The following is a 57,671-nucleotide window of genomic DNA, read 5'->3' as shown; positions in this document are numbered from 1 at the left end:
ATCGGTCCCAAAGGCAATTTTTACGCCGCGCTTAATCGCTTTAGCAAATGTCTTCTGAATTTGTGGTCCCACCGCTTTCGCTTTCGGTTGTACAATAGGAGGATAGGTATTGGCTTTATCGGCTACCCACTTGCCAGCGGTGATGGTAGGCACATAATAGGTTCCCATCTTTTTCATTAAGCTCATGGCTTCTTTGTCCATATAGGTGCCGTGTTCAACAGAATGAACGCCGGCTTTGATAGCTCGCTTCATACCCTCTGCTCCATGAGCATGAACGGCAACCACAAAGCCATAATCTTTGGCCGCAGCCATAATGGCATCCAGTTCATCATCAGTGAATTGAGGGTTTTCTCCGCTTTTTGCCAGACTTAAAACACCACCAGTCACGGTTAACTTAATGACGTCGGCCCCTTCTTTGTAACGCTGACGCACCGCTTTATAGGCGTCGGCAACACCGTTCACCACACCTTCTTTTGGGCCAGGATCTTTCATCAGCTCATGATTCAAGCCATTGGTTGGATCTGCATGGCCTCCTGTTGTCGCAATGCTTTTACCTGCGGTAAATACACGAGGCCCAGGAACAGTCCCTTTATCAATAGCTTTGCGCAGCTCAACGGTCACATTAGGATCACCGCCTAAATCTCGAACCGTGGTGAATCCGGCAAGTAAGGTCTTATTGGCATTGGCCACTGCTTTGATAGCAAAAAAACTTTCGTTATGAAAAAAGCCTTCGGTGTAAGATTCAGCCGTCATTTCATTCATCAAGTGGGTGTGCATATCCATCAATCCTGGCATGACGGTGGCATTTTTTAGATCAATAATCTCAGCGCCTTGCACATAACCTTCTTTTATTGCGGCTATCTTATTGCCTTCAATAACAATAGAAACTTTTTCTCTTACTTTTCCATTAATCGTATCAATCATTTTTCCGGCGTGAATAATCTTCTCAGCACCGACAACCAGCTGAACAAACATCGATAACGTGACAAAAACAAACCATTTCATAAACTGACAGCCCTTAGCTATTAGAACCAATAAAGGTTGAGTAAAGTTATGCGTTTCGGCTATAACTGAATATTGACGATTGTGTTTCAACACTGCAACCTACCTATTACAGATAACAGGAAATAGAAGAAGGTATGAAAGCACTTAAGTTTGGCGGTTCTTCATTGCGGAATTTAGATGGTTTATTGCGCAGTTGTCAAATCACACAGCAACAACTAAGCAATAGCCGAGGCATCATTGTCGTATCAGCGCTTGGTGGTGTCACCAATACACTTGAGCAAGCCATTGATGCAGCGCTAACCGGTCAAGATTCACAAACCTTGCTTGAGGATTTAACACACCGCCACCAACAAAGAGTGCAAGAGGTATCTGCCGAGTTTCCTGAGCAGGATTTCACAGACTGTCAAAAAACCGTGGATGAGGCACTGGCCCAGTGTGCTCGTTGGTTACAGGGTATCCAACTGACTGCCGATGCGTCCGATCATACCAAGGCTCGAATTCTCGGCCTTGGCGAGTATTTGTCGGCTCAGATCTTTCACTATACCCTGAGCGCACAGAATCCCGAGAAAAACATTCAACAGCTTAACAGCCAAGATTACCTGTTCACTCGCGGCCCGCTCCTCGAGGGACATGTTGATGAAGAAAAATCCCATGAAAAAATAAAACAACTCACTTCATCTAAGGGAGACTGGTTTATTGCCCCCGGATTTGTCGCCACTCATGAAAGTGGTCAAACAGGATTACTTGGTCGCAACGGCTCTGATTTATCAGCAGCTATTTTCGCAGCAGGATTATCTGTTGAAGAGCTACAAATCTGGACGGATGTTGACGGTGTGTATAATGCCGATCCCAACGTGATCCCTCAAGCTCAGGTTATTCATCACCTGAGCTATCATGAAGCGATGGAACTGTCGTTTTTTGGTGCGAAAGTGCTCCACCCTAAAACCATTGCCCCCATTGCGACCTATCAAATCCCGACTTATATCAAAAATACATTCAATCCGCTGTTTACAGGCACTCGCATTACAGAAGAAGGCGCGCAGGAAGACCGAGCAGTGACTGGTATTACGATGCTTGATGATCTGGCAATGCTCAATGTATCGGGCACCAACATGAAGGGAGAAGCAGGCCTTGCTAGCCGTGTTTTCTCTTGCCTGTCACGGGAGAAAATCTCGGTGATTATGATTTCTCAATCTTCTTCAGAGTATTCCATTGCTTTCAGTGTAAATGCACAAGACGCTATCGCAGCCAAAAAAGCACTAGAAAAAGAATTTGCTTTAGAAATAAAACATCACCAAATGGAACCTGTTGAGCTGCGTTCGCATTTATCGTCCATCACCGTTGTTGGTGATAATATGAAACAAACTCATGGTATTGCCGCCAACTTATTTAATGCTTTGGCCAGTGCTAATGTTAACATTATCGCTATTGCACAAGATTCTTCAGAACGGTCTATTTCTGCCATAGTCAGAAGTGCCAAAGTTAAAACCGCAGTGAATAAAACTTACGAATACTTTTTTGAATGCCCGCGTATTATCTCTGTCGTCTTATACGGTGTAGGAACCATCGGAGCCGAGTTGATTCAACAGATCCAACAACAGCAACAACATCTGCTCAAACAGCGCATTGATATTCGAGTTATCGCCATTGCAAACTCACGGCAGTTGCTGTGGAATGAACAAGGCATTGCACTCGACAATTATCAGGAAGCTCTCGCCAATAGCTCCAGCAACAGCTCCATCGATGAACTGCTCAATCTATGCCAGCAAGGTTGTCCATTGAATCCAGTGTTTGTCGACTGCACCAGCAATGATGATCTGGCCATGGCTTATACGCGTATTCTCGATTCGGGCTTGCATCTAGTGGCAGCAAACAAAAAAGCCAATACCGCAAGCATGAAGTATTACAATGCCCTGAGAGATTCCACCCAACACTCGCTGAAAAAGTTCTGCTACGAAACCAATGTCGGTGCAGGCTTGCCCATAATAGGCCAGGTACAAAACCTGGTACGCAGTGGCGATAAGCTTCAAGCTTTTGATGGCATTTTATCAGGCTCTCTTTCTTATATCATGGGACGTCTGCAGGACGGACTGACTTTTTCTAAAGCCGTTATCGAAGCCAAAGAAAAAGGCTTTACAGAGCCCGATCCAAGAGATGACCTATCCGGTATGGACATCGCCAGAAAACTGCTAATTATTGCCAGAGAGTTTGGTCTGGAAGCAGAACTCTCGGATGTCGAGATCGATCCGTTATTGCCAAGCCACTTTAACGCCAACGGCAGTGTTGAAGACTTTTTATCGCGACTACCAGAACTTGATGGCAGTTACACCGAAAAAAATCAGGCTGCAGAACAACACTCAAAAGCCCTAAGATACGCTGGCACCATAGAGCCTGATGGAAAAATGAAAGTGCAGCTGCTTGCTGTGGATAGTTCACATCCTTTATTTGGTATCCGTGACGGCGAAAATGCCTTCTCATTTACGACGCAAAGATACAATCCAGTGCCTTTGGTCATTCGAGGTTACGGTGCTGGCGCCGAAGTCACAGCAGCTGGTGTATTTGGTGATATATTACAAACCATTGTTGCCTAAACGGAAATCCATCTTATGCAGTCTGTCCGTGTATTTACACCTGCCTCAATCGGCAACTTTATTGTTGGCTTTGATTTACTAGGCGCCGCCATCGAATCCGATAGTCGCCCATTAGGTGACGATTTGGTGGTGTTTGCAGATCCGAATCAAAACATTGAATGCTCTGGTGAGTTTTCTGATCTATTACCAGCACATAAAGAAAATTTAATTCATGTCAGTGAGCGACGTTTTAACAAAGCATTGCAAGAACAAGCAATAGAGCCACAGAAGCTCTCTTACCAACTGACCAAACATTTGCCTGCTGGTAGCGGTCTGGGCTCAAGTTCCGCTTCCATTGTTGCCTCGCTGTATGCATTGAACGAGTGGTATCAACGCCCTTTTAACAATAAAGAACTGCTTTTGATGGCTGCAGAAGTCGAAGGGGGTAACTCGGGCGGTAAACACTTTGACAATGTCGCTCCAGCTTTGTTTGGAGGACTTCAATTGATCAATGCAGAAGGCGAACAACCCAGTATTGCTCTGCCAACCTTTAACAATTGGCATTATGCTATTTGTTTTCCAGACATTCAGATAACCACCAAAAGTGCCAGAGAGATTTTGCCAAACGATGTCTCTTTAGCAGCATCTACCACCATGCAAGCTCGACTGGCGGCGTTTATAGCCGCCAGTTATCAGCAGGACGAAAACAGCGCATACGTTCTATTACAAGACGATGTCATAGAGCCTTGTCGCTCACAACTGATCCCTGGCTTTGCTCAAGCCAAACGGGCCTGTCTTGATGCAGGAGCTTTGAGTTTTGGTATTTCAGGTTCTGGGCCTACTTGCTTTGCGATCACGCAAGATGCAACACAGGCCCGCACAATAAATGAACTCATGTTGGATAAGCTAGGGCAAGGCTCCAGAGCGTTTGCGTGTGTAGCTCAGCTCTCAGAAAAAGGGACTCGATTGGTGGAAGAGCATTGATCTGCCACCAATCATTCACATAGGACCAATAAAACTTATTGAGTTTTGCTCAAGTGCTGACGTAGAAACTGGCGAATCGCCTGATACATTTTGTTGCGCGACTCGGGTTGTTTAATACCATGGGCTTCATTGTCAAAGATTAAAGCCTGATGGGATTTTTTAAGTTGCTTTAATTGTTTGACCAAAGCCTCGGCATGTTTAATTTGAACAACCTCATCAGCACCACCGTGGATGATTAATACTGGAGCTTCAAGAGACTTAAGTTGTTGTGAAAGATCATGCCGCTGTTTCCATTCTGGAAGCATATAATCTCCAAACTGCTCCACGAACGCAGGCAACAACGCGGGCTGTTCTTGTGCAACTTGCTCTGCTATCCAGCCAAAATTAACAGGAGTCGACAACAACACTCCACATAAGTAATCATAGTCACGCTCAATCAATTCAGATAAAGCGGCAAATCCACCAAAGCTTGCGCCCATTAAGCAGATGCGATCACTATCTATGCGTTTTGCGGCCTCCAACCAATCAACGGCCGCTTCAATATCTTCATTCAAGGTTTGCAGAATATTTTGATAGACCAGCCGCTGAGACTGTTTGCCAAATCCCGATGAACCTCGATAGTTCAGAGTTAGGACCTGATAACCCTGCTGCGCCAGCCACTGTTCTTCTGGTAAAAAACGCCACTGATTACGAACGGCAAATGGCCCACCATGCAACTTAATAATCAAAGGACGTTTTTTATTACCCGCTGATGTTGTGGATGTTAAATAGGCCGTCAATGGCGCAGCTTTTTTAACAGGGATAGTAAAGGCCTGCGTTGGAAATAAAGTATCACGATTTAACTGTGGCATTCGTCGATGCAGCTTCACCACTCGGTTAGTCTGACTGTCCACCCAAAGCCATAACCCAGGCTCAGTCGGCGACTCTACAAAAATAATCCAGTAATGCTCTTTTTTGCTACGAGCGATAACTTTCCAACGGCCATGCTTATCAACATGCAGGAGTGTTTGCTTAAGACGCGCAAATGCTAGCGACTCTGCTACTTGCTGTGGATACAAGCCATCAAAATAGATGCCTTCAACCTGGCTTTGATCAGGGTTTATTAAAAAGTCATCCACATCAAATTGAGTATGACGATACAATGCCGCAGGGTCTCTGCCGGGGGTCCAACTGTATAATGTCGAAGTATTGGTTTCGGCATTACTGACAAACCATAGAGACTGACAATCCGTATTAGCCTCTAAAGATGAATAATTCTGTGAAAAAGGTGCAGGCAATAACAAGGGCTTCCAGGTTTGGTTGCTCAGTTGCCACAACTTATCCTGCTCATCGGTGGCCAGACACAAATTACCGTCGCCCGACACACTTAATGAACGGGTATTTTTGGGTAAAGACTGAGAATGACGAAGCTGCCGCGAAAAGAAATCAAATCTATCGGCTTTCGCTTTTGTTCGGTTCCATACCCAAAAACTCTCAGTGTCACTTTCGCTGCGCAAGATCTCCAGAGATGCTCCACCAACAACTAGCAATTCAGCGCGCTGATGAGTTAAATTCAGCAACAAAATGCTGCTATGTTGCTCACTATCTAATAACTGCACCAACACATCATCTTTTGACAAAAACTGAGCGTAAGCAACACTTTCACCAAGCTTTAACGGATAGCTTTTTGCCGATGGCTGACCAATCACCTGAGTGATCAGAGACTGCCTGCCATCGTCAGCGGTCTTTAACCAGAGAATTGACTGACCGTCGTCAGATAGGTCCAGTGCGATTTGTTGTTGTGGCTCGAACCAGCTCAAAATATCAAACGAGCCTGATTCGGCAATAAGTTTAGAAGACCAAAAACTCACAGCGAAAGCTGCAATCAATACTCGGGTAATACTCAACATCCAACTACTCTCTTTTATTCGCTTTCACCAGACATTTCTAAATGGTTCTTGATATCAATGGCAGGCTGATAGTTACGTGAAGCGGCTCGATTCAGATAATACTTAGCTTCTCTAGAATCCTTTGCCACAGCCAATCCCTTACTATAGTGCTCATAAAGCATAACCATCGCTTTGTTGACGCCTCGGTCGGCGGCGTAACGAAACTTTTTGTAAGACTGTTTATAGTCAACGGGCGTACCCCAACCATTAAAGTACATTAAGCCTAATAAAGTCACCGAGCGAGCGGTTCCTGTCTCTGCCGCTTTGCGACACCAATAAAAGGCTTTCGAATAGTTTTTTTCAAACCCGATGCCGTACAAAAACCGATGACACAAAGCGTGCGTCGATTCTTTTTTTCCTTGTTGAGACTCTTCTTCAAGGGTTTGAAAACTTTTTTCATAAAGCGTTTGAGTCGCTTTGCAGCCAGAGAGAAGGAAGCTCAGCACCAGTACAAAAAGCGCAGGATATTGTCGTTTTAGAAACACCATGATAGCGAACCTCTTTAAAGTTATTGTTGTTCCGACTCGTTTTGATAGCAATCAGGAAAGTATCGTTCCATAAAGGTGGCTGGTTTCACTAGAGACTGAAACCCGAATTTGGCATAGAGTCCATGAGCATCCGATGTCGCCAGAGTAAAACGACGTAATGAACAGAGCTCCGGATGCTCCACGACAGCCGACATCAATTGGCGGCTGACTCCTCGCCCACGAAATGCATCAAGTACAAAAACATCCACCAGATTAGCAAAAGTCGCATAGTCTGAGATAACTCGAGCAAACCCTACTTGTTGCTCCTCAATGTAAGCACCAAAGCAAAGCGAATGAGCAATGGACTTTTCTACCGTTGCCCTGTCTATGCCGCGAGCCCAGGCAGAATGCTGCGTTAAAAACTGATGAATTAACGCAACATCCAGAAGTTTCTTATCGGTACTAATGCAGACGGTCATCGGCTACTCTCAAATGTCCTCGATGAAGGGTTCTCCAGCCAATTTGAGCGTCATTTCTTTCTTATAAGTGGTGATACTGATGGTCTCTTCGTCCACCTGAATAATGCTGACAATATCATCAATGACTTCGTCGTCGGGATCATCAAGCAAACTTGTTTCTGAATAATGTGTAATATCAGGAAATACGATGCGTAAAGCAGGCTCCTGCTTTTTAGGCTCAAACATACATTCTATAAACACCATGCGCACATCAATATCGTAAATCATGTCGCTAATATAAGGGGAACAATCGCCTAATAATTCATCGGTAAGATCCATACAATTCTCCAGCAAGTTGAGATGGCACGACTATCCTCCGTCTCAGGTCAAAATGCAAGTTAAATCCATCGTTCGCAGCCCGGCAAAATTCAACCAACGGAACTCCGCAGCTCCAACAAAAAGTAGCCTAATAAAACAACAAGTCATGGTTTTTTTGGCGTTTCTGCCCAGTTATCGGCAATAAGCATTGCAGAACAGAAATTTTATACCCAAAGCATTTCGAGGTGCAGGTAGGCAGCAAGCAAGCGAATCTCCTGAGCTTAGATACACTAAGTGATTGGGGTGAGTGCGCGCAGCGCTGCAACTTGAACATCAGCGCTGCTTCTTGAAAGGCGACGGGTATATCTCCTAAAATGAGATAAGAAACGTTATTTCTCGGAGCCATGTTATGAGCCAAGTGTTGCAAGAACTGGTCGATTTACTCAGCCTGGAAAAAATAGAAGTCGGACTTTATCGCGGCGACAGCCAGAATCTGGGGTTTGGTCGAGTATTTGGTGGTCAAGTTATTGGCCAAGCCCTGGCGGCAGCCAATCAAACCGTTGAGGCTAACCGCCCGGTTCATTCGTTCCACTCTTACTTCCTGTTGCCGGGCGATTCATCGAAACCGATTGTCTACGATGTCGAAAATGTGCGCGACGGTGGCAGCATCTCGACCCGACGTGTTAAAGCAATTCAAAATGGCCGCTCAATATTCTTTATGACGGCATCTTTTCATGAAGCAGGAACAAGCTTTGACCATCAGGCAGAGATGCCCACAGTAGAGGGGCCCGATGGGTTAACTTCAGAACTCGAGTTTGCTCGAAAGTACGCTGACTATATACCAGAAAAAGTAAGAGGCATTTTTACCTGCGAAAAACCTATCGAAATGCGTCCGGTTAATTTTCATAATCCTATGAAGCCAGAAAAAGCCGAGCCGGTACGTCATGTGTGGATGAAAACAAATGGGCAGCTCCCCAATGACGAAACACTGCATCGTTATTTGTTAGCCTATGCGTCAGACTTCAGCTTTTTGCCAACAGCGGGGCAGCCACATGGTGTGTCTTTTATGACACCAAAACTACAAATGGCCACTATTGACCATTCTATGTGGTTCCATCGTGATTTTCGTTTTGATGACTGGTTGCTCTATTCCATCGAAAGTCCATCGGCGTCTAATGACCGAGGCTTCGTTATTGGTAAGATTTTTAATCGCGAAGGCAAGCTAGTAGCTAGCTCAACTCAAGAAGGCGTCATGCGCATCAAACAATAGTCCCAGCTTAAAAAAAAGCCGATGAGTTTTGCTCATCGGCTTTTTTATTGTTCAGAATCTAGCGTACTACTTAATCAAAAAAACGCTTCTTCACATCTTCTGGCAACGCAAGTCCGGTAATATTCGCTCGCTGCAACAACTGCCAGAAATAACGATAGGTTGCACGATCATGCAACTCACCTTTGTACTGAATAGGTCCCCACTCAGCATCTTGGGCAGCCGTCAAAATACCACAGGCATCTTCAACTTCAGAGTAATCCGGTTTCATCGCATCAATAATGGCGCGAATTTGCGTTGGATAAATACTCCACATTCTTAAGAAACCAAACTCATAGCGAGCACGCTCAGCATCTTTGTATGTCTGGTAGGGATTTTTTAGATCAAGTGTCACGTTGTGCGCAGGCACAACCCCTTCTGACAATGCCGCAGCAACCATTTCTGTTTTAGAACGCTGCAACATAGGGTGGTCAAACTGACCAGGCGAACGCATAGCAGAAGCAGGAATGGCTCCCTGGTGGGCACTCACAAAATCCATCATGCCGAAGTCTAATACTTGAATCCACGGAAGCTTGGCAATTTGCCAAACATCACGCAATGCGCCGTGGGTTTCGACTAACACATGAATAGGAATTTCACGCTCAATGTTATTCTTTTTGGCGACGTCCTGAATGTACTGGACCATCTCTGCGACTTGTTCAGCAGCTGTTGATTTAGGCAAAGTGATATAAGCAACACGCTCACCGATTTTAGGAACCAGGATATCAACGTCTTGCTTCCAATCTGGGTGGCTGTAGTCGTGAATACGAACACCGGCCATATTGAATTTGTTAGCATCGCTGCCAATTACGCTAGCAACCATTTCGGCATGCTCAACTTCTTTACCCGCTGCCGCGCCGTCTTCACAATCACAGGTAATATCAAAAACGGGTCCCATTTCTTCTTGCAGCGCCATCGCTTTGCGAATGAGTTTTTCGCTTCCTGCAAAATGTTCGCAAGATGGGATAATAGGAAAAGGCTTCTCGCCTTCGAATAATGCGTCTTGAGGGTGTACTTTATGGCTCATGGCCATCCTCCTAATTCTTATCTGCCCAGCTATACTCAGTACTCAAACTGTTTGTAAGTATAGATTTTTTCAGCCATTAGCTAAGTGACAGACTGATGACATCAAAGGTCACTCTGTTTATTAGCTTTAAACAAGGTTCGATATCACCTTGTTCTTACTCAAAAAATCACTAACTTTAAACAGACTAAACACTCATATAACGCATAGCCATTTCACACGAATGATTTTTTTGATTAAATTTTGCGCTGCAATACACCAGTTACAACGATACCCCAGAGCAAAATTGATAGCAACAAAAAATTCAAACAACTGATTGAAATGAGCGTTTAACTATGGTTTAGTATTATTGCGCTGCAAAATATAACCATAACGTATGTGCGCCAAAAGGCGCGAATTTAGCGGGTTTTAACCCATAAAGTTCAACATTTGCTTTTGAATTTGATAGGACCAGGCGATGAACTACGAGTACGCATTTCTCGACAACGTCGATGAAGAGGTAGTGCTAGGCGGCTATTGGCCGGGCATACAACTGTATTACCCTCCAGTAAAATACAACCCGGCTCAGGGCGAATATGAGACCATGGAGCAAGCGGCAGAGCGAATACGCAAACATGCCCACCATTGTCAGGCCCACACGCTGCTTTTCGACCTTGAAGATGGTTGTCGACAAAAAGAAATGAGCCGCCAACTTCTGATTCAGGAACTTCCCAAATTTCCCGAACGTAATTTCCAGATAGCCCTCCGCATTAATCCCTTCCGCACCCCCGAATACGAAAAAGATCTTGAGATGATAAAGGCCGTGGCCGAACACATCGATGTAATCATTCTGGCTAAAGCGGGTGAGGTTTATGGAGCTGCAGAAATCCGCGACCTATCAGCCTGGTTGGTCAGCGTTAACGATAAAATAGAAATTCAGCCGATTATCGAACACCCTCGCTCATTAAAGCTCGCCCCCGACTTAATGCAGTTTCCCAGTGTGAAGCATGTCGTTTTTGGTATTCACGACTTTTCTAAAGCGATGGCCATCCACCTGACACCAGAAGGCTGGATTGACGAACTGCGAACCTATCTGCGTAACTTGCTACTCGAAGCGCGTATTGCAGGTAAAGGTGTTATCGGCGGTGTTGAGGTACTGATTAATAACAACTCAATGCCCGAAAGTTTTATTGAGCCAAATGACGTACGCCGTTGGCTAGATCTTCATGGCGATCATGAATCACACGTTGTTCACCGTCACGCTGTTGAAGAAGCTCAAATGGGTTTAACCGGTAAGCAGGTCATCCACCCTTATCACATTCATTTGTGTAAAGTGGCTTTCACCCCATCTCCCATGCAAATCAAACGCAACGTCCAGGTTCTGAAAGCCGCAATCGAAGCCGATGCGTTATTGGGTGGTGCTATTCGTTTTGAAGGTGAAATGCTTGATCCGCCGATGTTTGGTAAGGCATTGCAAACATTACTACGTGCCTACGCATTAAAGTCTTTAAGTGAAGAAGACAAAATGTTTGCCATGGACGTATTAAAACGCTTACCTGTGCATGTTATTCGTGAAAACTGGCCCTACGGAAAAATTTAAATGAGTCATTTAGCAAACTATTTAGAGCAAACCGACAGTGGTTGGGAGTGGCAACTTCCCGAACAGTTTAATATTGGCGAAGCTTGTGTTGACCGTCACGTCAAAGAAGGCAACGGAGAAAAGCCCGCCTTTATTCTAGAAGATGCCAACCGTGGCACTTTTACGATGTCTTATCAGCAACTTTCCGAACGCACTTCGGCATTTGCCAACTTACTTAACAACCTTAGATTTAATTTAGGTGAGCGCGTTTTAATTCGTTTACCTAATAGCCTCGAGTACCCAACAGCATTCTTTGGTAGCTTAAAATACGGTGCGGTTGCAGTTCCTACCTCAACCTTACTGTCGGCAGAAGAAGTCGCTTATCTTGCCAACGACTCAGGCGCAACCGCTATCGTTACCGACAAGAAAATGTGGCCTCAACTGGCTGAAGCCTTAGCTCAATGCAAACAACTAAAAATGGTGTTGCTAACGGGCGAAGGCTCCATTCATGATTTGCCCAAAAGCGGTGACTTACAAATTCTGGACTTTGATACTGAAGTAGGCTGCCAAAAAGTTGAGTTCGAATCACGCCAAACTCGCAGCATTGACCCGGCTTATCTGGTTTATACCTCAGGCACAACCGGTTACCCAAAAGGGGTTTTACATGCTCACCGCGCGTTAATCGGACGCTTGCCTGCCAGTGAATACTGGTTCGATTTTAAAGAAGATGATCGCATCCTACACTCCGGCAAATTCAACTGGACTTACGTACTTGGCTCAGCTTTGATGGACCCACTGTTTCACGGCAAAACCGTTGTGGTTTACGAAGGTCCGAATGACGCCACTACCTGGCCCAAATTGATCGCCAAACACCAGTGCACCATCTTTATCGGTGTGCCGACTATTTACCGACAGATTATCCAGAAAACGGAATACTCAGCCGCAGAAGTACCCAGCTTGCGACATTGCATGAGTGCAGGAGAACATTTGTCGGATGAAATGTTATTAGCCTGGCGCGAACGCTTTAATCAAGACGTTTATGAAGCGATCGGCATGTCAGAATTGTCTTACTATATTTCTCAACACAAAGAAAAAGACATTCGTCCCGGAGCAGCAGGCTTCCCTCAACCAGGACACAATGTCACTTTGTTAGGTGAAGACAATCAACCGGTGACCGCCAAAGAAGAAGGCATGATTTGTATTCCTCTTGATGATCCAGGTTTGTTTTTAGAATATTGGCGATTGCCAGAAGAAACCGCAAAAGCCAAAGTTGATGGCTATTTTCGCACGGGTGATTATGCGCGTTATGATGATGACGGTTACATCTGGTTTGTTGGTCGAAAGGACGACATCATCAATACTTTTGGGTACCGCGTATCCCCCCATGAAGTAGAAAGAGTCATGAAAACACACCCAGCGGTTGCCGACTGTGTAGCGCTTGGAGAAGAAATTGGCAAAGATAAAGTCTTAGTTTCTATTTGTGTGATTCTTCAACCTGACGCCAACGCCAGCGAAGATGAACTATTAAGCTTTGGTGCAAGTCATCTTGCAAAATACAAAGCACCAAAGAAAGTCCATTTTATGGAAGATTATCCAAGAACGAAAAACGGCAAAGTGTTAAGAAAACAACTGATTGCCAGCTTGAAAGTGGGGACAGAATAAAATGACAACCTATAGACCAAGACGCACGATGTTGTATGTGCCAGCGCATATAGAAAAGCACATCAACAAAGCACGCGGCCTCAGCGTAGACTCTGTTATTTTTGACCAGCAAGAGTCAGTCCCTCCTCATCAAAAAGAGTTAGCTCGTGAAACGCTAAAAAAGCAACTGGCGAATCCTGACTTTGGCTATTCCGAAAAAATAGTACGTATCAATCCGTTTGATACTCCATGGGGCGATGATGACTTGAAAGCTGCGGTACAGATGGATATTGATGCCATCTTATTTCCACGCATGGAAAGTCGCGCGCAACTCGAAGAAGCCATTTATAAAATGGATACAGCGGGTGGTAGTCATCTGAAAGTCATGGTGAACATAGAAAGCCCTCTGGGTGTTCTACGGGCAGAAGAAATTGCGGGAACTAGTGATCGTCTTGAAGTGTTAGTGATGGGCACTACTGATCTGGCCAACGAATTAAAGATGACTCCAACACCGGATCGCAGCGGTCTATTGAGCAGCTTATCACTGGTTATGTTAGCTGGCAGAGCACACAAAAAATGCGTTATCGATGGCCCTCACTTTGATTTAAAAAATGTAGAAGCTTGCGAGTTTGCTTGTCGTCAGGCTCGTGATCTGGGCTTTGATGGTAAAACCGTTATTCATCCAGTGCAGCTCAACTATACCAATGATGCCTTTACACCTAAGCGCGGTGAAATTAACAAAGCAAAGCGTATTCTCGAAGCCATGGAACAAGCCAATAAAGATGACCGCAGTATTGCCATACTCGACGATCGTTTGGTTGAACCCTCTTTGGCGGAGTGGGCAGAACGTGTGATCTCAGTATATGAAACCGTTCATCAAATTGGTCAAAGTGATCTCTGTGGACCGGAAAAGTAATTATGACAACATCGACAAAAACCTTTGCTGGTAATTACTTCGAAGACTTTGAACTCGACTCGGTTATCAAGCACGGTATTCCAAGAACCATTACCGCTGGTGATATTAGTTTATATACTGGCTTAACAGGAAGTCGCTTTGTCCTTAACTGTGCCGATACAGTTGCCAAAGCCTGCGGCTTTGAGCAAATGCCTGTTGATAACTTTCTTCTGTTTCATATAGCTTTTGGTAAAACAGTTCCAGAAATTTCGCTGAATGCTGTAGCAAATCTGGGTTATGCAGAGTGTCAATTCCTTGCACCCGCTTATGTCGGTGATACCGTTGCCGTAGAAAGCCGAGTCATTGGCTTAAAAGAAAACAGCAATGGAAAAACAGGCATCGTCTACGTACACTCGGTGGCAACCAACCAAGACGGTACAACCATTGTGGAGTGGAAGCGCTGGGTGATGGTGCACAAGAAAGTACCTTCAGGGGTTACGGGAATCAACAGCGAACCGAACCTTAAGAGTTACTTAGAGCCAAGTGCTAAACTACTTCCTCCTACCTTAGATTTTTCTGCCTTTAAACCCGAGTGGTCAGCCTGTGAATACCTATGGGATGACTACGAAGCAGGAGAAGCCATTGATCACGTTGATGGCATGACCATTAATGATTCCGATCACTCTTTGGCAACTCGACTTTATCAAAACAATGCCAAAGTTCACTTTGATGCTCACGCAATGAAGTCTGCTCATCACGGTCAAAGACTGGTGTATGGTGGTCATATTATTTCTATGTGTCGAGCACTAAGTCACAATGGCCTCGCTAACGGTCTCTGGCTAGCTGGTATCAATGGTGGCACCCACGCAAACCCAAGCTTTGCAGGAGATACCATCTACTGTAAGAGTCAAGTCGTCGACAAAGGCGAATTTGAAGGACGTAGTGATATTGGCTGGGTAAGAGTCGTTACCTGGGGAATAAAAGATGTGCCTGGCAACGAATTGGATGCCTGCTTTAGCATTGACAATGGGCGTAAACGTTTTGATAAGAATGTAGTGCTTGAGTTGGACTACACCTTGTTAATGCCTAGAAAACAATAGTCATAAAAATCCTGCCGGACGAATAGAGCTTTCTTTAAAGTCCGGCAATCCCTTCTAGTAAAAAACTTATAGATTCACAACACAGATCAAGCAAAGCCGGCCTTCAGGTTTGCATAACGGCCTTCTACTTCGAGCCAATCTCATTTTTATTCCACCTCCTTTCTTGTCCTACTAGTTGTTTTTTGCTCGACTATCTGTTGATATGATGTACAGAGCAAAGATGATGAAGACTACCTTTTGTGGAATATTTTATGTTGCGATATTAGGATTTAAGCAATGGAAAATTCGAACAGTAATGGAACCTCCTCACCTTCATTAAAAACCAAAACTCGGACCAGAGGTGTTAGAGCTTCTCGCCATAAACTCGAAAAGGCATTAAGAGCAGCGGGCTTAAAAACGCAAGCAGCATTGGCCGAGGCAATCGCTGATCACGAACATCTGGATGCGCCACCGAAAGATCTGGTTAACCGTGTTTTTCGAGAAATCCCCGTCGCTCCCCAAACCATCGAGAGAGTAGCGTCAGTTTTAAACGTAGAGTCTTACACACTTTATCTTTCAGCAGAAGAAGAGCAAAGAAGTCATTCCATACCAACGAATGAACTAACCAAACATCAACATTCAACAAACCATCAAAGAATCACACCCACTCACATCAAAGGTCTACTACTTATCTTGGTACCAGCGCTCATTATGGCATTAGTACTTGGCATTTGGCCTGAAGAAAATGAACCTACACTCACTGATATCCCACCAGCAGAGCGTGAAGACATAAGTATTCCAGATCCTAAACCCAATCATAAAACACTATCCGTAGCATTGGTCTTACAAGATGTTGCAAGCGGTCCTGCTCTGGCAAAAAAGTTAAAAGAGGTGTTATCGACGGAAGTCACCTTGGCTGACTCCAGCATTAACCAGCTTGTCCCAGAACGAGCACCCTGGGAGCTGCCTAAATTACTAGGCGTTGATTACGTTATCACGGCCAAAACATTGTCAAAAGGACGATATAAAGCCTATCTGTTCTATCTAATAAGTCCCCAAGAGCAAATCGTTATTTATAGTAATGTTTGGTTAGACTCACCATTACAAGACCACTCGCAATCCATCAGCGATGCCATTTACAGCAACCTAAAGAAAATTTTAACGCATCAAGATTTGAATAGAGCTTTAACGGATATCGAATTAAAGCAAACCATAGCAGAGCAACCTATCGAAGACTATTTGCAAGGTATGGTATTTGTCGACAGAGCACTGGTTGCAGAGAATGTTTCTCAGGCGCAGGCCCATTTTTATCGAGCACTACGACTAGCGCCCAACTTCCTTAAAGCCAGGGCAGCACTGTGTGAAAGTTTAGTCAGACTAAGTATCGCTCATAGTGATAAAACACTCTTGAAAGACGCTCAACTCGAATGTCAATCCATTGCCCAGCAAGCAGATAACCTACCAGAGTATCACTTTGCCAATGGGCAGTGGCAACGAAAAAGCGGCCTTCTCGATGAAGCAAAACAGAGCTATCAGCAAGCGCTAGACATCTTGCCCGGTTACGTTGATGCACAACTAGGATTAGCAGAGCTCTATGCCTTACGTGGCGCGCAACAGAAAAAAACGGAGTTATTCGAGAAAGCCCTTGAATACACGCAGCAAGCAGGAGCTTCTGAACCAAGCTTTTGGAAGGTGCCCTTTATCCAGGCGCGAATTTACTTTATTAGCGGACAGGCAGAAAAAGGAATTAAAGCCGCAGAAAAAAGCGTTGTCCTGTCAGAAAACTACAACTCACTGTCAAACTTAGGTGTTATGCACTTTTGCAAAGGCAATCTAACGGATGCCAGGCGCTATTACAAAAGAGTCTATGAAATTGGCCAGGCAACGCCAGTATTGGAATACCAACTAGGCGCTCTATTGTTGTTTGAAGGAAAGCATCAAGAAGCCATTAATTTAATGGAAAATAATCTGCAGTTTATTCAGAAAGACAGTGACGATGGCCACTACGAATTCTGGATAGGACTGGCAGAAGCTTATCGCATAGGTCAACGAAAACAACAGGCACTGGACACCTACAAGGCGGCACTGGCAAAAATAGAAAACGAACGACTAAAAGGCGGCAATCCAATCACCTTAAAAAGCTACTTGATCTATATCGAGCTAATGATGAAGCATCTTCAGGGCAAAGTTCTGGAACACAAAGAACGACGTTTCTATTTACAGGAAATAGAAAATCTCGGTCCCGATCTTGTTGAGCCTCCGGCTTATGTGAGGGTGTTACTGAGTTTGACTCATCTTGATGAATACGAAAAAGCTTACCCTTACTATCAAAAACTTTCCGCGATGTGCAAAGGCTATGTCGCTTATCCTTCTCTCAAAAGATTCGCAGACATCTCCTCACAATGAGATATGACCTAAAAAATAATAGTTAACTAGCGTTATCTGACGATAAGTAGCGAAACCCACTGACTCTTTTTTTCTATCGATAGGGCAATATTTTTTGTAGACCATTCTGGTCGATATTAAAAAGGAGCCGAAAAATGAATGACTTACTGAGGTATCTACATACACTAAGAAAATATGGGGCGAAGTTTGCCATAAAGTTACTCGCACTCATGACACTTTGCTTATCATTTAGCGCGCATGCTGCTTTATCTGATAGCGATAAAGTGTCTAGCGCTATCACCCTCCCCGGACAACAACATACTTACTCACTTATCGCAAACAAAGATGAGCACATCCAGCTAAGAATTGCCGATACGAGCAACACGGCCTTTTATCCGCGCATCACGCTGTACAGTCCGAGCGGAGATTACATCACACTTGGGCAAGGATCTTATGTTGGCGCGATCAGTTATAAAATTGAAACCAGTGGCACTCACACCGTCGTGGTATCAGATCAAAGCAGCTGTCAATGCAATGGAGGCAGTTACGATCTTTACTATAAACGTTTGCCGGGAGCTAATGAGCACGGTGCTCTCAGTAATGGTGATTACGTTAGTGAAACCATCGAACAAGGTGATCTGGATTCTTATACTTTTAACGCTAACGTTGGTGAGCATATCCAGCTACGTTTATCTGATAAGAACAATACGGCAATGTATTCACGCATCTGGCTCTATGGCCCTAACGGTGAATACATCACTCTGGGGCAAGGCGCTTATGTTGCTGCAATCAGCTATAAAATCACAGAGAGCGGTACCCATACGGTTATTGTCAGCGATCAAAGCGCCTGCTTATGTAATGGAGGCGATTATGAATTGCACTTTGTTCAAATGCCTGGTGCTAACGAGCATGGTCAATTGCTTAACGGGGACTCTGTGACTGGCTCCATTGAGCAAGGCGACTTAGATTCTTATACATTTGATGCCAGTAGCGGCGAGCACATTCAGTTACGTCTCTCCGATGTCAACAACACTGGCATGTACCCTCGCATGTGGCTCTATGGCCCTAATGGTGAATACATCACTCTGGGGCAAGGTGCTCATGTTGCCGCGATCAGCTATAAAATCACAGAGAGCGGTACCCATACGGTTGTCATCAGCGACCAAAGCGCCTGTCTATGTAATGGGGGCGATTATGAGCTGCACTTCGCTCGCTTACCAGGAGCTAACGAACACGACTTGCTGGTGAATGGAGGCAAAAAGTCTGGCACTTTAACGCAAGGTGATCTGGACTCATTTACTTTTAACGGTAACACAGGCGAACACATACAGTTAAGACTGTCCGATACAAACAATACAGCCATGTATCCGCGCATCTGGTTGTACGGTCCTGACGGCGACTATATTACCTTAGGACAAGGGGCCCATGTGGCTGCCATCAGCTACAAAATTGAAACCAGTGGTACTCATACGATTGTTATTACCGATCAGTCCAGTTGTCTCTGCAACACTGGAGACTATGATATTCATTTTGCCTATATGCCTGGTGCTAATGAACACAATAAACTCATCAGTGGTAACTCCGTATTTGAAAATATTGTTCAGGGCGACCTGGACACTTTTACCCTTGATGCTAATGAAGGCGAGCATATTCAGTTGCGCTTATCAGATATTGATAATACCGCAATGTATCCGCGTATCTGGTTGTATGGCCCCGACGGTGAGTATATTACACTAGGGCAAGGAGCCCATGTGGCTGCCATCAGCTACAAAATTGAAACCAGTGGCACTCATACTGTTGTTGTTACCGATCAATCCAGTTGCTTATGCAGCACCGGAGACTACGAGCTCCATTACGTTAAGACATCAAGCATTGATCCTGGCAACAACAATAATGCCAGTGAACATGGCCCCTTACCTAATGGCGATTCGGTTACAGAATACATTAGCCAGGGCGATTTGGATTCCTATTCTTTTTACGCTCAAAGCGGCGAACATATTCAACTTAGGATTGCCGACACCGACCTCAGTGGAATGTATTTAAGAATTTGGTTATATGGTCCTGATGGAGATTACATTACTCTGGGTCAAGGCGCGCATGTGGGTGCGATAAGTTATCAGGTCACACAATCAGGCTCACATACTGTCGTTGTTACTGACCAGTCTTCATGTCTCTGCAACACAGGTAATTATGAGCTGCACTTTGTTCGAATGCCTGGTGCTAATGAACATGGCTTGCTCTCGCAGGGTAGCTCAGTCACGACTCAATTGGCTATGGGTGATATTGACTCTTATACATTGTCGGCAGGAATTAATGAATCATTGCTCATTACAGCGACAGATATCAATCAAACTTCCATGTATTTAAGAGTGTGGCTATATGGCCCCGATGGAGAATACATCACTTTGGGCCAGGGAGCCCATCAGGCACAGATTAACTACACCACGCAGAAAGCAGGAACCTATACTTTGATAATAACCGATCAGAGTAGCAATAATAGCGGCAGTGGAAGTTACTCGCTCGTATATCACTAATAAAACATTTTACATCACAGCCACTCTTGCCCCAAAGCTGAGTGGCTGTCTTATTAGTATTAGGAACTAACGCTGTCCTTACTAGCTAATTTAGAGTCCAAAAAACCAAGAAGTTAAGGAGAAAGCACCGTAACTAAATCACCCCGTGTTCTCGCCAACTCATCACCATTGAAAGCCGATATTTCGAATACCCAGGGAGACAGCGATTTATTCAACGATTCAGAAGTTTCCTTAACGGCACTTTCTGCATTCGCATTAGCTTCAGTAGAAACGGTAACAAAGTGACGATCTTCGTTAGTTTTTTGGTAGGTCAAACGTATCTTTAAACCATCAAAGGTTTCATAGACCGAAACGTTTGAACGAACAACACTGCCAGGAGATACCGTATTCTGTGAAGCAAAAACATCCTTTAACTCAAAGCCAGACAATACTGACACAACACCATTAAGCTTATATTCTTCACCTAATTTTTCATTTTCTTTTAATTGAGGAGATAGCGTGAAAGTGTCAGTTGCTGTTTCACGCGATAAAATGTACTGCTTAGCTCCTTCCGCTCGCTCCATTGAACGGATATCCGCTTGCTTATAGTCTAGAATCTTCACATTGAGCCAGTCAGTTTTTTGAGCGCTGATATCCAGACTCTTATCAACAAGATAACTTTGAGCTTCGCCAGGCTTTCTTACATACTGCCCAGAAAGTCCCTTGCTTGAATCACCCACAATAAGGCTCGCTACGGCTTTACCTTGATGACGTAATTCCAACAAGATACCACTGCCCTCCTGCCCAATATCCGCTACTTTTAATCGATGATACTTATCTCTATTAGCGGTTTTGGTTTCTAATAGATGAGCATCCTTAAGAGCAGACATAATACTTTTTAACTTATCATAGTTAATCGGATACATGGCTTTCTCTGGCATGCCCCAGGCATTGTCCTTTCTCTCAATCTGGATGGTGATTTCATCATCACGAATGAACACTTCATCCACTTGCTCAATCACACTTCCAAGCTCAGGAAAAAGCAACTGATTAGGCTTAAACTCAGTGCTACTATCAGATGTTATTTGAACACTAATAGCAGCAATCGTTATCAAAACAACCAGAATCAGTCCTATAGAAAATTGCTTACTTTGTAACATAAAGACCTCTACTTTCGGTTGTATTGAGTTAGCAGTCGACGACGAAGCAGCATAGACACCAAAGCCAGAACAACCAACACTATTGGTACAAAGAAAGCATTGATGAATGCCAACTGATTACCTAGCGCTTCAATATCTCGAGCTAATTGGTGTTGAACCAAGCGCAGTTCTTTTCTAATTTGCAGTTTCTGCTGTTGAAACTCGGCGATTGCTTTTTCTTGCTCTGGAGACAGCACCATAGCACCTTGTTCATCGACACTGGCTTGCAGTTCAGCCAGCTGTGTCTCGGTCTCCTCCAAACGTTGTTTCAGCTCTTCTTCTTTACTCAAGAATTGGGCTTCCGCCTGCAAACGCAAGTTATTAACCAATTCGAAGGGACGGCTGTAACGACCTCGTCCTCGCAAACCAATTAAATCAGAACTTCCAGACATGACATCAACCAGATTAAAAAAGAAATCTCCATTATCAGCAAACGCACTGGCAAACTGTTGCCCAAAAACATTCTGAACTTGAACCCACAGTCGGTCAGACAGTACATCCACATCAGCGACAACAAAGATATTAGCCTCTCCTGTGCTGGTGGAAAGATGTGACTCTTTTTGCTCTTCGCTAACGCTATTCTCAAAAGCCGATTTAAACTGTCCTTTAATATGTGCCGCTATGATGTACTGCTTATCATCAGCAACGAAGTCTTTATTCAACACAGAAGGATCAGGCAAAAAGCTCAATCGCTCGCTATCAACAGTCATTGAGTTTTGACTAGAAGTGATCACAGGAGAAATAGAGATACTTTCTTGATCCAAGGGTTCTATTGCTCCCACGCCATCAAAGTTAATGCTCTCCAACCCGCTGATAAGCAGTGAGCTTTTATCCATTCTGGCTTCGCCCATCGAAAGGATCGATAAAAACTTTTGTGCTCTTCCATCAGTATTTAAGAACATTCCAGCATCGTTATCTAAAACCACTTTATTGATATCAAGATTGAATCCCCAAGCATTAAACAGCTTGTTGAGATCCTGACCAGGAAGGATTCTAGGGAATGGGTTTTGTTGACTCGCAGGCGCTCTGTCAACGGATGCAGAAGGATCATTAAAGACAATCAAACGACCTCCACGCAGAACAAACTGATCGATAGCGTACATCGCTTTTTCGGTCAGACCTTTAGGCTGAATCAATAATAGGGTATTGATATCTTCCGAAATGGCATCAATGTCTTTATCCAGAGCCTGTATGTCAAACAGCTGTGACATTTGCTCCAGAATGACCCAGCGAGGTTTTGGCTGTCGAGACAGCATATCCATCCCGCCATTAGCGGATACGCCATCAATCAAGCCAATCTTAGGCTTTTTAGCTTGATTCAACTGATAAATCAGCTTGCTGATGTCGTACTCCAAAAACGCTTCTTTATCCGGATGAAAAAATGGCATAACTTGCTTGTCATCAACACTATTGGTTCCTGCCAAGCCAAAATAAATGTCATCCCCTTGCGTATTTTTGGCAACCGCTTGTAAGCCAAACTCAGTCGCACGGTCTTCATCTTCCGAGAAAGGCTCAGGATCAATAACATGCAGACGAATTTTATCGTAAGACAGACTCTGATATTCTTCGAGTAACTCTCTTACTCGAGTGGCATAAGAGCGAATACCAGGTTCATCGCTAGTTGCTTTTTCAGAAAAGAAAAAATATAAATTGATCGGCTCATCGATACTGACCAATATGTTCTCAGTTCCTTCCGACACGCTGTAGAGACCATTTTCGGTGAGGTCCAGTCGCACGCCCTTAAATAGCCACTGATTAATCATAATGGCAGACACAAAAGTGACAGCAAGAAGGACAAAGCCTAAACGAGAAAACAGTTTGTTTTTATTCATTATCAAACCTCAATCCGCTTTCTTTATATCGATAACAATAACCGATGTTAACAACCAAAATGCAATGCTTAATATAAAATAAATTGCATCTCGCAAATCTAAAACACCTTTTGTAATAGCATCAAAATGTGTCAGGAAACTCAATGATGCAATGGCATCAACAAAACCTTGAGTAATATTTTCACCGCCTAAAATGCCAGGAAACAGCATCAAGCCAACGAACAAGACAAGCACAGAAATGAAGTAGAAAAGTACACTTTTCTTAGTCATAAGTAACACAACGGATGCGACTAAAATAGACACAATTAACTTAAGCAACACAGAAACTACTGTGTCAGAAAACAGTTCAAGCAAAGGCTGAAAGCCAATAATCAAGAAGATAAAACACACCACAACCGATATGATAAAAGCAATAACTTGATTTTGAGTCGTCGCAGAGATACAAGCACCAACAGCAAGGTAAGCTCCAGCCAACAAAAAGCTACCGATATAACCGGCAAGAATTATTCCATTATCGGGTGTTCCAAGATAGTTAACTGTCATCCAGATAGGAAAAGTTAGCGCCAATGCAATAGCAGCAATAGACCAGGCAGCTAAAAACTTGGCCAATACCACCTGCCATATAGTAACGGGTAAAGTAAGCAGCAGCTCGATGGTTCCAGACTTGCGCTCTTCTGCCCACAGCCCCATAGCCAATGCTGGCATCAAGAATAAATAGAGCCAGGGATGGAAACTGAAAAACACATCCAGTTCTGCCTGACCGCGCTGATAAAAGTTACCTAGCTGAAAAGTAAATAACCCATTAAGAACCAAAAATATAATAATAAAGACTATCGCTAACGGCGTGGAAAAATAACTTAAAAACTCACGCTTATATAGCTGCAATAAGACTGACTTCGCACTCATAATTTCTACTTCCCTTCAGTCATCATTCTAAACACATCATCCAGCTGCCCTTGTTCAATGGCAAGATGTAGCGGCTGCACACTTTGTTTTTTTAACTCATCAACTACTTTATGTAAGGCCTTGGGACCATCTCCAATCAACAACCACTCATTATCGGATGTTCGCATCACTTCACTGATTTCTGGCAAGGCATCAAATGCGGAAGTGTCAACAGCTTGATCAAGCGTCAAAGCAATCGCATTATGCTGCTTGGACTTCTCAAGTAATTCTTTGGGCGTACCATCAAATAGTTTTTTACCGCGAGCAATAATCATTGCTCGATTACAAACGGCGGTCACTTCTTCCAAGATGTGCGTAGATACAATAATGATGCGATCTTTTGACATGCCTTGAATCAACTGCCGAACCTGATGCTTCTGATTAGGATCCAAGCCATCAGTCGGCTCGTCAAGAATAAGAATTTTAGGATTGTGGAAAATGGCCTGAGCAATACCAACGCGACGCTTAAAGCCTTTAGACAGCATATCTATACGTTTATAGAGAACGTCTTGCAATTGCACTTCGGCAATCACTTCTGCAACTCGTTGAGTTAAGGCGTCACCAGAGAACCCTCTGATCTGGCCAATAAAACGTAAAAAATCGACAACCATCATTTCGTCGTATCCCGGAGCTCCTTCTGGGAGATAGCCAATTAATTTTTTGGCGGCGACAGGATCTGATAGCATATCAATATTATCAATAAGGACACTGCCTGAAGATGGCGCCAGGAACCCTGTTAACATCTTCATAGTGGTTGACTTTCCGGCTCCGTTCGGCCCTAGAAAGCCGACAATATCACCTTCTTTTATATCAAACGATAATTGGTCAACAGCGCAAAAACTATCAAAATAGCGCGTCAACCCAGAGACATTGATCATTAGTTTTTCTCCGTACCCTAATCTTTACTTGCAGAAATAACGAGCTCAAATAAAAGCAGAATTATTTTTATTTTATCGAAAAATTTCAAGCCTTTGATGGATAAAATAACATGAACTCGATTCAATTTAGTGACAATCTATTTAGGAGCTCAATAAACTTTAAAAAGAACATATTTTAACCAGAGTTAATAGACCGAGCCCCTTGTATTCCTCCCGTGTGCCAATACAATACCTCGGCTCTATTTGGAATTAACTGATTAATTCCATAAAAACTTAAAGCATCCAGGGTTTTAACAGCATAAACAGGCTCAAGTGGAATACCCAGGCATGTTTGATAGTGACTCATTCGCTCAATCAAGTCTGGCTCGATACGACCAAAGCCCTTACCACAGAAGCGATGTTCAATCGTCAAATTGCTGGGCACCGAAAACCCGCATTGACTAGCCTTAGCAGCGATGCTTTCTTCTATTTGCTGCGCACCTTTTAGGGGAGCAACAGCAATGACTTGGGTGTTCCAGCTTCGTAGTCGAACACCTTGAGCAATACCTAGTGCTGTAGTTCCCGTTCCTAAGGCAACAAAAATATAATCGGGTTCAATGCTAAGCTCTCCTACCGATTCGATAACCCCTTCGATAGCCGCTTCTGTGCTACCGCCTTCGGGTATCCATAAAAGGTTCTCTTTAGACGCAAGCTCTGCTGCATAATCAGCTTGAGTACGCATTTGTTTAAACGCCTCGCGGTTAACAAATCGGCACTCCATATTAAAAGCTTTTAGATCTTTTAATGTTGCTCCCCACGCCTTAGGTTCAGGACCTCGAATAATCCCCACAGCCTTGCATTCTAACTGTTGAGCAGCGTAAGCAAGAGCATGAAGAAAATTAGAGTAATTACCTCCCATCGACATAACACCACAAGCAGCGCTTTCTTCTACTCGAGGTAATTCATGGAGTAATTTGCGTGCTTTATTGCCAGAAATAATAGGATGTATCAAGTCGTCACGTTTAATCCATAGGTGAGTTAAAGCTCCCCATAAGGACGAAGGCAGTGAAACCTGCTGAATGGGAGACGGTAGCTGCCACTGGGCAACCAAGTTTGAATAGGAAGGATTCGTTTTCATGAAACGAATTTTAAAGTATGAGCTTTCATAGCCCTAGAAAAAAGTTAACAAAAAAATAAGCATTGGGCCCGCTTATCTTTGCAGTATCAGCTATTACATCAAACCTAACAGATAAGATTCACACTAAAATATCTTTATGGAACCAATATTAGATAACGAGTGCACTGCTGGACAATAAAAATAATTGTCAGCCACCAATATACTGTAAAGATAAACAGGCCCACATACCCTGTGTCATCTACAAATATCCTTAAGTAATTTTCTATTCGATCCGTGAATAAAAAGTCTAGCTGGCTTCGTGCATAATCAACCACGATGTGGACTTTCTGCGACGCTCAGTACGAATACGTCGATCAAGACCAAAATCGTTCAGCAACGACTCCAGACGACGGTTACAATTAGAACGGCGTCTATCTTTGCGGCGCTCAGGCCCCACGTAACACTGTTCACCATTAATAACAGCAAAATGAGCTGTTTCTCGAGTTGCGACCACTCTCATTTCCTCTTAATCTCCTGGGAGTAAATTGATCCTTGAAAGCATTTCTGGATACTACTGCTTAATTTACGACCAATCAGCCTTAGTTTAGCCACTTCTTGACCAAATTCAAAAATTTAGACTGATAATTGGACATATATACCTGATAATAGGCATATAATTTATTCATTATATACCACTTTAGAGATTACAAAAAAGAAAATGTGATGAAGTTCCTAGACAAAGTCAATATTACCAACAATCCAGCACTGATTTTAGCACATGGTGCCGGTGCTTCTTCTGCATCCGATTTTATGGAAGAGATGTACCAACTTATTAATAAACAGGGGATTAATACAGCACGATTTAACTTTAACTATATGCAAACTCAGGTCGACACAGGCAAAAAACGCCCACCAGAGAAGATGGATAAACTGATCGAACAATATCAATCTATCATCGAGCAGCATCCTGCGGAGCATGTTTGGATTGGCGGGAAGTCTATGGGTGGTCGGGTGGCCACTTTAGTTGCAGAGCATCCTAAAGTGCGTGGAGTCATCGTACTTGGCTATCCTTTTCATCCAGTAGGCAAACCAGACAAGCTGCGTACAGAACATTTAGGCAGGTTTGAAAAACCCTTACTGATTGCTCAAGGAGAAAGAGACACCTTTGGGACCAAAGAAGAAGTTTCCAGCTATTCGCTTGATACCACTATTCAGTTTTGCTGGTTACCTGATGGCGACCATAGTCTTAAACCCCGAAAACGCTCTGGAATAGACTATGCCGATAATATGAACTTGGCAGCCCAGACGATTGCAACCTTTATACAAGATCATTCGTAATAGCTTTTACTAAACAAAAAAAACCGCTTAGCTATAAACTAAGCGGCTTTTTTAACAAGCGATAAACTTATTTAAGTTTAGCAAGTTCTTTTTCTGCAATCTCAGCTGGTACTGGAACGTAGCCGTCTTTAACTACAACTTTCTGACCAGACTTAGAAAGAATCATTTTAACAAACTCACGCTCTAAAGGAGGAAGAGGCTTGTTAGGGTGCTTGTTTACATAAACGTACAAGTAACGGCTTAATGGGAACTTACCGCTTAATACGTTTTCTGTGCTCGCTTCAATGAATGGCTTACCAGGCTTTTTCGCTAAAGGAACAGTACGAACGCTAGAAGTTTTGTAACCAATACCAGAGTAACCGATACCGTTTTTAGATTGGCTGATAGCCTGTACAACAGCAGCAGAACCAGGCTGCTCGTTTACGCTGTTTTTGAAGTCGCCTTTACATAAAGCTTTTTTCTTGAAGTAACCGTAAGTACCAGATACTGAGTTACGGCCAAACATTTGAATTTCGCCTAAATCGCCTAGACCCAACTGATCCCAAGAAGAAATGTCACTGTCACCACGACATTTGCGAGTTGAAGAGAAAATCGCGTCAACCTGAGAGATAGTCAATCCTTTGATAGGGTTGTCTTTGTTTACGTATACCGCTAACGCATCGATAGCAACACGAATTGGAACAGGCTTATAACCGTGTTTTTTCTCAAAAGCAGCAGACTCTTTTGATTTCATCTTACGGCTCATAGGACCGAAGTTAGAAGTACCTTCAGTTAACGCTGGAGGCGCAGTAGAAGAACCAGCCGCTTGAATCTGAATGTTTACATTAGGGTAAACACGCTTGTACTCTTCTGCCCACAAAGTCATTAAGTTAGCTAAAGTGTCTGAACCAACGCTTGAAAGGTTACCAGAGATACCGCTCGTTTTTTTGTAAGTATCTAACTTCTCATCAACCTTAGCTTCTGCGAAAGCAGCACTTACGCCCAATGCAGCAACAATAACGGCTACGTTTTTCAAAAGTTTCATCTATCATCTCCCACAAGGATATTTAAATTTGTCAGCGAGTATTCTGCTATTCAATTTTTATAATAATATGATCGGTATGTTTCGATTTTATGACAACTTAAAATTCTTTTAAATCAATAAGTTAAAATCAAAAATTTAATATACCAGCTAATTATTACAATAATGTGCGCTGATTAGTTACATCAGTGCAGAGGATTTGTCGAAAACACAGCTAAAACAGCTGCCTTTTCCTACTTCACTTTCGATCTTTAGTTCAGCGCCGTGCAACTCAAGTATGTGCTTAACAATAGCGAGTCCAAGCCCTGTTCCACCTATATCTCTCGCCCGTCCATCATCGACGCGATAAAAACGCTCGGTAAGACGAGGCAAGTGCTGAGATTCAATGCCAGGGCCCGTATCGGTGACACTCATCACTAAGCTGTCGTCAGTTTCATACCAACGCATCACAATAGAGCCACCTTCAGGTGTATAACGGACGGCATTAAATACAAGATTTGAAAACGCGCTGTGCAGTTCTTTTTCGTTGCCTGGAACTTTTTTACCGCAATCACCTTTAAATGAGATTTTATGTTTATCACCACTTAATGCGATGGCTTCTTTACAAATATTTCTTAATAAAGTTTCAATACTGACCGGCTTATCTCTGCCTACACCTTTGCTGGAATCAAGCTTTGACAAGGTTAATAAATCATCAACTAAGCTGCGCATACGCAATACCTGTTGAGCCATTTGATCAATAGGCTTGTGATAAACAGTCGGCAACGTTTCGCGACTGTCATCCATAATTTCCATATAACCATGAACAACGGTTAACGGCGTTCTAAGTTCATGAGAGACATTAGCGACGAAATCCTGACGAACTTTTTCGAGCATGTATAACTGAGTAATATTTCTAGCAATCAACAATCGTTGAGAGTCATTATAGGGTGTAATACGAATACTCAAATGAATTTTGGCGTCTATAGGAGAAACCATCTCTACAGGTTTATCGTACTGCCCACTTTCCTCAAAATTAACAAAGCGAGGATCACGTAATAAGTTTGTAATTCTTTGTCCAATATCCTGTTTTGGATTAAGTCCAAATAACTTTTCTGCCGAACGATTAAACCAGACAATATCGCCTGATGCACCGAGAACAACTGCCCCATCAGGAAGCGCGGCCGTTGATGCACGAAACTGGCTTAAAATATTTGTTAAGCGTCTGCGTCCTTTACGGTTACGTTTTTGCAGTAGATAGATATTGTGGAAAATATCACTCCAAATTCCAATAGACTCAGGAGGATATAAATTTCTGGACTCGGTTAACCAAACTCTTAACCGATTAATTTGGCGTAAATGCCAACCAAGATAGGTAATAGCGACAATAAGCAGTAATTCGCCTACATAACCGATAGACAAACCAATAATGCAGGTCAAGACGGCAACAATACAGATAAACCATATTTCTGCCGCCCAATAACGGAAGTTAGTCATAGACCGTTATACTCTGTGAGAAAAGCGATAACCTGCGCCGCGAACGGTTTGAACGTAGTTTTCGATGCCATAGGGGTCGAGTGCTTTGCGCAAACGACGAATATGAACATCTACCGTTCTTTCTTCAACAATAACCTGATGTCCCCAAACCGCATCGAGTAACTGGCTACGAGTGAAGACACGCTCTGGGTGCTCCAAAAAGTACAACAATAACTTGTACTCCGTTGGCCCTAACTTAACGGTTTGCCCATCAACAGTCACCCGATAGCTGGCAGTGTCCAGCTTTAAACGTCCCATTTCGATAGACTTTTCTTCGGCTGTGCCTGGGTCTGTACGGCGAAGCACAGCTCGAATGCGAGCCATCAGCTCTCTGGGAGAAAAAGGCTTGATAACATAATCATCGGCACCCGCGTCCAGACCTTTAATGCGGTCATCTTCCTCTCCACGCGCTGTCAACATAATGACAGGAACATCCTTAAACAGTGAACTCTTCTTTACTTTTCTGGTTAGCTCTACACCTGAAGCGCCAGGCAACATCCAATCGACGAGTAGTAAATCTGGAATCGTTTCTTCTTGTAGCAATGACATTGCTTTTTCTGACGTACCAGCTTGAAGAGTTGAATATCCAGCTTGTTCGAGAGAAAAAACTAACATCTCTCGAATATCGCGTTCATCCTCTACCACCATAATTGTTGCATTCATTACACCTTCCCCTCACAAATCCAACGTCTACTTGTCAGCGTTATCAGCGTGAGTCATAACTTCCATCTCTTCGAGGCTTAGATGGCGAACATCTTTACCTTGAACCAGATAGATTACATACTCACAAATATTACGTGCATGGTCGCCGATTCTCTCTAATGCTCTAGCAGACCACATGACATCAAGAACGGAAGAAATACTTCGAGGATCTTCCATCATATAAGTAATCAAATGACGTGCAATGGCATTGTATTCTTTATCTGCAGTTGTTTCTCTTTGCGCAACCTGAAGAGCGAGCTCAACATCCATACGAGCAAACGCATCAAGCGCCTCGTGCAACATAGATTTAACATGCTCACCTAAGTGCATAACCGCACTAAAATGCTTCTTCGACGGCATAACATTGTCCATAGATAAGCCAATGTGAGACGCCATGCGCGCAATTTTTTCTGCTTCATCACCGACTCGTTCCAAATCAGTGATGGTTTTGATGATAGCAACAACTAAGCGAAGATCACCTGCAGCTGGCTGTCGCTTAGCGAGAATGCGCGTGCACTCTTCATCAATAGTCACTTCATGCGAATTAACTTTTTTGTCAGTCTCAATAACTTCTTTAGAAAGGTCGCCGTCCAAGTTTTCTAAAGCTTGTAAAGATTTAGTAATTTGATCTTCTACTAAACCGCCCATAGCCAAAACTTTTTGACGCACATTTTCCAGGTCTTCATTGAACTGACGTGAAATATGCTGTGTAAACTGGCTTTTGTCCAACATCTTGTCCACCTTAATAAAATAAAACGCTTAGCGAAGTCATTAACCGTAACGACCAGTGATGTAGTCTTCTGTTTTCTTTTGACCAGGATTTGTAAAGATGGTATCCGTCTTATCAAACTCCACCATGTCTCCCATATACATAAAGGCAGTGTAATCTGAAACTCGAGCAGCCTGCTGCATGTTATGAGTTACAATAACAATGGTGTAATCGTTTTTAAGTTCGTGGATAAGTTCTTCAATCTTTAACGTCGAAATCGGATCAAGAGCAGAAGCTGGTTCGTCAAGCAATAACACTTCTGGCTGCACAGCAATTGCACGAGCGATAACTAAACGCTGCTGCTGTCCACCCGACATACCAAGTGCATTATCATTTAAGCGGTCTTTAACTTCATCCCATAAAGCGGCACCTTTAAGTGCCCACTCAACAACTTCGTCAAGAAGACTTCGCTTATTAATGCCTTGCAAACGCAGGCCATAAGCGACGTTTTCATAAATAGATTTAGGAAAAGGGTTTGGCTTCTGGAACACCATCCCTACATTACGACGTAAGTCAGCCACATTAACACCTGGCGCATACATGTTAGAGCCATTCAGTCGAATAGCGCCTTCTACACGAGCGATATCAACCAGGTCATTCATTCGATTAAAACATCGAAGCAATGTTGACTTACCACAGCCACTAGGGCCGATAAACGCAGTGACTTTCTTGTCAGGTATTTGTAAGTTGATGTTGTGTAAAGCCTGCTTCTCACCATAAAACAGGTTTAAATTTTCAACTTCTAGAGCAATTTTTTCGCCGGCTACAACTTCTGGATTAAATCCACCGGCTTTGTCGTTTTGCTCCAGACCAATTTGAGCTTCAGCTGTCATAATGTTTACCTAACTATTCAAAATTCAATCTAACCAGATCACTCGATGTCTTAGTGCTCTAGTGACTTATACTTTTCGCGCAAGTTATTGCGTATTTTTATCGCAGCAATGTTCAATAAGATAATTACCAGAACAAGCAAAAACGCAGTCGCATAAACTAAGGGGCGAGCGGCCTCTACATTAGGGCTTTGGAAACCAACATCGTATATGTGGAAGCCCAGGTGCATAAACTTTCTTTCTAAGTGAATAAAGGGAGCATTGCCATCAACAGGCAATGTCGGTGCTAGCTTTACAACACCCACCAACATCAGTGGTGCTACCTCACCTGCCGCACGGGCAATCGCTAAAATCAAGCCTGTCATCATAGCCGGACTCGACATGGGCAATACTGTTCGCCATAAGGTTTCTATCTTAGTCGCACCAAGCGCTAAGCTACCTTCTCTAATTGACTTAGGAATACGAGATAGACCTTCTTCTGTCGATACAATAACAACTGGTAAAGTTAAAAGAGCCAGCGTTATCGATGCCCAGATCAAGCCTGAAGTACCAAATGTCGGCGCTGGCTTTGCTTCTGGGTAGAACAAATCATCAATGCTTCCACCAAGAAAATAAACAAAGAAACCTAAGCCAAATACTCCATAAACAATAGAAGGAACACCTGCCAGGTTGTTAACAGCGACTCGAATAACTCGCGTTAAGAAACCCTGTTTTGAGTATTCATGTAAATAAACAGCAGCAATCACACCAAAAGGCGTAACAATGATAGACATTAAGATAACCATCATTACAGTACCAAAGATGGCAGGGAAAACGCCGCCTTCTGTATTTGCTTCGCGCGGATCTTCCAGTACAAACTCACCGACTTTTTCGAAGTAGTGCCCCACCTTACCCAAACCCGTCATCTTGTTGGGTTGGAAAGCTCTAACGATCATTGCGAAGTTAACCGTCAGTTCTTTTCCTTCAATGGTTTTTACTACGACAGAGTCTTTTTCGGCTTCTGCGTATAAAGCATTCAACTTGGTTTGTAAGTCTTCAAACTCATTTTTTAACTGTTGTTCTTGAGCTGCAATTTCTGCCAAAGCTTCTCGAGTATCTTTACCATCAAGCTCTAATCGACGACGCTCTAAACGTAACTCTTCCAGGCGATAGTTCACAGAGCCGATATCGCTTTTCTCTAGATCATGAATGTCTTCAAAAACATCGTTAACTTCATTAATACGAGCGAGCATAGCCGCATAGCGAGACTCTTTATCGTTACCGACCTCTGCGCCATCGATAATTACCTTCTGCAGATCACCGTAGAAGTTACCCCACTCTCGACGCTCTAATACAACAACATCAGATGGAAAAGACTCAGCGGTCACATGCTTCTTATGAATCCAGGTAAAATCCAGTCCATAAACTTCACGATTACCGTTTTTGATCAGAAGTTGCGTTTCGCTATCGTCTTGAGCACCTTTAGGGCTCTGCTCTTCGTAAAGCTCTCCTAGAACATGAGCTTTTTCGCCGTTTTCTAAAGACAACTCATAATGATGCACTTCTTTAGGCCAAAAATGACCTAAGCCTCGAACAGCAATCAGCGCCAATAACCCGACAACCATGACAAGTGATATGGCAATGGCTCCGGCATTAAACCAAACCCAATGTTCACCTGATTTAAAAAACTTTTCTCTCATCTTAATATAAACCTGTTTGTGTCTCGTTTATCTTCAAGTTGACGTAATGGGTTAAAGAGAACCATATTTTCGACGTAATCGGTGACGAACAATTTCCGCAACCGTGTTGAAAACAAAGGTAAATACAAATAATACGAAGCCTGCGAGGAACAATACTCGATAGTGAGACGAACCGACTTCAGACTCAGGCATTTCAACAGCAATATTGGCAGACAGGGTTCGCATACCTTCAAAGATATTCGCTTCCATAATAGGTGTGTTACCCGTTGCCATCAGAACAATCATCGTTTCACCAACAGCACGTCCCATACCAATCATCACCGCGGAGAAAATACCAGGGCTGGCAGTAGGAAGTACAACTCTTACTAAGGTTTGCCACGGGCTTGCACCTAAGGCAAGAGAACCATTAGTAAGATGACGAGGAACGCTGAAAATAGCATCTTCAGCAATTGAGAAGATGGTTGGTATAACCGCAAAGCCCATCGCGATACCAACAACTAAAGAGTTACGCTGGTCGTAAGTAATCCCATGTTGACGTAACCACTCTGGCATATTGCCGTCAAAGAAGGCCTGCTCTACTGGATAGCTCAATGACATACTGAGCCAGCCAATAATAATAATAATGGGGATCAATAACGCCGCTTGCCAACCATCAGGAATGCGATGCTTTAGTTCTACAGGTGCAAAGTGCCAAGCTAAACCAAAGAGTATGATTCCAAAAGGCATGACAATCAGCAGCATAAAGACGCCTGGTAGGTGTTCCTCCAGAGCTGGTGCTAACCATAGGCCGGCCAGGAATCCCAGAATAACGGTAGGTAAGGCTTCCATAATTTCGACGGCAGGCTTAACCATCTGTCGCATTTGAGGCGCCATAAAATAAGCTGTAAATATCGCGCCACAAATTGCCAGTGGCATCGCGAACAACATCGCGTAGAAGGCTGCTTTTAACGTACCAAAACTTAAGGGAACTAAAGAAAACTTAGCTTCAAAGTCACTGGTTGATGCCGATGACTGCCAGGTAAACTCTGGCTCAGAGTAGTTTTCGTACCAAACTTTGCCCCACAGCGCACTCCATGATAAATCAGGGTGTTCGTTATCCACATCCCAACGCATCAACTCTTGACCATTTTTTACAAGCAGCTGGTTGGCACGAGGGTTAAACAACGCTAGCGCATCTTTACTGACCTGAGAATCTAACTGCTCGGTTAATACAACACGGTGGGACGATGTAAAGAACATCCCTAACTCGTTGTTTTCGTTAAGAGCGACAAAGGCTTTGCGACGAACTTCTGGGGCCACAGTCACGATAGGAGAGCCATTAAAAGAAAAGTCTCTCACTTTTTTCATGCTATAAACGTTGTCTTCACCTCTGACTGGGAACCATTGTGTAATCATTCCTTTGTCGTCGGCTACAATCATCGAAATCCCGCCGACTAGCAAATCTACATCACGTACCGTTACACCAGGCTCAACCAACGCAACTTTTTCATTTTCAAGTAATTTTTCTTCTGAGTCACTAAACAGAAAGCTCTGTAATACGCCATTTCTGGACACCGCATATACCCAGATCCCCGTAGGCTCAGTGAATAAGAAATCAATAGGTGTATCGGCTGTCACTTCTTGACGGTCGATTTCTTCTAAAGAAAAGCCGTCAGAGCTAAAGGACTCTTCCAAGGCAAAACGAATATAAGAAAACTCGGTTCCTGCACCAGCAGCGACCAGCGTTAAGGTATCTTCAGATAAAGAAGCAGAAATTTTTTCAATAGGTGAGTCTGACAGCTCAATGACATCTTCACCAAATGGATAAGTGATGCTGGGCGTGATTTTGCGCTTGTTATCAGGATAGCTGATATCAAACTTAAACTTTGCGAACAACAAATTGCCGTCACTAAGACCCAAAGCGACAATGTTCTGTTCAACATCAGCATAACCAGCACTAGTTACACTAGCTCCGCCGGGCAATTCTAGTTCATACTGATCGATAGGCTGTCCAGTTTTCGTATCGAAAAACAAAGCCGAGCCTTCGGCATTCAAGTTGTAGCCAATTTCACCGTACTCTTCCACTCCCCAAAACAGTGAAGATTCAGCTGGGTAGCTCTGTGTTTTACCCGCCTGAATTTCAGCACCTTTAAAAATAGGGAGAACAACGTATAACAAAAAGAAGAAAATCATCATTACAGCGATGATGACAGAAATGCCACCAAGACCAATTCCGTATCGAGCCATGTTATCTTTGACTCGTCGCCAAGTATGATGACCACTGTCAGTTTGCTTATCTAAGAGTGCACGGACACTGTCTTTTACAGAATCGTTCATTGATTGCACGGAAATCGCCTTTCTCTTATGAATAGATAAAATTTAATGCGGGCTATTCTAAACTGAGTTTATGACACTTTTATGAAGCACTGTAATAATTCAGATATAATAATTTCCGAACGCCTATCACTATGAAAAATAAGTGATTTCCGCACTATTACCGGTTGACAATTGGTGACAAAATAAAGAAAATGTGCGCCAACTGTAACATTAGTGTAGTACTGGGCGAGAATATAATTTAGGAAAAAGAAAAAGTAATCTTGTTTAACGATCAGAACACTTTGTTTTATAAGCATTTTTACTCCCCTTTATTATCTTTTTGCTGTTCCCGTGCATACTTGCAATAAAAACGTCATATCTCGTCGCTAATATTGCGCTCATTGATTTGACAAAGAAAATCGCATTCAAAAGACAAAAAAATTTCATAACCGGGAGAAAACCATGAAATTAACCAAGAAGATCGCTCTGTCAGCTATCGCAGCTGCTACTTTAGGGGCAATGAACGTATCTGCTGGTGAAGCAGCTACTGTATACGGTAAATTAAACCTTAGCTTTCAGGTAACTGACGATGGTTTAGACGGAAACGAAGTAAAAAGCAACGCTTCTCGTTTTGGCATCAAAGGTAAAGCTAAGTTATCTGACAGCTTAAAAGCTATCTATAAAGTAGAGTGGGAAGTTGACATTTCTGATAACGCAAAAGCTTCTGATGACCACATTAAAGCACGTAACCAGTACGTTGGTCTTGAAGGTAACTTCGGTCAGGTTATCGCTGGTCGTCACGACACTCCAACTAAAAAGATTCAGAAAAAAATCGATTTGTTCAACGACTTAGAAGGTGATATCAAGAACCTTGTAGGTGGTGAAGTTCGTGCGAGCAACTTGGTTCAATACTCGACTCCTAAATTCGCTGGCGGCATCAAAGTTAAAGTTGCAGCAACTACTCCAGCTAAAGGCGCAGCAGAAACTTCTCAAGATGATTTCGGTACAGCATCTTCTGTTTCTGTCGAGTGGAGCAACAAAGACTTGTTCGTAGCTTTCGCGCAAGATAACGATGTTGCTGGCGTTGACCAGACAAACACTCGTTTCGTTGCTCAATACAACTTAGGTAACTGGCAGTTTGGTGGCCTTTACAACGAGCACGACAATGGTGTTATCGATGAAGAAGGTTACATCGTAAGTGTTGCTTATAAAACGGGTAACAACACTTTCAAACTTCAAACTGGTGAGTCTGACGAAGGTACTATCGATGAAGAAATGACTTCATTCGGTATCGATCACAAGTTAGGAAAGAAAACTAAAGTTTACGCTTTCTACACTGATCAAGAAGATGCAGCTGGTACAGACAAAAGCTGGATCGGCTTAGGTTTAGAGCACAAATTCTAATTTGAGCTTTAAGCAATAAAAAAGCGCTTCAATCGAAGCGCTTTTTTTATGTCTGAAGGAATTGAATCTAAAAAATACAATGCAACTAGTGGTGAACCAAATGACTCGATATTGAGTTTTCTGGTTTCGCAAACCAGTATCCCTGCCCTCCTGTCACACCGACACTTTGTAATACTTGCCACTCTGATTCAGACTCAACCGCATCAGCCCATACCTGAATCCCTAAGTGTTGAGTAGAATGGACCAAAGATTGTATAAATAAAGTTCTCTCGTCACCAGTTTGAATACTACGAATAATGGTTTGATCCAGCTTTAAAGCATAAATAGGAAGCTGATTGATATAATCCAGATCGGCAGTAGGATCACCAACGTGTTCAATACACCAACGGCAACCGATTTCAAATAAGGTTTCCATAGCGTAAGACAATTCATTAATATATTTACACACTGAAAATTCGCTAACTTCAAACATAATTCGGTGAGCAAGTCCTTTGTGGCCAGCGATACGCTGAACTAACCACTCAACAAAAGTCCGATCCATTAAGCTTTGTGGAAAAATATTAATATTCAGAAAAACTTGATTCATCTCGTCAGAAAAAGTGAGTTCTTTTAACGCCATATCGACTATCACTCGGTCAAACTGAGCGGCCAGTCCGCAACTGTTAGCCATAGGTAAGAAAACAGATGCAGGGACTAGTTTTCCTCTATCTTTTAAACGCGCTAAAACCTCATAGCTTTGAATATCTTCATCATAAAATTGAGGTTGATAACATAAGATAACACTTCTTTTTTCTAACACGTTCTGCAAAAAGGCGCGCCAACGAACGCTGCCTTTAACCACATCATTACCGATGTTCTCAGCACTGTACATGTGGTACTTATTAAACCCTTCTAGCTGCGCATGTCTAAGGGCCATATCAGCTCGGGACAAGACGTGATACGACTTCTCACCAGAAACAAAAAAAGCAGCTCCAACACTGACATAATTCATCTTAAACGGACTAGCATCAAACAAGCTTCTTGATAAATCCTTGATCATCATTTTACATAATCGGCGCACTTTATCGGGAGTTAATTCCAGAACCAAAATAGCAAAATCAACTTGTCCGCGCCGAGCAGCCCAGCATAATTCATACTGCTCCGTGGTGGCATTAACAAATTCGCCAATGGCTTTAATATAAGAATCAAACTCATTGCGATCATCATGATCAAGATCAGACAAAGGTTCAAATGACAAAAAGATAACTGCACCGCTAACTACTTGCTCAGAGACTTTTAGATGCACTTCTAACTCAGCGTCAAAGTAATCTCGATTGCCAAGGCCGGTAGTCGCATCAACAAATGAATGTCGGCGTAGCTGATTAGTAAACTCTGTATGCTGAGTTCGATTTACCACATATTCATTAAGAACCTGCTCGATAGCAGAGTTTTGATTAAGATGTCCATGTTGATGATTATCTGAGTTCTGTTCGGAATATTGCCCCATTAAAATCAACTCTGATTTTTCTTCTAACCAACGGAAGCCTTCAAATAATCGCCAGCTGTACACAACTGCTCCAGAAATAACGGCCAGCAATAAAAGAATTTGCCAACTAAACACACGTGTAACAGACCAGGCTCCATCGGGTAACAACTGACGAATGGTAAGTGCAAAATCATAGCCGTCGCTCGAAACTGGAATCGTCCAGCTCATCACATTTTGGCTTCCCAGCTCCTCAGTGTTACTGTAAGTCTCTAATACATTATTGTCTTCAACCAACACAGCTTCGACAATGCCGTCCAGTTCAACCACTTCAGCAAAAACATGACGACGATCAGCAGTATTTTGCCACTTAACTCCCCTCGTCATTTGCGTGATGAATTGCTGTTTTTCTTGCATCCAATCAAGCTTTTGCTGAATCAAAAGATTCTTCTGTTCCGCAACAAAATCAGTTAGTAACCACGCACTTAAAACGAGTGCAGCGATCCATGCACCAAGACATTTTTTTACCAGTTCATCAATCACGATAATTTACAAGGTCCAGTTAGTTATAAGTATTGATCCGCATTCCGAGCTTATCTGTTTGGGACGCTTTCCACAACAATTCCCACGGCTTCGCAGTCATGGCTAAACAATTGAGTCAGCTAAAACAAGAATTTCGATCATCCCTCTTTTGACACTTCACTTAAAAAGCATAGTCGAAAAACGTAAGTTTCGTACTTTTTCATCGATTAGCCTGTACCACGATAGTAGTAACTTATTGGTAACAAACTTTTTTACGAAGCCTTAACACTGAAGGAACTGAGATAGAAAGCACCAGCTTTAGCGCAACAAGCTATTGAGTGATTAAAGTACCTGTGTCTTCGGATCTCGCAATCAACAACGCAAAGTAATCAAGGAAAGAGTAAAGAAGCGACAACATAGTAAGCGCCAACAAACCCCAAAAAAACACTTTATAAAGCTTTCTGCTAACAGATAATACTAAATCTTAATGAAATTGGCGGCTTTTCTCTGACATCAAATATGAGTGCAAACTTTCATGCCATTGTCTTTTTTGTCACTTTATTCATAATAAAACTTGAAGACTTAGTGGCTTTATGCCACCATACAACCGTCAGAGCACATCTGACCAACGAATGAAGAAAATGGATAGACCGTTTTCTGTCAACAACCACCCAGCAAGGAGTTTGCTGATATGAATAACAAACCCTTTGATTTTTTGGTGTTTATTGGTCGCTTTCAGCCATTACACAATGGGCACATGAAAGTTATTAACCGAGCGCTAGAACAAAGCCAGCAATTAATTATTTTGTGCGGCTCAGCCCACCAACCGCGATCGGTGCGCAATCCTTGGACCGTCCAAGAACGTGAACAGATGATTCGAGCTTGCCTTAGCGACGAGCAAAACCGAAGACTGCACATTGCCCCACTGATGGATATTGTCTACAACGACGAAAGTTGGGTCAGAAATGTTCAGGCAACGGTAACTGGACTGGTCACTGCTCATAATCCGGTTCCTCACAAAGCCCCAAAAATTGGTCTTATTGGGCACAGCAAAGATCAGTCATCATACTATCTGAATCTTTTTCCACAGTGGAAGGGCGTTAATGTCGATAACTTTCAAGGTATCAGCGCGACAACACTGCGCGAAACTTTTTTTGCTGATGCAGAAAGCCTCACTGATTCTGACTGTTTGCCCTGCGCAGTAAAAACCAATCTTAAGGAATACGCAAAGACTCACGATTATAAAAACATTCAGGAAGAGCTTACGTTTGTCCAGAAGTACAAAAGTGCTTGGGAACAATCACCTTATCCTCCTGTATTTGTAACCGTCGATGCCGTTGTGGTCCAAAGTGGTCATTTGTTGCTGATTAAGAGAAAAGCCAAACCAGGCAAAGGACTCTGGGCGCTACCAGGAGGCTTTGTCCAGAATGACGAAACACTGCTTAATGGCTGCATCCGAGAATTACGCGAAGAGACACGACTTAAAGTTCCTGAGCCCGTGCTCAAAGGCTCATTAAGTTCTCAAAGAGTGTTTGATGATCCTCACCGTTCTGCTCGAGGACGCACCATCACTCATGCATTTCACTTCGAACTAAAAGCGAATGCGACCTTACCCAAAGTAAGAGGCTCAGATGATGCAGAACATGCATTTTGGCTGCCTCTCTCAGAATTGGAACCAGGCAGTTTGTTCGAAGACCATTATTTCATCATCCAATCAATGATTGGCTTGTAAGAAACAAAGATTCCAACGGGAAAGACCTGTGGATATAAATATTTGATAGGAGGAGCTCCATCATGAATACACAAAATTTAATTTTAAACACCGATTCATACAAAACATCACACTACTTGCAGTACCCCCAGGGAACTCAATATATCAACAGCTATATCGAGTCTCGCGGTGGTGAATTTAAACACAGTCTGGTTTTCGGTTTGCAGATGTTCATTAAGCAATATCTAACCCATCCGATTACTCAACAGGACATTGATGAAGCCGATGAGATTTTTCAGGCACACGGCGTTCCTTTCAATCGCGAAGGTTGGGAATATATTCTGGAATACCACAATGGATTGCTACCAATAGAAATTCAGGCGGTTGATGAAGGCACATTACTACCCGTACAAAATGTTATGGCGCAGGTGATTAACACGGATCCTCAATGTGCATGGTTAACCAGCTATGTAGAAACCGCTCTACTCAGAGCCATCTGGTACCCGACTACCGTTGCAACAGTTTCTTTTGAGTGTCGAAAGCTTATCGAGAAATATCTACTTGAAACAGCCGAAGACACCTCAGGTTTGCCATTTAAACTTCACGACTTTGGTTCTCGAGGTGCAAGCTCTGAACAAACGGCTGGCATAGGTGGACTGGCTCACTTAGCTAACTTTCAGGGCACCGATACCATCAGTGCGATTGTTGCAGCTCGACGTTACTATCATGCAGATATGGCAGGTTTCTCTATCCCTGCTGCTGAGCACAGCACCATTACCTGCTGGGGTAAACACAAAGAAAAAGAAGCTTATGAAAATATGCTTAACCAATTTTCTGGCCCCGATAAAATTGTAGCCGTTGTCAGTGACTCTTATGATTTGTGGAATGCCATTGATAATCTTTGGGGTGAAGAATTAAAAGCCAAAGTAGAACAAAGTGGCGGCACTTTGGTTGTGAGACCCGATAGTGGAGATCCCATTGCAATAGTTACAGAGACTATCGAACGCCTGATGAAGGCTTTTGGATATACCACTAACAGCAAAGGCTATCGAGTTTTGCCAGATTGCATTCGTGTGATTCAAGGTGATGGCGTTTCTCTAAAAACCATTGAAGCAATCCTCGAAGCTATGAGAGTAAGAAAGCAAAGCGCCGATAATGTGGCCTTTGGCATGGGTGCAGAACTATTGCAGAAGGTAAACAGGGACACTCTCAAGTTTGCAATGAAGGCATCGTCTGCCTGTGTTCAACGCTTATGGAGAGACGTTTATAAAGATCCCATTACAGATCAAGGCAAGCGTTCTAAAAAAGGTCGACTAGCTTTGATAAAAAATGAGCTGGGTGAGTTTAAGACCGTTCGAGAAAATAATCTGGGAGACAGAACGAACCTGCTAAAAACCATATTCAGAAACGGCGAGCTTCTACAAGAGTGTAAGCTGGATGATATTCGTCTTCGAGCTAGCCAATACCACTAATCAAAACGGTTGCCATCGTCAATAAAGATGGCAACCACCTCTTAACTTTTTGCTGTTGGTAACAACTTTCTAAAACTCTTAGGGACAGCAAATAACTTCCCATCAGCTTTGCGGCAGACAGCAGATATCAATCGTCCACCACGGTTAATATAAGCAACCTCTTTCCCTAAAGATTGCCCAGCACACGCTTTAATAGCGGCTTTAGAAGGAACAGGCTTTATCTTCTTTTGTCCAGAGACACTTGCATGTAAATGAATAGATGATACAGCCACGATAAAAAGGATAATCTTTATTCTCATTACTCTCTCACTCGCAAAAACCATTCAAAAATTCTATTGATAAAATATGTAAATAATATGAAAAAATTGTGCATTTGTTTTCGTTTTACTCTATACAACCCGTTTAGCGCTTACTAGAAATCGTAAAGGAGGATCTTTCACCGAAGAGTCAAAGGGATAACAAGATATTAACGTCACACGACTGATATCAGATTCGAGAACAGGCACTTCCAAGCGGCTATCAACCACCCGGATATCATCGATTTCAAACGTCAAAAAGACGCCACTAGAATTTTCGACACGAATCAACTCTCCCATCTGTAAGCTTTGTATATCCGCAAAGTGTGTGTCTCTATGAGCGGCTATCAAACTATTACCAATATCCCCCGGAAGTACTTGTGAACTATGTAAGCCAGGTCCAAAAGCCAAGCTTTCTCCGCTAGAACTGGACATAACAATAAGAGACTTTGTATTAGGCAAGTGCAGCTTAAACAATGGCCAGCTATCAGCCCAGGGCCAGGGTTTAACTTTTTGTGATAGAGATAAACCATTTTGCTGCATTTTCAGCCAAGCATTATTCAATAAATGTTGAGCAGCTATCGACTTAAGCTGATAGTAGCCCTGTTCAACAACAGGGCTTGCTGAGACAACAATACCAACACACAGTATTGCTGTTAGTAAACTTCTCACAGACACCGCCTAACCATAACAAGAGCACCACAACAAAAAACAAATAGCATCCAGTTGAATACAGAGAGGTTACCTAGATCCAACGCTGTTTTGGGATAAGCAAGTTGCCCTTTGGGTTTGTGCACGGGTAATTGGCGCGCCACCAGTTTTTCTGCAACTCGAGCAGGTGTTTTATCGACGGCGACTAAGCTCGTAAATCGACTAACAAGATGATGCTTAAGTGCAACGTCTACAATACGGCTTCTCTGTTCAGGGCTGACTCTGCCATGCTGACTTTCTTCCATAATGCCGGCAATCTTTTCTCGAGCCCAGAGTTTGCTAACACCAGACATGCTTTTGTGCCCACTTAAGGATAAGTCAGTCTGCCACAAGGTATCTTCCATTCGACCTTCAAGCGCAAGACGCCCCTTCAGCTCAGGCAGTTTCACCTTGATCCAGAGAGGTTCTCCAGAATAAAGATCAGGCACTCGACGAGGCCACATATCCACCGACATACCATCTGGCCAACGAATGTCAATATGACTTAATTGCGGTCGACTGATTTGTTTCATCAAGCTCTGTATCTTACTTGACGTTTCTGCACTACTACCAATGAAGGTAAAAGTTCCTCGACCATAGCTTGCTGCTTTCTTCATAAAAAAGGCATTAGGCGCGGAGCCAATTCCAATGGTAAAAAGTCGAGAGTTGCCAAGGTGACTTTTTATACCAGCAAACAGCTCAGATTCATTATCAATAGCCCCATCGGTCAAAAAAATTACTTGACGCACTTTGTTCGATCTTACCTTATCATCAAGCGCCGCTCGCATGGCAGAAAGCATCTCTGTTCCTCCATCAGCGCGAAGCTGGCGAATAAAATCCAAAGCATCTTTTTTAGAGCTCCGGTCAAACACTCTTGCGGATGAAAAAAGTCGACGATAACGCGAGTTAAACTCAATAATATTGAACCAATCACCCGACCTCAAAGTATTAAGACTTTCACTCAAAGCATACTTAGCTTGTTTTATTGACTCTCCAGCCATCGACCCAGAAGTATCAATCACAAAAATCACCTCCCTCGATAAAACAGGAGCAGAATCAGCTGAGTCAATATCCGGCGGAATAATCATGATGTTTGCAAAATGCTCGTTGTTCTTCGTTTCGGAAAAAATAGCAGCTCGAGGTTGTGAGCTGTTGACAGGCTGCCAATTCAAGATAAAGTCTCGATCTGCAAGAGCTTTTCCTCTATCAAGTTCAATAACAAAATCAGTATTAGAAGCCTGTTTAGAAATGATGGAGTGGCTTGTACTCTCTAGACTATCGAGGGAAAAGCCAGCATTCAGGCGAATATCCATCAAGACGATGTTTTCTCTTTGGCTTTCCTCATTGATTTTAGGAGAATTCACAACCGATGAAGCATAAGAAGCAAACCCATCTTCAGGCTTATCAAAAACCGTGCGAACAATCTTCGAAGGCTTATATCGTGGTGTCATCGTCATTGGAAAGCGGATAGAATAGCCATCATCCTTCTGATACAAAACATCCTGCTGATACTCGATAGTGATTTCAATGGTTTCATAAGGCGCAATGTTGGCTACCGATGAAGAAAAAACATTAGCCTTGTGCTGCTCGATAAGAGAAGCTTTTTTACCAGATATTTTAGCGGACTGATAAATCTTCTTCGCGGTTGTCTTTTCCTTAATCTCCCCAATAATCAGTCGCTCACCGATTTTCATTTCTAGATGGTCAACCGCCGACTTATCTGGCAGAGGGAAGACGTACTTTCCTTCAACCCAGTCTGAAGACTCATTGATAAAGCTTTGCGTTACTTTCACCCTCGCTGCTAAGCCGTGAATATCCATACTCACTAATGTCTTAAGCAAAGGGGCCTGCCTTGAGCCAGAGTTCTTTGTTTCAAATATTAGGGAGCCCTGAGTGACTTCTTCAGACGTTTCAGCGATAAGAGGAAAAGAGCTAAGAGGAAAAACAACAATCAAAACCCAGAGTGACAAGTATTTCAGATATTTCATTAATGTGTCCTAAATCAAGCATCGTATGATGATTAGAACAACCAAAAGGTGCCGCTATCTCTCTAGATTCTGACCAACTATGAGCAATTGTGGCAAAAAAGTGACAATAGCCACAAAATTGCCACTCGCTGATTACATACAAATACTAAAGAATCCTACCAGCCACTGTACTGGAAAACTTCTCCGGCGATGACAACGCTTGCTTCAATAAATCCTCTTTATGTAATGAGACATAAAGAGCGGCAGAATAAGCCTGGCAATTGATTGAACGTGCAGGATTAAACTCAATATCAGTAAATGCATCATAAGCCAGCAACACATCTTTAAGCTGCGGATCATGATAGACCGCATTAAGGTATAGCCAGTTGTAAAACATAGTTTTAGGTTCAAGAGGCCAAGTACAACCATTATGAAGAAAGTGTGTCATAGGGCCGGAGTTTCGAAGACGCTCATCACGTTTAGCATCTCTCGGAGTTTTCTCCAACAGATCACTAAAAGGGCCAGCAGAAGTAAAAACTTTAGCCGCCTGAAAAGCACATTCTAATGGAACGCCTGTAAAATAATCGCGTAAATTAAATGCACTCAATCTGACACCCATCGACTCTGTCGATTTAGAAGAAATTTCCAGAATCCTCTTATCGCCACCAACATTGAAAGCTTTATGCAATGATTGGATACAGCGTTGTTTTTGTTGTATCGAAAAACCACCGAACCATGTGAACTCAACTGATGCTACAGAAACCCAAGACTGATCGTTAGATGGGCTAAAAACAGGCCTTTGTGCCATACTAATTCCTTATTCAATAAGATATTAAATAGAGATAGAGCTATGCCTCAGTACTGAGAGTTCAGAGGCTAACTCTATGTCAAGAGAAGTTACTGAATCAAAATACCTAATCACATTATTAATGTGTCTCTCATAATTAGGAGAAATCCCCTTCTCTTTGATACCACTTTTAATACAGAACCTCAGTATCAACGATTAACTCAAACAACATTGCTTTAACTTCTCAATCAATTTACCAGACGTATACAATGCCCAAATTCGTTGATATTCATTTGGCTCATCAAAACCAATGGTATGTACACTGTACCTAAGCTGAGGAATCAACCATTGGAGTTGCTTCTGCTCTGTTTCACCATCCAGGTATTGCGCGGCTTGTTGACGTAAATAACACAGTACCTGGTAACTCCGTTCAAAAGGCGTAAATAAAAACTGCTCCGGCAAGCTTAAAGGAGAAAATGGGTCCTCACTATCTAGAAGAAAGTCAGTAAAATCGAATGCTGTAACTAACTCTTCCTCGCTCTCAACAGGCGTATAGATATAAAGGATATCATTTTCCAGCTTTGCAAAATCTTTAAAAACATGTCCTTTATGAGTATGAAAGAAATCGATAAGCCATAGGTTATCGTTATTGTCGACTAGAATATTCGCTCCGTTTAAATCGCCATGAATAAACGCAAAAGGAGCTCTTATATTCAAAGGTCTAAGTTGTTCAATATCATATCGATAAAACCACGCAGGATTATATGTGGTTCTACCAGCATAAAGCTCTAGCTCAGGAGAATCCTGGTAGCTATTAACAAGAGCAACTACCTTTTTTTCTACTGAGTCAGCCCAGGACGAATCGAAGCAATAATACTCCAGCAAACACTGCTTTTCATTGACAGAGGCTCGATAAAGCTTGCCCAACTGTTGATTATAAGTAACGTCAAGATAATGCTTGATTCTACTAACATCAGCCCCCTGTTGGAAAACATCCTGAAAAGATAAAACAGCTCCCTCTCCCATTGAAGCATAACGATACTTGATCGCTCCACGAGTATCGAAGTCGGCATACTCTGCAATAGCAGGTACATTATTTCCTAATACCGTTTCAATTTGCTCAAAGGAAGTTCTTTCTTGTGCCATCAATTGTCGCTCACCAATTTTAACGACATGGGGCGTTTGTTCTTGACCATAAATATCAATACTGCTGGCACCTGCCACAAGATTGCCCGAGAATCCACCATCAAGCACTTTTAAGTCAACAGAACGACAATCTCTAAAAAGGTAGTTTAATAACTTCTTATCATGTTCGATAAGCTCAACGTCATCGCGGTAATTTATTTGTAAAGATTCGTTGATTGACAAAGTTTCAATATGACGCCCTTCTCCGCCTAAAAACTGCTGAAACTCACCAATGGAGTCAATCACCTTGACTCCCACAATACGCTCCAACTGTTGCAAGGCCAAAAAGTGCTGACTGCGAGAAGAACTTGCAGTCAAAGCACTACAAATAGCAACCTCTAATTGCGGGTATCGTGTTGTTAATTCATAAGCAAGAAACATCACCTTGGCTTCGGTCCAAACACCAATAATACCGACACGTTCTAACTCTGGTAAGGCTTGCTCCAATGCATCCGACAAACCACTGTCGACAAAGTCATTGAGCGTTGTACTGTTAAAAATAGTGTCCTTCTGTTCATCGACAGGAAACACAAACTCAGCACCATAGCTATCTTTGATGCAATGTTGTCCAAATTGTTTCAGGTGCGACTGTTGGTGAGGATCTTCAGTATCGTGCCAATCACGAATATGAAAAACCGCTAATTGCTGGCCTTGTGTTTTCGTCCACTCCATAAACTTACTAACAGGTCCATGTTCAGGCTCTAATCCCATCAAGCGGTGCGACTCGTCATACCCGATATGCAAAGGATTGGGTAAAGATTGTTCCGCTTTATAAGATTGAACAAAGTCATTTTGTAAACACTGTGTTAATAACAAGTTTTTCATTATTAATCCTGTTAAATAGACATCCATGGCTGGGTTAAAACATATTCTTCTTGGGCATAAGTTTCTATGGAGCCAGGTCGCGCCTGCCTCACTTTGAGTATGGCTTTTTCTGGAGACACTCCTGATTCAATCAACATTCTAGCTGCAAGCATGCCCGTACGCCCTAAACCACCGCGGCAATGAATAACTACTGCGCCTTGTTCGGCCAAGGTTTGATGTAAGTCATCTTTTACCTGTTGCCACAGATGCTCAAAAGCATCGCCGGGTATATCCATATCTTTAATCGGCAGATGATGCCATTTTAAGTTTGATGCCTTAACAGCCTCTGCAAACTGACTCACTCCTAGCAGCTCAAACTCATGCACCTCCATCAGACTGATCAAATGAAGAGCTCCCCATTGTTGAACACTCTCAAGATCCAATTGCAAATCTCGCTGCCATTCGCCACCATATAATCCGTAACCCTGTTTACCAGGACAAAATGTCAATCCGATACGCCCTCCCGATGTAACTTCTACATAATCAATTCGCAGGGGGTGAGTCACGCTGGTTTTAATTTCCTGCTCTTGCTGTCGGCTAACATACTCTGCACGCATATGCTCTAGTGGTGTCCATGCATTTCGAGCAGGATTAAACCATCCCCAAAACTGCCAACCATTGCTCGTTGTAGTTAAAGCGGACTTAGGCTCTACCAAATGACTCAGGGCGAAAGTCATAGCGTCATCGGGTTGCACAAATGCCTTCTCTCCTATTTGAATAATACCTTCTTTGGTTAAACTCGCGGAGACAGAACAATCGCCAGACAAGGCTCTTATTTCCAAAGGAAATGAGTAAGCGTTAATCTGAGCTGAAATAACTTGTTTGAGCAAAGGATCTTTCATAAGTTGTTCACACTATTGGTTTAGTCCAATTGACGCAGATAGCGTGGCTTCACATGCTCGGTAAGCCACACATTATTTTCGGAGCAGAAAAATATCATACCATCATCCGCCATTGCCAAGGTATCAACTTCCAAAATAACTGGCACTCCGTGACGCATGCCGACTTTTTTTGCTGTCACCAGATCGGCACTCAAGTGCACATGTTGGCGACTACCCGACATCAACCCTTGAGCCATGATATTTTTTAAAAAGCGGGTGGCGGTACCATGATACAAACGCTCAGGCGGTGTCATCGCCTTTAGCTCAACATCCACATTAATGGAATGTCCCTGATTTGCCCGAATGCGCATGCCATCATCGCTGATAATAAAACGTTTTTTATCGTTGGTCTCGACTATATGGCGAATAATATCGTGACTATAATGCTTGCCTCGTTTTTCACTCAACTCAATAAGCTCATCGATATTAGCCCATCCATTGACATCTAAATTCAAACCAATGGTTTCTGGTTTATGCCTCAGTAATAAACTTAAGAACTTACTGAGCTGCACATCATTCGTTTTCATTTTTTTATTGTTTTCCTATTTGTAGGGCGGTAGCAATCGACGCAAACCATGTCCAATAACTATCATTAACATAATCATATTCCTTAACACTACCAGAGGCCCAAATAACCAGGGCACTGAAGCGGCAGTATCCTTTTCGATCACCTGAGAAAGCTGCTCACTGGTCTTATTAAGCGATTCCACAGAGACTGGCCAATCAACAACCTGACGACATATTTTCATTGGAGGAAAGTCTGCTTTCGGCGACGCCCCCAAAATAGCACCTAGTATTGCGGCACTCGTATCGGTATCGCCACCAGCCAAAATAATCTGTCTAATAGCTAACTCTGGTTGTTCTCGAAACTTTTGCCATAAAAACAACACCGCAGGCACCGTATGATAAATATAGCCACTAATTCCGTCAGTGATTTGCGCTCGTGCCAGGAACTCTTCGAGTGACTCATTCTCTTTCAATGAGCACTCAATACTCTTAAGCAACACAAGCAACTCTTCCCATGCTTGCTCGTCTTCTCCTTGTGAAAGATCCGTCAAATCACGAATAAATTGCTCAAAGCTCATCTGGCAATTTTGGCTAGACCAGCTGGCAGCAAGAGCCACTGCCAAAGCCCCTAAATACGCTCGTGGATCAGTGTGCGTTATTTGTGTTGAATAACGAACATAGGTTTTCATAAGAGCTGAGTCTTTGGCATATACAACCCCCAGCATAGGCGATCGCATAGCAGGACCATTGCCAGCCGAGTAAACACCGCTTTTATCCACAGGAACACCGACCGAAGCCTTGATTAACGCTCTGGCTGTGGCGAATCCAACGCCTGGAGGCAATCGCCAGAACCACCAACATAAGCGCCGGGCCAGCCGTGCTCTAAAATAACCGGGATCTTGCCAACTCTCAATCAAAGCAGAGCATACAATAGCAGCATGCTCTGTATCGTCAGACACCATTCCATGTCCCAATAACAATTGAAACTCCATTGGTGACTTCATCATTCGCTTCACTCGCCCCGAACTCATTCCCTCAAAAGGTAATCCCATCGCATCACCAAATAAAGTCCCCATTAAGCATCCATGTATTGCTCGATTCATTTCCTTTGTTTCCGTAACATGACTGTCCATTAGCAAACAAACCTTTGACATAGTGGCTGACAAACACTAAGATAGTGTCAATAAGACACTATGTCAATAAAAAACTTTCAAGGTACTGCTGATGAGTGAGCAACAAACCGAACAAGAATTTTTAGCTAGCTACAATATTCATGACTACGACATACCTCTAACCAGCGTCGACATGGCCATTTTTACTCTCCATGACGAACAGGTTCACGTACTGTTAGTAAAGCGAGCCCAGCATCCAGCCCTGGGCCAGTGGGCACTACCTGGTGGATTTATTGATATCAGTAGCGATAAAACTCTAGAACAAACAGCGCAACGAAAATTGAAAGAAAAAACAGGAGTTGATACCCCCTACCTGGAACAAGTCGCCACGACAGGAAACCATCATCGTGATCCTCGAGGCTGGTCAGTCACCGTAAGCTATTTTGCGCTGATTGCTCACAACGAGTTTCAGCTACAAAAAGACGCCAGTTCCGACCAAGTGGTTTGGGTACCCGTCGATGATGTATCCAGCACCTACACCCTGGCATTTGATCATCAGGAAATATTACAACAGTGCTATGAACGTCTGCGCAACAAGGTTCAGTATACTTCTCTGCCCGTTAATTTATTGCCGCAGGAATTTACGTTAACAGAGCTGCAAAAAACCTTTGAAATCATTCTAGGAAAAAGCGTAGAGAAAAAGTCCTTTCGCCGCCGCTTACTGGATGCCGATATATTAGAAGAAACAGGCTCAACCAGAAAAGGCAGCAATCGGCCTGCTAAACTGTATCGAGTAAAACCCGAGGGGGAGTCCCATTTCTTCCCTCGAAACATAGAAGGCCCAAGGTAAACCCAACCTAATTATGCAAAAGGTACAACAATATGAAAAATACAATAATAGCCATCGCCGCCATGACATCTCTCAGCCTGTTTGCCATCGAGAATCAGGTGACGGTATGCACTCAGGGTGATGCGCAAAGAAAAATAGAAATCGTTTATCCGCAGGGAGAAGAAACTCCTTGTGAAGTTCAATATACCAAAGCCAGCGGAATGCAAGTGTTGTGGAAAGCTGAAGCACAACTAGGTTACTGTGAAGAAAAAGCCGCCGCTTTTATCGAAAAACAACGAGGCTGGGGTTGGCAATGCGAAACTTTGTCAGCAGAAACTACTAGCCAGTAAAGGACCGTTCAATGCTCAAGGATGAGCCATAACAAAAGGAAAATAATCAATGAAAGAAATACATGGTGATTTAATAGCTCTCGCAAAAGAAGGTCACTTTGATGTCATCATTCATGGTTGCAACTGCCAATGTGCCATGGGTGCCGGAATAGCGAAAACGATCAAAGAAGTCTTTCCTCAAGCTTATGAAGCAGACTTGAAAACGCCTGCATCGGATCGCAGTAAATTAGGTAGCTATTCTTACTGCCAAGTCACATCAGAAAACCATCCGCTTACTATAGTCAATGCTTACACTCAGTTTCATTGGCGCGGAAAAGGTTTGAAAGTCGACTATGAAGCAATACGGTCAGTAATGAAAAAGATTAAATGCAATTTTTCTGGCAAGAGAATCGCTTACCCACTCATTGGTGCAGGATTAGCAGGGGGTGACTGGAATATTATTAAAAACATTATCGATCAAGAATTACTGGACGAAGATCATACACTGGTTATTTTTGAGAAATAAAGCAAAGAATATTTATTTAAGGAAAATTAATGAATCGAAAAAATAGAGCCATGACGGCAGAACGAACTCTGGAAATTATTAGCCAAGGGTATTATGACGATGAACAAAATAACAGAGTGAACATTCAGGAAGAGATTGAACACAGCACAGCTCACACACAATACTATACCCCAGATGCGTTAGAGCTCTTAGCACAAACCAATGCTAAGCAAAGTACTTCGAAACATAGTACAAAGCTCAGTGTCAGTAATCGAACCACTCTGGCAGCAGCATTCGAAGCACAGCAAAATGGGAATAAAGTGCTTTGTCTCAACTTTGCATCGGCCAAAAATCCGGGAGGTGGATTTTTGGGTGGTAGTCAGGCTCAAGAAGAAAGCCTGGCTCGCGCCAGTTCCTTGTATGCTTCGTTAACCAAAGATATGACGCACTATGAAATCAATCGACGTTGTGGGAGTTGTCTTTATACCCACAACATGATTTATTCGCCGGATGTTGTGGTGTTCCGTGATGATGATGATCAGCTATTAGCTGCACCTTACAAAGTGTCATTTATCACGGCACCAGCTGTTAACTTTGGTGCATTGAAAGAGCATGAAAAATCACAGACAGCATCGGTAATGAAGCAGCGATTACATTATGTCTTAGCGTTAGCTAAAGCCCAGGATTATCAACACCTGATATTAGGTGCCTGGGGATGTGGTGTATTCCGCAATGATCCGGCTTTTATCAGTCAACTCTATGCGGATGCTCTGCAAGAGTCTGGTCAGTTTCATGGAGTCTTCGAGACTATCGACTTCGCCGTACTCGATAATTCAAATCAGCAAAAAACCTTTCTGGCTTTTACCAACCAGCTCTCTCCTCTAACCCAAGAAAGCAAGGAGCAAGCCTATGAAAGATAACTACCGAGGATGCCTGGTTGGCCTCGCCGTCGGTGATGCACTGGGGACAACACTAGAGTTTAAACCGAGAGGCAGCTTTACTCCACTGACCGATATGATCGGTGGAGGCCCCTTTGCACTCGCTCCTGGCCAATGGACTGACGACACTTCCATGGCTCTGTGTCTGGCCCATTCTCTGTTGCACAAAAACGGTTTCGACGCTTGCGATCAAATGAATCGCTACTGCAACTGGTGGCAGTATGGTTACATGAGCAGCACAAACGAGTGTTTTGATATTGGTATGACGGTACAGCAATCACTGATGGCTTACCAAGAGACAGGCGATCCATTTTCTGGCCCTGTTTCGCCAGATACTGCAGGCAACGGTTGCTTAATGAGGCTGGCTCCCATTCCTATGTTTTATGGCGACTCCTACAAAGACACCCTGCACTTTAGCGGTGAAAGCTCACGAACAACTCACGGAACATTAGAATGCATCGATGCCAGCCGTTTCTTTGGTACTTTGCTGTTTCGAGCCTTACACGAGTGCGACAAACAGTCTCTGCTACAACAATCGGGTTATGAGGCTGAGTCAGAATCCGTGTCAAACTTGGTCAACTGTGGCTACCAAAGTAAGAGTGAACATCAGATAACCGGGAGTGGTTACGTCATTCATTCTCTCGAAGCCGCTCTGTGGTGTTTTGCCACCACGACTAACTTCGCTGATGCCGTGCTAGCCGCAGCGAATCTTGGCGATGATGCCGATACAACCGCAGCCATTTGCGGTCAACTGGCAGGAGCTTATTATGGGATGTCGAATATTCCTCGCAAGTGGCTCGCAAAGTTGCATCAAATCAATGAGATAAAAGCTTTATCTGATAAATTACTTCAATCAGCTCAAATTCAGCGCCAACATGGAGGGAAGCAAAGATAAGAGCTTTGCTTCATCCTTCCGAAGTTGAAGGGTGTTTATTCACTAATTTCTCGTAAATAGAGTTGCTTAAGAAGTCAGCAAACGGTACTCTGCGCGCCTGATTTCTTGCTTAACTCAGTTCTGGAACAAAACCTTGATTTCTACAGCAAACATCACAATGCAATTTGGGGAAAAACCCTTATTCGAAAACATCTCAGTTAAATTTGGCGGCGGTAATCGATACGGCCTCATTGGCGCAAACGGTTGTGGCAAATCAACGTTTATGAAAATCCTGAGCAAAGAGTTAGAAGCTTCATCAGGAAACATCAATGTCGATCCAGAGCTTCGTGTAGCCAAGCTTAATCAGGATCAGTTTGCCTACGAAAGCCATACCGTTATCGATACGGTAATCATGGGCCACAGCGAGCTTTGGGAAATCAAAGAAGAGCGAGACCGCATCTACTCGTTGGCAGAAATGAGCGAAGAAGACGGTATGAAAGTTGCCGATCTCGAAGTTAAATTTGCCGAGATGGACGGTTATTCTGCCGAAGCTCGTGCTGGCGAACTACTTTTGGGAGTGGGCATTCCTATCGAGCAACACTATGGCCCAATGAGCGAAGTTGCTCCAGGCTGGAAGCTTCGAGTATTGTTGGCACAGGTGCTTTTTGCCGATCCAGACATCCTGTTATTAGACGAACCAACGAACCACCTGGATATTAATACGATTCGTTGGTTAGAAGGTGTGCTTAGTGAACGCCAAAGCACCATGATCATTATTTCTCACGATCGTCACTTTTTAAACAGCATTTGCACTCACATGGCCGATCTTGACTATGGCGAACTTAGATTGTTCCCAGGTAACTACGACGAATACATGTTTGCCGCAACACAGGCTCGAGAAAGAATGCTATCTGACAATGCAAAGAAGAAAGCTCAAATTGCAGAGCTTCAAGCTTTCGTTAGTCGCTTCTCTGCTAACGCTTCAAAAGCTCGTCAAGCAACCTCTCGCGCCAAGCAAATTGATAAAATAAAGCTGGAAGAAGTCAAAGCATCAAGCCGACAAAATCCATTCATTCGCTTTACTCAAGAAAAGAAACTGTATCGACTGGCATTAGAGCTGGAAAAAGTATCTCAAGGCTTTGAGGAGTTGCTATTTAAAGATCTAACGATGAAAGTCGAAGTCGGAGAAAAAGTCGCCATCATTGGACAAAACGGCATCGGAAAGTCCACCCTGTTAAATACACTGGCAGAAGTGATGCAGCCTAAGTCTGGCGAAATAAAGTGGTCAGAGAACGCCAACATCGGCTACTACGCACAAGATCATGCGGCGGACTTCGAAGAAGATATGAATCTCTTTGACTGGATGCAGCAGTGGGGTCAAGAAGGCGATGATGAGCAAGTGATTCGTGGAACTTTAGGTCGCTTGCTTTTCTCACAAAACGACATAAAGAAATCGGTTAAAGTCATCTCTGGTGGTGAACAAGGCCGCATGCTGATTGGTAAACTTATGCTACAAAAGCCAAACATCTTGCTTTTGGATGAGCCAACCAACCACATGGATATGGAATCCATTGAGTCCATTAACTTAGCGTTAGAAAACTACGACGGCACATTGCTCTTTGTCAGTCATGATCGCCAGTTTGTTTCATCACTTGCTACCCGTATCATCGAGATAAAAGAAGACGGCATTGTCGACTTCCATGGTACCTATGATGAATATTTGCGTAGTCAAGGCATCGAAGAGGCATAAGGAGCCTCTTCCCTAGCGTCGCTTCGGCTCAATCACCAAGCTTCATTCTCTCTTGTCGAAAAAGCCCAAATCTATCAAGGTTTTTTCGACAAGAGTAAATTCTACTGGTTTTGTTAAGAAAGAATCAAAACCCACTTCAATACAATCTTCACGTACTTTATCCGTTACCTCAGCCGTCAATGCAATCAGTGGCGTTTTCTTAAAGAGATCAAGCTGCCTGATTTTTTTTGCCACTTCAAGACCACTAATATCAGGCAGGCCCAAATCAGAAAAGATAATATCCGGCTGATTTTTTCCTAACCAAACTAAAGCTTCCGAACCATTTTTAGCATTATATACCGACACAGATGGAAATTTATTTAACCAAGATTCCAGGATCAAATAGTTCAATCGGTTATCTTCAATATACAGAATGCTTTTATTTCGAATATCCAACTGTTTGTGTTCAATGAGACTGTGCTCAACTTTATCTGACTCTATCAGCATATCGCTGGTTGGTGTCAATACATTCAGTTGAATATAAAAGGTAGTGCCTTGTCCAGTTTTTGACTCAAACCATATATCACCATTCATTCTCTGAATTAAGTTATACGCGAGTGCTAAACCAACGCCACTTCCTTGAATATCGCTGTTTTCTTGTCCTAAACGTTGAAATGGCTGAAAAACTTGCTGATGGTGCTCCTCGGAGATTCCCATACCATTATCTTTAATAGCAACGATCAAATGTTCGCCATCCATTAAGCTAGTTATTTCGACAGTGCCATTCTTAGAGTTGTATTTAATCCCATTGCTCACAATATTAATCAGAATTTGCTTAATCCGTAGTTCATCAACTTCTACAAAGTATCCTTCGGTTAAATTAATATCCTTCGATAAGGATATAGAATGCTCTTGTGCCATCTGTTGCAGCATATCAAACACATGCTCAATAACTAGATTAAGCTCAACAGGTTTAAAGTTAACCGCATATTCACCTACGTCGAACTTTGTCAACTCTAACAAATCATCAACCAAAGCCAATAAATGCTTGCCAGCGAACTCTATATCAAACAACTTCTTTGACAACTGTTGATCCATTTTTTCCATAAGAATCAGCTGAACATTACCTAAGATTGAGTTTAACGGCGTTCGAAACTCATGGCTCACTCGAGATAAAAATTCACTCTTAGCCACGGTCTCTTTTTCTGCATTCAGTTTTTGTTCCAACAGCATCTGCTCGTGATGATGAGCTTCTCTCAACTCTTCTTTTGCCTGCCTGAACTGCTCATACAATAATTCAATTTCTATAAATAAAGAGGAGTCTTTATTTAAAGAACGATGATGATGGGTCAAGCTAATATCTTTAAATTGCTGAAT

General features: G+C 43.0%; 48 protein-coding genes (2 of these 48 cut by a window edge). 19 read left to right on the top strand and 29 right to left on the bottom strand.

Translation table 11 applies throughout. The features are described 5' to 3' along the window. Window positions 1-1,005: the 5' portion of an amidohydrolase family protein gene (locus tag NH399_RS21050; RefSeq protein ID WP_253043175.1), read on the bottom strand. The gene continues 258 nt to the left of window position 1, outside the view; the window shows 1,005 of its 1,263 coding nt (coding positions 1-1,005); its start codon is at window positions 1,003-1,005; its stop codon lies beyond the left edge, outside the window. Between the two features lie 134 nt (window positions 1,006-1,139). Between NH399_RS21050 and thrA the strand changes: the two genes are divergently transcribed. Beyond that, window positions 1,140-3,596, top strand: a complete 2,457-nt coding sequence (thrA, locus tag NH399_RS21045; protein ID WP_253043174.1) for a bifunctional aspartate kinase/homoserine dehydrogenase I — start codon at window positions 1,140-1,142, stop codon at window positions 3,594-3,596. A 15-nt stretch (window positions 3,597-3,611) separates the two neighbouring features. Continuing rightward, the gene (locus NH399_RS21040) at window positions 3,612-4,559 is read left to right on the top strand and encodes a homoserine kinase (protein WP_253043173.1); all 948 of its coding nucleotides are present in this window, start codon (window positions 3,612-3,614) and stop codon (window positions 4,557-4,559) included. Between the two features lie 35 nt (window positions 4,560-4,594). Here the strand turns inward: NH399_RS21040 and NH399_RS21035 are convergent, their stop codons facing one another. The 4 genes from NH399_RS21035 to NH399_RS21020 are packed head-to-tail and all read right to left on the bottom strand — an operon-like array spanning window position 4,595 to window position 7,751. After that, window positions 4,595-6,448, bottom strand: coding sequence for a S9 family peptidase (locus NH399_RS21035; protein ID WP_253043172.1), 1,854 nt, complete (start codon window positions 6,446-6,448; stop codon window positions 4,595-4,597). A gap of 14 nt (window positions 6,449-6,462) precedes the next feature. Then, the gene (locus NH399_RS21030; protein WP_253043171.1) at window positions 6,463-6,975 is read right to left on the bottom strand and encodes a tetratricopeptide repeat protein; all 513 of its coding nucleotides are present in this window, start codon (window positions 6,973-6,975) and stop codon (window positions 6,463-6,465) included. Window positions 6,976-6,995: 20 nt separating this feature from the next. Continuing rightward, window positions 6,996-7,433: a GNAT family N-acetyltransferase gene (locus NH399_RS21025; protein WP_253043170.1), complete on the bottom strand. Its 438-nt coding sequence runs from the start codon at window positions 7,431-7,433 to the stop codon at window positions 6,996-6,998. Between the two features lie 9 nt (window positions 7,434-7,442). Further along, the gene (locus tag NH399_RS21020; protein WP_253043169.1) at window positions 7,443-7,751 is read right to left on the bottom strand and encodes a hypothetical protein; all 309 of its coding nucleotides are present in this window, start codon (window positions 7,749-7,751) and stop codon (window positions 7,443-7,445) included. 388 nt (window positions 7,752-8,139) lie between these two features. On the opposite strand from NH399_RS21020, the gene tesB reads away from it, so the two are divergent. Continuing rightward, window positions 8,140-9,000 carry an acyl-CoA thioesterase II gene (tesB, locus tag NH399_RS21015; protein WP_253043168.1) on the top strand — a complete coding sequence of 287 codons (861 nt, stop codon included), beginning with the start codon at window positions 8,140-8,142 and terminating at the stop codon, window positions 8,998-9,000. A gap of 70 nt (window positions 9,001-9,070) precedes the next feature. Here the strand turns inward: tesB and NH399_RS21010 are convergent, their stop codons facing one another. Next, window positions 9,071-10,063 (bottom strand): CoA ester lyase, encoded by a 993-nt coding sequence (locus NH399_RS21010; RefSeq protein WP_253043167.1) that lies wholly within the window; start codon window positions 10,061-10,063, stop codon window positions 9,071-9,073. A gap of 454 nt (window positions 10,064-10,517) precedes the next feature. Between NH399_RS21010 and NH399_RS21005 the strand changes: the two genes are divergently transcribed. The 6 genes from NH399_RS21005 to NH399_RS20980 all read left to right on the top strand — a co-directional run bounded on the left by NH399_RS21005 (window position 10,518) and on the right by NH399_RS20980 (window position 20,152). Then, complete coding sequence (locus tag NH399_RS21005; protein ID WP_253043166.1) at window positions 10,518-11,639, top strand: CoA ester lyase; 1,122 nt, start codon at window positions 10,518-10,520, stop codon at window positions 11,637-11,639. Continuing rightward, window positions 11,640-13,280, top strand: a complete 1,641-nt coding sequence (locus NH399_RS21000; RefSeq protein ID WP_253043165.1) for an acyl-CoA synthetase — start codon at window positions 11,640-11,642, stop codon at window positions 13,278-13,280. A 1-nt stretch (window position 13,281) separates the two neighbouring features. Beyond that, the gene (locus NH399_RS20995; protein ID WP_253043164.1) at window positions 13,282-14,175 is read left to right on the top strand and encodes a CoA ester lyase; all 894 of its coding nucleotides are present in this window, start codon (window positions 13,282-13,284) and stop codon (window positions 14,173-14,175) included. A 2-nt stretch (window positions 14,176-14,177) separates the two neighbouring features. Beyond that, window positions 14,178-15,254, top strand: a complete 1,077-nt coding sequence (locus tag NH399_RS20990; protein ID WP_253043163.1) for a MaoC family dehydratase — start codon at window positions 14,178-14,180, stop codon at window positions 15,252-15,254. A gap of 276 nt (window positions 15,255-15,530) precedes the next feature. Continuing rightward, window positions 15,531-17,639, top strand: a complete 2,109-nt coding sequence (locus NH399_RS20985) for a tetratricopeptide repeat protein (protein WP_253043162.1) — start codon at window positions 15,531-15,533, stop codon at window positions 17,637-17,639. A gap of 134 nt (window positions 17,640-17,773) precedes the next feature. After that, window positions 17,774-20,152 carry a hypothetical protein gene (locus tag NH399_RS20980; RefSeq protein ID WP_253043161.1) on the top strand — a complete coding sequence of 793 codons (2,379 nt, stop codon included), beginning with the start codon at window positions 17,774-17,776 and terminating at the stop codon, window positions 20,150-20,152. Between the two features lie 113 nt (window positions 20,153-20,265). Here NH399_RS20980 and NH399_RS20975 read toward each other — a convergent pair whose 3' ends face one another. The 6 genes from NH399_RS20975 to NH399_RS20950 form a co-directional block, all read right to left on the bottom strand. After that, a complete protein-coding gene (locus NH399_RS20975; RefSeq protein WP_253043160.1) occupies window positions 20,266-21,291 on the bottom strand; it encodes a DUF4340 domain-containing protein in 1,026 nt (341 codons plus the stop codon). 8 nt (window positions 21,292-21,299) lie between these two features. Then, entirely contained in the window at window positions 21,300-23,162 is a 1,863-nt protein-coding gene (locus NH399_RS20970; RefSeq protein ID WP_253043159.1) for a Gldg family protein, read from the bottom strand. 9 nt (window positions 23,163-23,171) lie between these two features. Beyond that, window positions 23,172-24,068 (bottom strand): ABC transporter permease, encoded by an 897-nt coding sequence (locus NH399_RS20965; protein WP_253043158.1) that lies wholly within the window; start codon window positions 24,066-24,068, stop codon window positions 23,172-23,174. 5 nt (window positions 24,069-24,073) lie between these two features. Further along, on the bottom strand, window positions 24,074-24,985 hold the full coding sequence (locus NH399_RS20960; RefSeq protein ID WP_253043157.1) for an ABC transporter ATP-binding protein: 912 nt from the start codon (window positions 24,983-24,985) through the stop codon (window positions 24,074-24,076). Window positions 24,986-25,160: 175 nt separating this feature from the next. After that, the gene (locus NH399_RS20955; RefSeq protein ID WP_253043156.1) at window positions 25,161-26,102 is read right to left on the bottom strand and encodes a 1-aminocyclopropane-1-carboxylate deaminase/D-cysteine desulfhydrase; all 942 of its coding nucleotides are present in this window, start codon (window positions 26,100-26,102) and stop codon (window positions 25,161-25,163) included. A gap of 286 nt (window positions 26,103-26,388) precedes the next feature. Next, the gene (locus NH399_RS20950; protein ID WP_253043155.1) at window positions 26,389-26,601 is read right to left on the bottom strand and encodes a hypothetical protein; all 213 of its coding nucleotides are present in this window, start codon (window positions 26,599-26,601) and stop codon (window positions 26,389-26,391) included. Window positions 26,602-26,804: 203 nt separating this feature from the next. Between NH399_RS20950 and NH399_RS20945 the strand changes: the two genes are divergently transcribed. After that, the gene (locus NH399_RS20945; RefSeq protein WP_253043154.1) at window positions 26,805-27,419 is read left to right on the top strand and encodes a YqiA/YcfP family alpha/beta fold hydrolase; all 615 of its coding nucleotides are present in this window, start codon (window positions 26,805-26,807) and stop codon (window positions 27,417-27,419) included. Window positions 27,420-27,486: 67 nt separating this feature from the next. On the opposite strand, the gene NH399_RS20940 is transcribed toward NH399_RS20945, so the two are convergent. The 7 genes from NH399_RS20940 to NH399_RS20910 form a co-directional block, all read right to left on the bottom strand. After that, window positions 27,487-28,443 (bottom strand): PstS family phosphate ABC transporter substrate-binding protein, encoded by a 957-nt coding sequence (locus tag NH399_RS20940; RefSeq protein WP_253043153.1) that lies wholly within the window; start codon window positions 28,441-28,443, stop codon window positions 27,487-27,489. A 177-nt stretch (window positions 28,444-28,620) separates the two neighbouring features. Then, on the bottom strand, window positions 28,621-29,916 hold the full coding sequence (phoR, locus tag NH399_RS20935; RefSeq protein WP_253043152.1) for a phosphate regulon sensor histidine kinase PhoR: 1,296 nt from the start codon (window positions 29,914-29,916) through the stop codon (window positions 28,621-28,623). Between the two features lie 6 nt (window positions 29,917-29,922). Then, entirely contained in the window at window positions 29,923-30,618 is a 696-nt protein-coding gene (gene phoB / locus NH399_RS20930) for a phosphate regulon transcriptional regulator PhoB (RefSeq protein ID WP_253043151.1), read from the bottom strand. 27 nt (window positions 30,619-30,645) lie between these two features. Further along, window positions 30,646-31,389: a phosphate signaling complex protein PhoU gene (gene phoU / locus NH399_RS20925; protein ID WP_253043150.1), complete on the bottom strand. Its 744-nt coding sequence runs from the start codon at window positions 31,387-31,389 to the stop codon at window positions 30,646-30,648. A 39-nt stretch (window positions 31,390-31,428) separates the two neighbouring features. After that, window positions 31,429-32,259 carry a phosphate ABC transporter ATP-binding protein PstB gene (gene pstB / locus NH399_RS20920; protein ID WP_253043149.1) on the bottom strand — a complete coding sequence of 277 codons (831 nt, stop codon included), beginning with the start codon at window positions 32,257-32,259 and terminating at the stop codon, window positions 31,429-31,431. 50 nt (window positions 32,260-32,309) lie between these two features. Continuing rightward, a complete protein-coding gene (pstA, locus tag NH399_RS20915; protein ID WP_253043148.1) occupies window positions 32,310-33,935 on the bottom strand; it encodes a phosphate ABC transporter permease PstA in 1,626 nt (541 codons plus the stop codon). A 51-nt stretch (window positions 33,936-33,986) separates the two neighbouring features. Continuing rightward, window positions 33,987-36,251 carry an ABC transporter permease subunit gene (locus NH399_RS20910; RefSeq protein ID WP_253043147.1) on the bottom strand — a complete coding sequence of 755 codons (2,265 nt, stop codon included), beginning with the start codon at window positions 36,249-36,251 and terminating at the stop codon, window positions 33,987-33,989. A gap of 441 nt (window positions 36,252-36,692) precedes the next feature. Between NH399_RS20910 and NH399_RS20905 the strand changes: the two genes are divergently transcribed. After that, window positions 36,693-37,634 (top strand): porin, encoded by a 942-nt coding sequence (locus tag NH399_RS20905; RefSeq protein ID WP_253043146.1) that lies wholly within the window; start codon window positions 36,693-36,695, stop codon window positions 37,632-37,634. Window positions 37,635-37,719: 85 nt separating this feature from the next. Here the strand turns inward: NH399_RS20905 and NH399_RS20900 are convergent, their stop codons facing one another. Next, entirely contained in the window at window positions 37,720-39,639 is a 1,920-nt protein-coding gene (locus tag NH399_RS20900) for an EAL domain-containing protein (RefSeq protein ID WP_253043145.1), read from the bottom strand. Window positions 39,640-40,309: 670 nt separating this feature from the next. Between NH399_RS20900 and NH399_RS20895 the strand changes: the two genes are divergently transcribed. Continuing rightward, window positions 40,310-41,350, top strand: coding sequence for a bifunctional nicotinamide-nucleotide adenylyltransferase/Nudix hydroxylase (locus NH399_RS20895; RefSeq protein WP_253043144.1), 1,041 nt, complete (start codon window positions 40,310-40,312; stop codon window positions 41,348-41,350). 62 nt (window positions 41,351-41,412) lie between these two features. Further along, window positions 41,413-42,801, top strand: a complete 1,389-nt coding sequence (locus NH399_RS20890; protein WP_253043143.1) for a nicotinate phosphoribosyltransferase — start codon at window positions 41,413-41,415, stop codon at window positions 42,799-42,801. A 41-nt stretch (window positions 42,802-42,842) separates the two neighbouring features. Here NH399_RS20890 and NH399_RS20885 read toward each other — a convergent pair whose 3' ends face one another. From NH399_RS20885 to NH399_RS20850, 8 genes are all read right to left on the bottom strand, one after another. After that, complete coding sequence (locus NH399_RS20885; protein WP_253043142.1) at window positions 42,843-43,100, bottom strand: hypothetical protein; 258 nt, start codon at window positions 43,098-43,100, stop codon at window positions 42,843-42,845. Window positions 43,101-43,190: 90 nt separating this feature from the next. After that, complete coding sequence (locus tag NH399_RS26030) at window positions 43,191-43,769, bottom strand: sortase (protein WP_253043141.1); 579 nt, start codon at window positions 43,767-43,769, stop codon at window positions 43,191-43,193. Beyond that, entirely contained in the window at window positions 43,766-45,775 is a 2,010-nt protein-coding gene (locus NH399_RS20875) for a marine proteobacterial sortase target protein (protein WP_253043140.1), read from the bottom strand. The genes NH399_RS26030 and NH399_RS20875 overlap by 4 nt, the downstream gene beginning before the upstream one ends. A gap of 145 nt (window positions 45,776-45,920) precedes the next feature. After that, a complete protein-coding gene (locus NH399_RS20870) occupies window positions 45,921-46,562 on the bottom strand; it encodes a hypothetical protein (protein ID WP_253043139.1) in 642 nt (213 codons plus the stop codon). 195 nt (window positions 46,563-46,757) lie between these two features. Further along, a complete protein-coding gene (locus tag NH399_RS20865; protein ID WP_253043138.1) occupies window positions 46,758-48,551 on the bottom strand; it encodes an isochorismatase family protein in 1,794 nt (597 codons plus the stop codon). Between the two features lie 11 nt (window positions 48,552-48,562). Then, entirely contained in the window at window positions 48,563-49,432 is an 870-nt protein-coding gene (locus NH399_RS20860) for a cyclin-dependent kinase inhibitor 3 family protein (RefSeq protein ID WP_253043137.1), read from the bottom strand. A gap of 20 nt (window positions 49,433-49,452) precedes the next feature. Continuing rightward, window positions 49,453-49,998, bottom strand: a complete 546-nt coding sequence (locus NH399_RS20855; protein WP_253043136.1) for an RNA 2'-phosphotransferase — start codon at window positions 49,996-49,998, stop codon at window positions 49,453-49,455. Between the two features lie 15 nt (window positions 49,999-50,013). Next, window positions 50,014-51,081, bottom strand: a complete 1,068-nt coding sequence (locus NH399_RS20850) for an ADP-ribosylglycohydrolase family protein (RefSeq protein ID WP_253043135.1) — start codon at window positions 51,079-51,081, stop codon at window positions 50,014-50,016. A gap of 121 nt (window positions 51,082-51,202) precedes the next feature. On the opposite strand from NH399_RS20850, the gene NH399_RS20845 reads away from it, so the two are divergent. The 6 genes from NH399_RS20845 to NH399_RS20820 all read left to right on the top strand — a co-directional run bounded on the left by NH399_RS20845 (window position 51,203) and on the right by NH399_RS20820 (window position 56,315). Beyond that, window positions 51,203-51,940 carry an NUDIX domain-containing protein gene (locus NH399_RS20845; protein WP_253043134.1) on the top strand — a complete coding sequence of 246 codons (738 nt, stop codon included), beginning with the start codon at window positions 51,203-51,205 and terminating at the stop codon, window positions 51,938-51,940. Window positions 51,941-51,972: 32 nt separating this feature from the next. Further along, the gene (locus NH399_RS20840; protein WP_253043133.1) at window positions 51,973-52,269 is read left to right on the top strand and encodes a hypothetical protein; all 297 of its coding nucleotides are present in this window, start codon (window positions 51,973-51,975) and stop codon (window positions 52,267-52,269) included. A gap of 49 nt (window positions 52,270-52,318) precedes the next feature. Further along, window positions 52,319-52,774 carry a macro domain-containing protein gene (locus NH399_RS20835; RefSeq protein WP_253043132.1) on the top strand — a complete coding sequence of 152 codons (456 nt, stop codon included), beginning with the start codon at window positions 52,319-52,321 and terminating at the stop codon, window positions 52,772-52,774. A 29-nt stretch (window positions 52,775-52,803) separates the two neighbouring features. Beyond that, window positions 52,804-53,673, top strand: a complete 870-nt coding sequence (locus NH399_RS20830) for a TIGR02452 family protein (RefSeq protein WP_253043131.1) — start codon at window positions 52,804-52,806, stop codon at window positions 53,671-53,673. After that, a complete protein-coding gene (locus tag NH399_RS20825; protein WP_253043130.1) occupies window positions 53,663-54,586 on the top strand; it encodes an ADP-ribosylglycohydrolase family protein in 924 nt (307 codons plus the stop codon). Before NH399_RS20830 ends, NH399_RS20825 begins: the two co-directional genes overlap by 11 nt. A 133-nt stretch (window positions 54,587-54,719) precedes the next feature. Beyond that, window positions 54,720-56,315, top strand: coding sequence for an ABC-F family ATPase (locus NH399_RS20820; RefSeq protein ID WP_253043129.1), 1,596 nt, complete (start codon window positions 54,720-54,722; stop codon window positions 56,313-56,315). Window positions 56,316-56,357: 42 nt separating this feature from the next. Here NH399_RS20820 and NH399_RS20815 read toward each other — a convergent pair whose 3' ends face one another. Continuing rightward, a protein-coding gene (locus NH399_RS20815) for an ATP-binding protein (RefSeq protein ID WP_253043128.1) crosses the window boundary here: on the bottom strand, window positions 56,358-57,671 show its 3' portion. The gene runs 1,473 nt beyond the window's last position; only the last 1,314 of its 2,787 coding nucleotides appear in the window; the start codon falls outside the window, past its right edge; its stop codon occupies window positions 56,358-56,360.

Source organism: Pleionea sp. CnH1-48, from assembly GCF_024124665.1.
Lineage (GTDB): Bacteria > Pseudomonadota > Gammaproteobacteria > Enterobacterales > Kangiellaceae > JAMXSB01.
Note: the sequence above shows the minus strand (reverse complement) of the source record. Positions and strands in the feature narration are given on the sequence as shown.

Bases quoted from the DNA above. Each gene is read 5' to 3' on its own strand.
- thrA (WP_253043174.1), top strand. From the start codon at position 1,140: ATGAAAGCACTTAAGTTTGGCGGTTCTTCATTGCGGAATTTAGATGGT.
- NH399_RS21040 (WP_253043173.1), top strand. From the start codon at position 3,612: ATGCAGTCTGTCCGTGTATTTACACCTGCCTCAATCGGCAACTTTATT.
- NH399_RS21035 (WP_253043172.1), bottom strand. From the start codon at position 6,448: ATGTTGAGTATTACCCGAGTATTGATTGCAGCTTTCGCTGTGAGTTTT.
- NH399_RS21030 (WP_253043171.1), bottom strand. From the start codon at position 6,975: ATGGTGTTTCTAAAACGACAATATCCTGCGCTTTTTGTACTGGTGCTG.
- NH399_RS21025 (WP_253043170.1), bottom strand. From the start codon at position 7,433: ATGACCGTCTGCATTAGTACCGATAAGAAACTTCTGGATGTTGCGTTA.
- NH399_RS21020 (WP_253043169.1), bottom strand. From the start codon at position 7,751: ATGGATCTTACCGATGAATTATTAGGCGATTGTTCCCCTTATATTAGC.
- tesB (WP_253043168.1), top strand. From the start codon at position 8,140: ATGAGCCAAGTGTTGCAAGAACTGGTCGATTTACTCAGCCTGGAAAAA.
- NH399_RS21010 (WP_253043167.1), bottom strand. From the start codon at position 10,063: ATGAGCCATAAAGTACACCCTCAAGACGCATTATTCGAAGGCGAGAAG.
- NH399_RS21005 (WP_253043166.1), top strand. From the start codon at position 10,518: ATGAACTACGAGTACGCATTTCTCGACAACGTCGATGAAGAGGTAGTG.
- NH399_RS21000 (WP_253043165.1), top strand. From the start codon at position 11,640: ATGAGTCATTTAGCAAACTATTTAGAGCAAACCGACAGTGGTTGGGAG.
- NH399_RS20995 (WP_253043164.1), top strand. From the start codon at position 13,282: ATGACAACCTATAGACCAAGACGCACGATGTTGTATGTGCCAGCGCAT.
- NH399_RS20990 (WP_253043163.1), top strand. From the start codon at position 14,178: ATGACAACATCGACAAAAACCTTTGCTGGTAATTACTTCGAAGACTTT.
- NH399_RS20985 (WP_253043162.1), top strand. From the start codon at position 15,531: ATGGAAAATTCGAACAGTAATGGAACCTCCTCACCTTCATTAAAAACC.
- NH399_RS20980 (WP_253043161.1), top strand. From the start codon at position 17,774: ATGAATGACTTACTGAGGTATCTACATACACTAAGAAAATATGGGGCG.
- NH399_RS20975 (WP_253043160.1), bottom strand. From the start codon at position 21,291: ATGTTACAAAGTAAGCAATTTTCTATAGGACTGATTCTGGTTGTTTTG.
- NH399_RS20970 (WP_253043159.1), bottom strand. From the start codon at position 23,162: ATGAATAAAAACAAACTGTTTTCTCGTTTAGGCTTTGTCCTTCTTGCT.
- NH399_RS20965 (WP_253043158.1), bottom strand. From the start codon at position 24,068: ATGAGTGCGAAGTCAGTCTTATTGCAGCTATATAAGCGTGAGTTTTTA.
- NH399_RS20960 (WP_253043157.1), bottom strand. From the start codon at position 24,985: ATGATCAATGTCTCTGGGTTGACGCGCTATTTTGATAGTTTTTGCGCT.
- NH399_RS20955 (WP_253043156.1), bottom strand. From the start codon at position 26,102: ATGAAAACGAATCCTTCCTATTCAAACTTGGTTGCCCAGTGGCAGCTA.
- NH399_RS20950 (WP_253043155.1), bottom strand. From the start codon at position 26,601: ATGAGAGTGGTCGCAACTCGAGAAACAGCTCATTTTGCTGTTATTAAT.
- NH399_RS20945 (WP_253043154.1), top strand. From the start codon at position 26,805: ATGAAGTTCCTAGACAAAGTCAATATTACCAACAATCCAGCACTGATT.
- NH399_RS20940 (WP_253043153.1), bottom strand. From the start codon at position 28,443: ATGAAACTTTTGAAAAACGTAGCCGTTATTGTTGCTGCATTGGGCGTA.
- phoR (WP_253043152.1), bottom strand. From the start codon at position 29,916: ATGACTAACTTCCGTTATTGGGCGGCAGAAATATGGTTTATCTGTATT.
- phoB (WP_253043151.1), bottom strand. From the start codon at position 30,618: ATGAATGCAACAATTATGGTGGTAGAGGATGAACGCGATATTCGAGAG.
- phoU (WP_253043150.1), bottom strand. From the start codon at position 31,389: ATGTTGGACAAAAGCCAGTTTACACAGCATATTTCACGTCAGTTCAAT.
- pstB (WP_253043149.1), bottom strand. From the start codon at position 32,259: ATGACAGCTGAAGCTCAAATTGGTCTGGAGCAAAACGACAAAGCCGGT.
- pstA (WP_253043148.1), bottom strand. From the start codon at position 33,935: ATGAGAGAAAAGTTTTTTAAATCAGGTGAACATTGGGTTTGGTTTAAT.
- NH399_RS20910 (WP_253043147.1), bottom strand. From the start codon at position 36,251: ATGAACGATTCTGTAAAAGACAGTGTCCGTGCACTCTTAGATAAGCAA.
- NH399_RS20905 (WP_253043146.1), top strand. From the start codon at position 36,693: ATGAAATTAACCAAGAAGATCGCTCTGTCAGCTATCGCAGCTGCTACT.
- NH399_RS20895 (WP_253043144.1), top strand. From the start codon at position 40,310: ATGAATAACAAACCCTTTGATTTTTTGGTGTTTATTGGTCGCTTTCAG.
- NH399_RS20890 (WP_253043143.1), top strand. From the start codon at position 41,413: ATGAATACACAAAATTTAATTTTAAACACCGATTCATACAAAACATCA.
- NH399_RS20885 (WP_253043142.1), bottom strand. From the start codon at position 43,100: ATGAGAATAAAGATTATCCTTTTTATCGTGGCTGTATCATCTATTCAT.
- NH399_RS20875 (WP_253043140.1), bottom strand. From the start codon at position 45,775: ATGAAATATCTGAAATACTTGTCACTCTGGGTTTTGATTGTTGTTTTT.
- NH399_RS20870 (WP_253043139.1), bottom strand. From the start codon at position 46,562: ATGGCACAAAGGCCTGTTTTTAGCCCATCTAACGATCAGTCTTGGGTT.
- NH399_RS20865 (WP_253043138.1), bottom strand. From the start codon at position 48,551: ATGAAAAACTTGTTATTAACACAGTGTTTACAAAATGACTTTGTTCAA.
- NH399_RS20860 (WP_253043137.1), bottom strand. From the start codon at position 49,432: ATGAAAGATCCTTTGCTCAAACAAGTTATTTCAGCTCAGATTAACGCT.
- NH399_RS20855 (WP_253043136.1), bottom strand. From the start codon at position 49,998: ATGAAAACGAATGATGTGCAGCTCAGTAAGTTCTTAAGTTTATTACTG.
- NH399_RS20850 (WP_253043135.1), bottom strand. From the start codon at position 51,081: ATGAATCGAGCAATACATGGATGCTTAATGGGGACTTTATTTGGTGAT.
- NH399_RS20845 (WP_253043134.1), top strand. From the start codon at position 51,203: ATGAGTGAGCAACAAACCGAACAAGAATTTTTAGCTAGCTACAATATT.
- NH399_RS20840 (WP_253043133.1), top strand. From the start codon at position 51,973: ATGAAAAATACAATAATAGCCATCGCCGCCATGACATCTCTCAGCCTG.
- NH399_RS20835 (WP_253043132.1), top strand. From the start codon at position 52,319: ATGAAAGAAATACATGGTGATTTAATAGCTCTCGCAAAAGAAGGTCAC.
- NH399_RS20830 (WP_253043131.1), top strand. From the start codon at position 52,804: ATGAATCGAAAAAATAGAGCCATGACGGCAGAACGAACTCTGGAAATT.
- NH399_RS20825 (WP_253043130.1), top strand. From the start codon at position 53,663: ATGAAAGATAACTACCGAGGATGCCTGGTTGGCCTCGCCGTCGGTGAT.